This window comes from Ruegeria sp. BF7, assembly GCF_056538605.1.
The window spans coordinates 1-54,808 of sequence record NZ_JBQFTM010000020.1 but is presented as its reverse complement, the minus strand read 5'-3'; the positions used below and the strand labels follow the sequence as shown (position 1 = coordinate 54,808).

At 54.3% G+C, this 54,808-nt stretch carries 62 protein-coding genes and 1 pseudogene (1 of these 63 cut by a window edge); 19 read left to right on the top strand and 44 right to left on the bottom strand.

The genetic code is table 11. The annotated features are described in order from the left end of the window. From ACR0IK_RS22295 to ACR0IK_RS22285, 3 genes are all read right to left on the bottom strand, one after another. Positions 1–86: the start of a calcium-binding protein gene (locus tag ACR0IK_RS22295; protein WP_480643327.1), read on the bottom strand. Its footprint begins 2,578 nt before the window's first position; the window shows 86 of its 2,664 coding nt (coding positions 1–86); its start codon is at positions 84–86; the stop codon falls past the left edge of the window. 793 nt (positions 87–879) lie between these two features. Beyond that, positions 880–1,098 (bottom strand): GDCCVxC domain-containing (seleno)protein, encoded by a 219-nt coding sequence (locus tag ACR0IK_RS22290; protein WP_237217120.1) that lies wholly within the window; start codon positions 1,096–1,098, stop codon positions 880–882. Positions 1,099–1,102: 4 nt separating this feature from the next. After that, the gene (locus tag ACR0IK_RS22285) at positions 1,103–1,426 is read right to left on the bottom strand and encodes a hypothetical protein (RefSeq protein ID WP_170499188.1); all 324 of its coding nucleotides are present in this window, start codon (positions 1,424–1,426) and stop codon (positions 1,103–1,105) included. Positions 1,427–1,524: 98 nt separating this feature from the next. Between ACR0IK_RS22285 and ACR0IK_RS22280 the strand changes: the two genes are divergently transcribed. The 3 genes from ACR0IK_RS22280 (at position 1,525) to ACR0IK_RS22270 (ending at position 3,707) form a co-directional block, all read left to right on the top strand. Next, positions 1,525–1,914 carry a MerR family transcriptional regulator gene (locus ACR0IK_RS22280; protein WP_170499190.1) on the top strand — a complete coding sequence of 130 codons (390 nt, stop codon included), beginning with the start codon at positions 1,525–1,527 and terminating at the stop codon, positions 1,912–1,914. A 500-nt stretch (positions 1,915–2,414) separates the two neighbouring features. Then, positions 2,415–2,621, top strand: coding sequence for a cold-shock protein (locus ACR0IK_RS22275; protein ID WP_170430361.1), 207 nt, complete (start codon positions 2,415–2,417; stop codon positions 2,619–2,621). 72 nt (positions 2,622–2,693) lie between these two features. Further along, positions 2,694–3,707 (top strand): fatty acid desaturase, encoded by a 1,014-nt coding sequence (locus ACR0IK_RS22270; RefSeq protein ID WP_480643326.1) that lies wholly within the window; start codon positions 2,694–2,696, stop codon positions 3,705–3,707. Here ACR0IK_RS22270 and ACR0IK_RS22265 read toward each other — a convergent pair. The 11 genes and pseudogenes from ACR0IK_RS22265 to ACR0IK_RS22215 form a co-directional block, all read right to left on the bottom strand. Beyond that, positions 3,699–3,947 carry a ParB N-terminal domain-containing protein gene (locus ACR0IK_RS22265; RefSeq protein ID WP_039524390.1) on the bottom strand — a complete coding sequence of 83 codons (249 nt, stop codon included), beginning with the start codon at positions 3,945–3,947 and terminating at the stop codon, positions 3,699–3,701. The genes ACR0IK_RS22270 and ACR0IK_RS22265 overlap by 9 nt on opposite strands. A 74-nt stretch (positions 3,948–4,021) precedes the next feature. Next, positions 4,022–4,711, bottom strand: coding sequence for a hypothetical protein (locus ACR0IK_RS22260; protein ID WP_170704302.1), 690 nt, complete (start codon positions 4,709–4,711; stop codon positions 4,022–4,024). 1,717 nt (positions 4,712–6,428) lie between these two features. Further along, positions 6,429–6,629 (bottom strand): annotated as a pseudogene (locus ACR0IK_RS22255) (integrase); the annotation flags it as partial. Between the two features lie 388 nt (positions 6,630–7,017). Next, entirely contained in the window at positions 7,018–7,590 is a 573-nt protein-coding gene (locus tag ACR0IK_RS22250; protein WP_480643325.1) for a hypothetical protein, read from the bottom strand. A gap of 79 nt (positions 7,591–7,669) precedes the next feature. Next, on the bottom strand, positions 7,670–7,804 hold the full coding sequence (locus tag ACR0IK_RS22245) for a hypothetical protein (RefSeq protein ID WP_480643324.1): 135 nt from the start codon (positions 7,802–7,804) through the stop codon (positions 7,670–7,672). 164 nt (positions 7,805–7,968) lie between these two features. Next, positions 7,969–9,090, bottom strand: a complete 1,122-nt coding sequence (locus ACR0IK_RS22240; protein WP_480643322.1) for an alanine/ornithine racemase family PLP-dependent enzyme — start codon at positions 9,088–9,090, stop codon at positions 7,969–7,971. Then, positions 9,087–10,286 (bottom strand): N-acetyltransferase DgcN family protein, encoded by a 1,200-nt coding sequence (locus ACR0IK_RS22235; RefSeq protein WP_480643321.1) that lies wholly within the window; start codon positions 10,284–10,286, stop codon positions 9,087–9,089. The genes ACR0IK_RS22240 and ACR0IK_RS22235 overlap by 4 nt, the downstream gene beginning before the upstream one ends. Positions 10,287–10,378: 92 nt before the next feature. Continuing rightward, on the bottom strand, positions 10,379–11,233 hold the full coding sequence (locus ACR0IK_RS22230) for a hypothetical protein (RefSeq protein ID WP_480643319.1): 855 nt from the start codon (positions 11,231–11,233) through the stop codon (positions 10,379–10,381). Then, positions 11,223–11,576, bottom strand: coding sequence for a hypothetical protein (locus ACR0IK_RS22225; RefSeq protein WP_480643317.1), 354 nt, complete (start codon positions 11,574–11,576; stop codon positions 11,223–11,225). The genes ACR0IK_RS22230 and ACR0IK_RS22225 overlap by 11 nt, the downstream gene beginning before the upstream one ends. Before the next feature lie 3 nt (positions 11,577–11,579). After that, complete coding sequence (locus tag ACR0IK_RS22220; protein WP_480547650.1) at positions 11,580–11,861, bottom strand: hypothetical protein; 282 nt, start codon at positions 11,859–11,861, stop codon at positions 11,580–11,582. Between the two features lie 473 nt (positions 11,862–12,334). Continuing rightward, on the bottom strand, positions 12,335–13,087 hold the full coding sequence (locus ACR0IK_RS22215) for a Crp/Fnr family transcriptional regulator (RefSeq protein ID WP_170772338.1): 753 nt from the start codon (positions 13,085–13,087) through the stop codon (positions 12,335–12,337). Positions 13,088–13,222: 135 nt separating this feature from the next. Between ACR0IK_RS22215 and ACR0IK_RS22210 the strand changes: the two genes are divergently transcribed. Next, positions 13,223–13,456: a hypothetical protein gene (locus ACR0IK_RS22210; protein ID WP_010442296.1), complete on the top strand. Its 234-nt coding sequence runs from the start codon at positions 13,223–13,225 to the stop codon at positions 13,454–13,456. A 593-nt stretch (positions 13,457–14,049) separates the two neighbouring features. Here the strand turns inward: ACR0IK_RS22210 and ACR0IK_RS22205 are convergent. From ACR0IK_RS22205 to ACR0IK_RS22190, 4 genes are all read right to left on the bottom strand, one after another. Continuing rightward, the gene (locus ACR0IK_RS22205) at positions 14,050–15,087 is read right to left on the bottom strand and encodes a hypothetical protein (RefSeq protein WP_480643316.1); all 1,038 of its coding nucleotides are present in this window, start codon (positions 15,085–15,087) and stop codon (positions 14,050–14,052) included. 86 nt (positions 15,088–15,173) lie between these two features. Further along, positions 15,174–17,009, bottom strand: coding sequence for a relaxase/mobilization nuclease domain-containing protein (locus ACR0IK_RS22200; RefSeq protein WP_480643315.1), 1,836 nt, complete (start codon positions 17,007–17,009; stop codon positions 15,174–15,176). Then, positions 17,006–17,425, bottom strand: a complete 420-nt coding sequence (locus tag ACR0IK_RS22195; RefSeq protein ID WP_170510945.1) for a ubiquitin-activating E1 family protein — start codon at positions 17,423–17,425, stop codon at positions 17,006–17,008. Before ACR0IK_RS22195 ends, ACR0IK_RS22200 begins: the two co-directional genes overlap by 4 nt. A 472-nt stretch (positions 17,426–17,897) precedes the next feature. Next, the gene (locus ACR0IK_RS22190) at positions 17,898–18,098 is read right to left on the bottom strand and encodes a hypothetical protein (protein WP_170591530.1); all 201 of its coding nucleotides are present in this window, start codon (positions 18,096–18,098) and stop codon (positions 17,898–17,900) included. A 677-nt stretch (positions 18,099–18,775) separates the two neighbouring features. Between ACR0IK_RS22190 and ACR0IK_RS22185 the strand changes: the two genes are divergently transcribed. After that, on the top strand, positions 18,776–19,288 hold the full coding sequence (locus ACR0IK_RS22185) for a class I SAM-dependent methyltransferase (protein ID WP_170510954.1): 513 nt from the start codon (positions 18,776–18,778) through the stop codon (positions 19,286–19,288). Between the two features lie 69 nt (positions 19,289–19,357). On the opposite strand, the gene ACR0IK_RS22180 is transcribed toward ACR0IK_RS22185, so the two are convergent. From ACR0IK_RS22180 to ACR0IK_RS22160, 5 genes are all read right to left on the bottom strand, one after another. After that, positions 19,358–19,960 (bottom strand): methyltransferase domain-containing protein, encoded by a 603-nt coding sequence (locus ACR0IK_RS22180; RefSeq protein WP_170591528.1) that lies wholly within the window; start codon positions 19,958–19,960, stop codon positions 19,358–19,360. 246 nt (positions 19,961–20,206) lie between these two features. Beyond that, complete coding sequence (locus ACR0IK_RS22175; protein WP_480643314.1) at positions 20,207–20,743, bottom strand: hypothetical protein; 537 nt, start codon at positions 20,741–20,743, stop codon at positions 20,207–20,209. Between the two features lie 177 nt (positions 20,744–20,920). Then, on the bottom strand, positions 20,921–22,786 hold the full coding sequence (locus tag ACR0IK_RS22170; protein ID WP_480643313.1) for a ParB/RepB/Spo0J family partition protein: 1,866 nt from the start codon (positions 22,784–22,786) through the stop codon (positions 20,921–20,923). A 221-nt stretch (positions 22,787–23,007) separates the two neighbouring features. Then, positions 23,008–23,412: a DUF3768 domain-containing protein gene (locus ACR0IK_RS22165; protein ID WP_480643312.1), complete on the bottom strand. Its 405-nt coding sequence runs from the start codon at positions 23,410–23,412 to the stop codon at positions 23,008–23,010. A 526-nt stretch (positions 23,413–23,938) separates the two neighbouring features. After that, positions 23,939–24,226: a WGR domain-containing protein gene (locus ACR0IK_RS22160; protein ID WP_480643311.1), complete on the bottom strand. Its 288-nt coding sequence runs from the start codon at positions 24,224–24,226 to the stop codon at positions 23,939–23,941. 269 nt (positions 24,227–24,495) lie between these two features. Here ACR0IK_RS22160 and ACR0IK_RS22155 point away from each other — a divergent pair, with 269 nt between their 5' ends. Both ACR0IK_RS22155 and ACR0IK_RS22150 read left to right on the top strand, forming a co-directional pair. After that, positions 24,496–24,888, top strand: a complete 393-nt coding sequence (locus ACR0IK_RS22155) for a GFA family protein (RefSeq protein ID WP_171722476.1) — start codon at positions 24,496–24,498, stop codon at positions 24,886–24,888. A gap of 102 nt (positions 24,889–24,990) precedes the next feature. Further along, positions 24,991–25,293, top strand: a complete 303-nt coding sequence (locus tag ACR0IK_RS22150; protein WP_480609275.1) for an SH3 domain-containing protein — start codon at positions 24,991–24,993, stop codon at positions 25,291–25,293. Positions 25,294–25,543: 250 nt separating this feature from the next. Here the strand turns inward: ACR0IK_RS22150 and ACR0IK_RS22145 are convergent, their stop codons facing one another. Then, complete coding sequence (locus tag ACR0IK_RS22145) at positions 25,544–26,161, bottom strand: GNAT family N-acetyltransferase (RefSeq protein ID WP_480596544.1); 618 nt, start codon at positions 26,159–26,161, stop codon at positions 25,544–25,546. A 401-nt stretch (positions 26,162–26,562) separates the two neighbouring features. On the opposite strand from ACR0IK_RS22145, the gene mgrA reads away from it, so the two are divergent. Next, complete coding sequence (mgrA, locus tag ACR0IK_RS22140; protein WP_480489078.1) at positions 26,563–27,594, top strand: L-glyceraldehyde 3-phosphate reductase; 1,032 nt, start codon at positions 26,563–26,565, stop codon at positions 27,592–27,594. A 234-nt stretch (positions 27,595–27,828) separates the two neighbouring features. Here mgrA and ACR0IK_RS22135 read toward each other — a convergent pair whose 3' ends face one another. After that, positions 27,829–28,749, bottom strand: a complete 921-nt coding sequence (locus ACR0IK_RS22135) for a LysR family transcriptional regulator (protein WP_480643310.1) — start codon at positions 28,747–28,749, stop codon at positions 27,829–27,831. A 115-nt stretch (positions 28,750–28,864) separates the two neighbouring features. On the opposite strand from ACR0IK_RS22135, the gene ACR0IK_RS22130 reads away from it, so the two are divergent. The 4 genes from ACR0IK_RS22130 to ACR0IK_RS22115 all read left to right on the top strand — a co-directional run bounded on the left by ACR0IK_RS22130 (position 28,865) and on the right by ACR0IK_RS22115 (position 31,752). After that, the gene (locus ACR0IK_RS22130; protein ID WP_480537486.1) at positions 28,865–29,815 is read left to right on the top strand and encodes a glutathione S-transferase family protein; all 951 of its coding nucleotides are present in this window, start codon (positions 28,865–28,867) and stop codon (positions 29,813–29,815) included. Further along, entirely contained in the window at positions 29,815–30,744 is a 930-nt protein-coding gene (locus ACR0IK_RS22125; RefSeq protein WP_480506372.1) for a DMT family transporter, read from the top strand. The genes ACR0IK_RS22130 and ACR0IK_RS22125 overlap by 1 nt, the downstream gene beginning before the upstream one ends. 39 nt (positions 30,745–30,783) lie before the next feature. Then, a complete protein-coding gene (locus ACR0IK_RS22120; protein WP_480643309.1) occupies positions 30,784–31,161 on the top strand; it encodes a nuclear transport factor 2 family protein in 378 nt (125 codons plus the stop codon). Between the two features lie 93 nt (positions 31,162–31,254). Beyond that, on the top strand, positions 31,255–31,752 hold the full coding sequence (locus tag ACR0IK_RS22115; RefSeq protein ID WP_480537485.1) for a DUF6653 family protein: 498 nt from the start codon (positions 31,255–31,257) through the stop codon (positions 31,750–31,752). A gap of 67 nt (positions 31,753–31,819) precedes the next feature. Here ACR0IK_RS22115 and ACR0IK_RS22110 read toward each other — a convergent pair whose 3' ends face one another. Further along, positions 31,820–32,419, bottom strand: coding sequence for an HdeD family acid-resistance protein (locus ACR0IK_RS22110; protein ID WP_480506369.1), 600 nt, complete (start codon positions 32,417–32,419; stop codon positions 31,820–31,822). 20 nt (positions 32,420–32,439) lie between these two features. Continuing rightward, a complete protein-coding gene (locus ACR0IK_RS22105) occupies positions 32,440–32,751 on the bottom strand; it encodes a hypothetical protein (RefSeq protein WP_170451072.1) in 312 nt (103 codons plus the stop codon). Between the two features lie 163 nt (positions 32,752–32,914). On the opposite strand from ACR0IK_RS22105, the gene ACR0IK_RS22100 reads away from it, so the two are divergent. Together ACR0IK_RS22100 and ACR0IK_RS22095 are read left to right on the top strand one after the other, a co-directional pair. Then, positions 32,915–34,507: a tetratricopeptide repeat protein gene (locus tag ACR0IK_RS22100; RefSeq protein WP_170683955.1), complete on the top strand. Its 1,593-nt coding sequence runs from the start codon at positions 32,915–32,917 to the stop codon at positions 34,505–34,507. A gap of 97 nt (positions 34,508–34,604) precedes the next feature. Continuing rightward, positions 34,605–34,835, top strand: a complete 231-nt coding sequence (locus tag ACR0IK_RS22095; protein ID WP_480489035.1) for a hypothetical protein — start codon at positions 34,605–34,607, stop codon at positions 34,833–34,835. 249 nt (positions 34,836–35,084) lie between these two features. On the opposite strand, the gene ACR0IK_RS22090 is transcribed toward ACR0IK_RS22095, so the two are convergent. Both ACR0IK_RS22090 and ACR0IK_RS22085 read right to left on the bottom strand, forming a co-directional pair. Beyond that, positions 35,085–35,855, bottom strand: a complete 771-nt coding sequence (locus tag ACR0IK_RS22090) for a VOC family protein (RefSeq protein ID WP_480643308.1) — start codon at positions 35,853–35,855, stop codon at positions 35,085–35,087. A gap of 383 nt (positions 35,856–36,238) precedes the next feature. Next, positions 36,239–36,664 carry a VOC family protein gene (locus ACR0IK_RS22085; RefSeq protein ID WP_170728043.1) on the bottom strand — a complete coding sequence of 142 codons (426 nt, stop codon included), beginning with the start codon at positions 36,662–36,664 and terminating at the stop codon, positions 36,239–36,241. Positions 36,665–36,767: 103 nt separating this feature from the next. Here ACR0IK_RS22085 and ACR0IK_RS22080 point away from each other — a divergent pair, with 103 nt between their 5' ends. After that, the gene (locus ACR0IK_RS22080; protein WP_480489031.1) at positions 36,768–37,361 is read left to right on the top strand and encodes a TetR/AcrR family transcriptional regulator; all 594 of its coding nucleotides are present in this window, start codon (positions 36,768–36,770) and stop codon (positions 37,359–37,361) included. Between the two features lie 182 nt (positions 37,362–37,543). Here ACR0IK_RS22080 and ACR0IK_RS22075 read toward each other — a convergent pair whose 3' ends face one another. From ACR0IK_RS22075 to ACR0IK_RS22055, 5 genes are all read right to left on the bottom strand, one after another. Then, positions 37,544–38,080 (bottom strand): AAA family ATPase, encoded by a 537-nt coding sequence (locus ACR0IK_RS22075; RefSeq protein ID WP_480506368.1) that lies wholly within the window; start codon positions 38,078–38,080, stop codon positions 37,544–37,546. A 126-nt stretch (positions 38,081–38,206) separates the two neighbouring features. Further along, positions 38,207–38,803, bottom strand: a complete 597-nt coding sequence (locus ACR0IK_RS22070) for a LysE family translocator (protein ID WP_480506367.1) — start codon at positions 38,801–38,803, stop codon at positions 38,207–38,209. A gap of 12 nt (positions 38,804–38,815) precedes the next feature. Then, on the bottom strand, positions 38,816–39,214 hold the full coding sequence (locus tag ACR0IK_RS22065; RefSeq protein ID WP_480537483.1) for a RidA family protein: 399 nt from the start codon (positions 39,212–39,214) through the stop codon (positions 38,816–38,818). Between the two features lie 107 nt (positions 39,215–39,321). Further along, positions 39,322–39,699, bottom strand: a complete 378-nt coding sequence (locus tag ACR0IK_RS22060; protein ID WP_480506365.1) for a nuclear transport factor 2 family protein — start codon at positions 39,697–39,699, stop codon at positions 39,322–39,324. Further along, positions 39,696–40,535 carry a PhzF family phenazine biosynthesis protein gene (locus tag ACR0IK_RS22055; RefSeq protein ID WP_480506364.1) on the bottom strand — a complete coding sequence of 280 codons (840 nt, stop codon included), beginning with the start codon at positions 40,533–40,535 and terminating at the stop codon, positions 39,696–39,698. The genes ACR0IK_RS22060 and ACR0IK_RS22055 overlap by 4 nt, the downstream gene beginning before the upstream one ends. A gap of 123 nt (positions 40,536–40,658) precedes the next feature. Between ACR0IK_RS22055 and ACR0IK_RS22050 the strand changes: the two genes are divergently transcribed. Further along, positions 40,659–41,111, top strand: a complete 453-nt coding sequence (locus ACR0IK_RS22050; RefSeq protein WP_480506363.1) for an Lrp/AsnC family transcriptional regulator — start codon at positions 40,659–40,661, stop codon at positions 41,109–41,111. Positions 41,112–41,133: 22 nt separating this feature from the next. On the opposite strand, the gene ACR0IK_RS22045 is transcribed toward ACR0IK_RS22050, so the two are convergent. Continuing rightward, positions 41,134–42,033 carry a LysR substrate-binding domain-containing protein gene (locus tag ACR0IK_RS22045; RefSeq protein WP_480506362.1) on the bottom strand — a complete coding sequence of 300 codons (900 nt, stop codon included), beginning with the start codon at positions 42,031–42,033 and terminating at the stop codon, positions 41,134–41,136. Between the two features lie 329 nt (positions 42,034–42,362). Between ACR0IK_RS22045 and ACR0IK_RS22040 the strand changes: the two genes are divergently transcribed. Together ACR0IK_RS22040 and ACR0IK_RS22035 are read left to right on the top strand one after the other, a co-directional pair. Further along, positions 42,363–43,190 (top strand): GNAT family N-acetyltransferase, encoded by an 828-nt coding sequence (locus tag ACR0IK_RS22040; RefSeq protein WP_480506361.1) that lies wholly within the window; start codon positions 42,363–42,365, stop codon positions 43,188–43,190. 17 nt (positions 43,191–43,207) lie between these two features. Beyond that, positions 43,208–43,804, top strand: coding sequence for an NUDIX domain-containing protein (locus ACR0IK_RS22035; protein ID WP_480506360.1), 597 nt, complete (start codon positions 43,208–43,210; stop codon positions 43,802–43,804). An 88-nt stretch (positions 43,805–43,892) separates the two neighbouring features. Here the strand turns inward: ACR0IK_RS22035 and ACR0IK_RS22030 are convergent, their stop codons facing one another. The 9 genes from ACR0IK_RS22030 to ACR0IK_RS21990 all read right to left on the bottom strand — a co-directional run bounded on the left by ACR0IK_RS22030 (position 43,893) and on the right by ACR0IK_RS21990 (position 52,377). Further along, a complete protein-coding gene (locus ACR0IK_RS22030) occupies positions 43,893–44,258 on the bottom strand; it encodes a VOC family protein (protein WP_480506359.1) in 366 nt (121 codons plus the stop codon). Positions 44,259–44,507: 249 nt separating this feature from the next. Next, complete coding sequence (locus tag ACR0IK_RS22025; RefSeq protein ID WP_480643306.1) at positions 44,508–45,101, bottom strand: ANTAR domain-containing response regulator; 594 nt, start codon at positions 45,099–45,101, stop codon at positions 44,508–44,510. After that, entirely contained in the window at positions 45,098–46,234 is a 1,137-nt protein-coding gene (locus ACR0IK_RS22020; protein ID WP_480643305.1) for a transporter substrate-binding domain-containing protein, read from the bottom strand. The genes ACR0IK_RS22025 and ACR0IK_RS22020 overlap by 4 nt, the downstream gene beginning before the upstream one ends. A gap of 3 nt (positions 46,235–46,237) precedes the next feature. Further along, positions 46,238–47,599, bottom strand: coding sequence for an amidase (locus tag ACR0IK_RS22015; protein ID WP_480643304.1), 1,362 nt, complete (start codon positions 47,597–47,599; stop codon positions 46,238–46,240). Further along, positions 47,583–47,732 carry a hypothetical protein gene (locus tag ACR0IK_RS22010; protein WP_480643302.1) on the bottom strand — a complete coding sequence of 50 codons (150 nt, stop codon included), beginning with the start codon at positions 47,730–47,732 and terminating at the stop codon, positions 47,583–47,585. Before ACR0IK_RS22010 ends, ACR0IK_RS22015 begins: the two co-directional genes overlap by 17 nt. Position 47,733: 1 nt before the next feature. Next, the gene (locus ACR0IK_RS22005; protein WP_480643300.1) at positions 47,734–48,432 is read right to left on the bottom strand and encodes an ABC transporter ATP-binding protein; all 699 of its coding nucleotides are present in this window, start codon (positions 48,430–48,432) and stop codon (positions 47,734–47,736) included. Beyond that, a complete protein-coding gene (locus ACR0IK_RS22000; protein ID WP_480643299.1) occupies positions 48,425–50,236 on the bottom strand; it encodes a branched-chain amino acid ABC transporter ATP-binding protein/permease in 1,812 nt (603 codons plus the stop codon). The genes ACR0IK_RS22005 and ACR0IK_RS22000 overlap by 8 nt, the downstream gene beginning before the upstream one ends. Before the next feature lie 12 nt (positions 50,237–50,248). Next, positions 50,249–51,115 (bottom strand): branched-chain amino acid ABC transporter permease, encoded by an 867-nt coding sequence (locus ACR0IK_RS21995; RefSeq protein WP_480643297.1) that lies wholly within the window; start codon positions 51,113–51,115, stop codon positions 50,249–50,251. A gap of 56 nt (positions 51,116–51,171) precedes the next feature. Beyond that, on the bottom strand, positions 51,172–52,377 hold the full coding sequence (locus ACR0IK_RS21990; RefSeq protein ID WP_480643295.1) for an urea ABC transporter substrate-binding protein: 1,206 nt from the start codon (positions 52,375–52,377) through the stop codon (positions 51,172–51,174). Between the two features lie 562 nt (positions 52,378–52,939). Between ACR0IK_RS21990 and ACR0IK_RS21985 the strand changes: the two genes are divergently transcribed. Then, positions 52,940–54,736 carry an adenylate/guanylate cyclase domain-containing protein gene (locus ACR0IK_RS21985; RefSeq protein ID WP_480643293.1) on the top strand — a complete coding sequence of 599 codons (1,797 nt, stop codon included), beginning with the start codon at positions 52,940–52,942 and terminating at the stop codon, positions 54,734–54,736. Positions 54,737–54,808: the final 72 nt, after the last annotated feature.

Here is a 54,808-nt window from a genome sequence, read left to right as displayed (position 1 = left end):
TCGTCGCCTCGACCTGAAAAGATGATATCTGACCAAGGTGTGCCGAAAATTATATCGTCGCCGCCACGTTTATAAATTAATGCCATTTTTGGATCCCCCCGTTCAAAAAATTGGCAGTTATTATTGGTCTTGCTGCGAGTAATTCGCAGCGAAATATTTGTAAGGTATCACAAAAGAGCCTGAATTTGTACGCACTTGTGTATGTTGTGGCTACACAACGTGATGTTAGCGTAAACAAATTGAATGGCGAGGATGTCATGGAATTTGGCGCTTCCCGGTACGGCGGCGACAGACATGTCAATATTTCTAGGGCATTGCAAAGTCTGCATCCAGGCGATCACGAATTGGGAATATTCAGACCGCATGGTGAAACACCATTGGAAAGGATCTCACAGAAGGCGGAAATTCCAGATTTGCTGGTGTTTGCTTTCTTTAACACAGACTCATGAGACTACTGTTACTAGTTGGGAAAGCTGTTTGCGGGCCTGGTCCTTGGGATCTTTCTTTGAAGAAGGCTCTGGGGCTCGTCCCTTGACTTTGCAATTCGGCTTTCTGCGCAAAGCTGCCCTTAGTCGAGCCGAATATTGCGACCGCAGCGAATGGCAGCTTGGTGGCCTTCCAACCTGTCCCGGCGACAAAAGATGTATGTCGGCTATTTTCGCACCGTCGACATTCGCTCCTTACTGTTGACTTCGAAGGTCCGCTACGAGCCCATTCTGTACCCTGGATTTTATTGCTGCATGCGCTTGTAGCAGTAACAACATTGCAACTGCCGAATATCTTGTGCGGCCAAGCAGCGGAAAGAACTGTCATTCATGCAAATAGCAGCGATGCTCGCGGCGGCAGTTCACAGTTTGCTCAACAAAGCCGTCCTTCACTTCATCCGCAACAGCTATCGCCTAGCTGAATTGGTGGACACGGGACCGTGGCATATGAACAGTAAACACAACAGTCGCCTTCCAACGGCTTCAAAACTGTTTTGCACGACTTGCATTCATAGAACCACTGGCAAGCATCCGTTGGCATTTGCTCGGTTTCGCTGTGGCCGCACTTCGGGCAAATCAGGGTGCTTTCTAGGACTACAGTTTGTTTTGTCATAGTCTCACATCTGCATGATCAGGTAATCGTTAATCCGTGCCTCGTTAAACACAACGACCCAAGCCACGCCGGTGATTAGAGTTGTTCCTGCAAGCCGCCATTTTAACGTCGGTAAGGAACCGCGCCGATAAGATACCAGCCACGATATCGCGACGAGCGCCGTTGAAATCGTCAGCACATAGTAACTCGCTGCCGCAACCTTCCCAAAGATTGCCAACCAACTGCCGCCCAGCCCCAGTAACATCATCATCATGGGCAAAACGCAGCAAGTCGCGACGCCAAGCGCTGATAGCGATCCCAAATAGCTGAGGCTAAGGTACTTCTGCATTCTGTTTCCCTGATGGACTACGTCGCGCGGAGTTGTAGAGACAACAACCTCTCGTATAACTTCTGTAGCCACTACAGGATCAAGACAGGAAATCTCACATGTTTGCGATTGGGGAGGCATCCCGGCAAAGCGGTGTCGGAATTGAAACTATCCGCTACTACGAACGCGAAGGGATCGTGCCGAAACCAGAAAGGGCATCGAATAATCGACGCATGTACTCTGCGCACGATGTGGGACGGCTTTGTTTTCTAAGGAAGTGCCGAGACTTGGGTTTTGCGCTTGCCGATGCAAAGGTGCTTCTCAACCTGTCCGAAGGTGATAGCGAGGATTGCCAATCCGTTAAGGAACTGGCCGAGCTTCATATCTCCAATGTGCGTATGAAGATAATCGAACTTAAGCGATTGGAGGCCGCCCTGAATGAACTTACGGCCAACTGTAACATCGGTAACGTTTCTTGCCCGATGCTTACGCAGATACGGACCTACTAATGGCACTTTGAGGCTCGCAGTCGCTCTATGCCAACGCAGCATGACCCAAGATTCGGGCCGCGCAGAATCTACCGTTCGTTAGAGAGGTCAACTCGTTGATTTAGTAATGTTTCAATCAATGAACATTTGTGCCTGGCCGCGGTGTTCTTGAAGCACGCGGCGATTTCGGACAGTGAGCCCTACCTGCCGTGCCTGAGCAATCAATTTGCTGCATACGCATTCGGCAGGTTTTATCAGAAGCCGACCTCTGATTTCCGAAACGCAGAGCAATGCGTTCTGCCTATCTTTGTCCCAAATTGGGCTAGGCAGACTCAGATCTTCTGTTGCTTTCCATTGTATCAAGGCTTGTATCGTGTGTACTCAAAGTCCATATACACAAGGCTTACGTTTTTCTTTTTCGACCTGCTGTCTCCCAAACTCGGCGTTCAGTCTTTCGATTCAGACCGACCACGCCGAGTCGCCGCAATGATGCGGGCGGCAAGTATTAGGAGACTTCCACCATGGCAAATGGCACAGTAAAATGGTTCAACTCGACCAAAGGTTTTGGCTTTATCGAGCCTGAAGATGGTAAGCGCGATGTGTTCGTGCATATCTCAGCACTTGAACGTTCCGGCATCAGCGAATTGAAAGACGGCCAGAAGGTCACTTTTGACGTCGAAGCTGGCCGTGACGGACGCGACAGCGCCGCCAATCTGGCACTGGCCTGACCTTTTACGGGCACCCTTATGGGGTGCCCGTTTGAACAATGGGCGACTATAAGCCGTCGGAGACCAAGTAAGTTGCAACCTAAAGACTGGACGCGGGTGCTCGCGCAGTACCGTGTGCCCGATGCTAAGCGCAGTGTTTTTGAACTTGCGATCACTGTTTTCCCCTTATTCGCGCTATGGGCCCTAGCGTGGTTTGCGTTGTCATTCAGCGTCTGGATCGCAATATTTCTGGCCATCCTGAATGCCGCATTTCTGGTCCGTATCTTCATCATCATGCATGATTGTGGTCACGGATCTTTCTTTAGAAGTCGCCGCGCATGCAATTGGATCGGCCGGGTTCTGGGTGTTCTTACCGTTACTCCCTATGACGTTTGGCGGCAAAGCCATGCGATTCACCATGCCTCAACCGGTAACCTTGATCGGCGTGGTATGGGTGACATCCCTACCTTAACCATTGAGGAATACCTGAAGCGGAAGTGGTTCGGGCGTGCAGCTTATCGTCTGACCCGGAATCCCATCTTCCTGTTCGTTGTAGCGCCGGTCTATACGTTCTTTCTTCAAAACCGCCTACCTCTTGGTTTCATGCGGTCCGGTTGGCTGTACTGGGCAAGTGCGATGGGAACAAACGCCGCGATTGCAGGGTTGTTGGCTCTGGTTTTTTGGGCCGGAGGCTTTGAGGTGTTGGCGTGTGTTTTCCTACCAACCGTGATTGTCGCATCATCCATTGGTATTTGGCTTTTCTACATTCAACACCAGTTCGAGCACACGACTTGGGATCGGGAAGAGGGCTGGAACCTTCAGAACGCCGCGTTCTATGGCAGTTCTCACTATGCCCTGCCAGGCATCCTGCGGTGGTTCTCTGGCAACATTGGTGTGCACCATGTTCACCATCTCGCCAGCCGCATACCGTTTTATCGGCTAAACGAGGTTTTGCGTGACCATTCTGAGTTGGAAGATTGCCAGCGTATTACTTTATTTGAGAGCCTTCATTGCGCACGGTTGCATCTTTGGGATGAAAAATGTCAACGTCTGCTGACATTTTCCGAGGCTTTGTCGAACGCCAATTCCAATAGGTATTTAGTGTAGTCTGGCACGGACCAAATAGGCTTCGACGGTATCACCTCCTAGGGCGCGAATGGCCTCTAATCGGTGAAGGCCTTCAATCAGCACGAACCTCTTGTTGTCCGAGCGTATCTGGATCGGGGTCTTCTGGCCGTTCTTCAGAATATCTTCGGCCAGCGTCAGAACTTTTTGTTGATCAAGCGTTTTCGCCCGTTTCACAGGTACATAGATCAGGTCGAGCGGATATGGTCTTTTCTCCAACATAAGCTACGTGAGCAACCTTTCGTGCATTTGATCCGGTTCAGAGTTCGCTACAAAAGCGGGGGCTGGAACGCACGTCATAGAACCGAGCGAACAGCATCGCGCAGTTCCTGATGCATGATCCAAGTAGCTGGTTCATCGTCACTTTCGACGTGAGAATATGCGATTACCTGAGCAGCACCGTCATTCTGTGCCGATCCGGCTTCGGGAAGTACGAGTTCCAGATATTCTGCGATCAATAGTCCGATTTTCTTGAAGACCTTGATGGAGGCCTCGCGGGATTTGTAACCGGCCGCCTGAGACAAGTGACCAATGGTCAGACCTTCCTTGCCTGCGATTGTAAGTGCTTTGAGCATTGTGACCTGCGCAGGGGTGAGCCTGATCTGGCGCAGTGCCTCGGCATATTCTCTTTCGCTGGGAACGAAGGTGCCGGAGTTTCCCTCCAAACGGCGTTGACCGCTACGTTTCCTGTCTCGTTCTTCGAGAATTTCTTTTAAGGTTTCAATGGCCAATGCTGGTGTTTCGCCGACTGCATCGGCAATCATTGCCTGTGTTTTAGCTGGTGGCTTGGGGAATGCGCGCGCAACGCTGTTACCGCTCAGAATGCCAGCCTTGATCAAGTACTTTCCAAACTCTTCTTCAATCACCCCGGATACGTCAGCGTTCCGCGTCTTACGAACACTGCGGTCCTGAAATGCTCTTTGTTCCAAACCACGAGCTGACATCTTTGAGTCCGGAAGGGTCACTTGAGGGGCATTTTTACGCATCAGAGAAACACCACTACAACTATCGCCGCAACAAAAACCGCTAACGCGATAAACATCTTAACCCTGTAGGACCTGCGATGAGCCTTTTCGGCTTTGAGCCTTTTGCCCAGATTTTCGTCAATCGAGTTATGGTTCACGGCTTGGTCCTTCCGGATATGTCGGGCGAGATTGATTTCCACCAACCTATTGTCGCGGCACATTTTCGGTGCACGTATCGTTCTGTCGTGTGAACGGCCGATTGCATTCCCAACCATCACCTCTTCGATTTAAGTGAGCATTTGAAGGGACAAGGATCGCAACGCACCTGTCCCGGTTTGCGCGAAAACCACGTTCGCATTTCCATCCGGAATACGTTTCAGGCGCAAGGTATGCATGCTGTGGAACTGCCACGGGCTCACAGCCGCTATCCGCTGCCCTATAACCTCTGATGCACACCCAACCATCCGCGCTGTTTTTGTCAGTCAGGCGGCCGTTGCTCGGGACATTTATCGCAACACAATCCTGGTTCTCCTTACGAAATCCCCAGTTGCAGTGTATTTCCTGCACGCCAAACCGGGTTTCGACGTATCCATTTTGAGGTGCCATCACTTCTTCACAGAGTTCTCCGACACGCTGGAACAGCCGATTGCACTCCCACTGATCTCCGGTTGATGCAAGATAGGCATTTTCAGGAACTCTTATTTCCTCACAGAGTTCTCCGACATTCTGGAAACCGTGATTGCATTCCCAGCCGCTACCATAGGAGCTACCCGTCAAATATGCGTTTTCTGGTACGTCTGTTCTTTGGCACGATCCGTTCTTGTTTTCGAAACCTTCGTCACAAACCGATCCATCGGCATTGCCTGCGACTTGGGCAGGAAGCTGCGTTCCTGAGAGCAACACCAAGAGTGTCGGGATCAGACAAAGAATGCAGCGCGTAAACACGATGAACGACTGATTGAAACTGAGCCTGAGACCTGATCTATCGGGCATCAAGCACGCAATTTAAGAGCCATGTGCTGTTCATACGGCGCCTTCTTTCATGGGTCACGCGATGACTGGAGCACGTCAGGTGACAGTTGCAAATGCTTGCGAGGAACGAGCTCATAGCGAAGACCCCAGCGGAACCCGTTCCTATGCTGAGGCACATGCTACAGTTAGTCTGAAGGCCATTGGATCATCGAAACCGGCAGCATCGCGGCGACGAGTAATTTTCACCAATGCACTTTTTGTGGTCCTTAGCCAGCATAGAGTCAAGGAAGTTTCCCTCGTCGCAACGCTAGCACCACTAGGGCAGATAGTTTTTGGAACTGCTGGTGACCAAGATTCCTGGTGAACTACCGAAAGAAATTGTCTGGTATTAGTTTTTCGTTGTATCGATTTGGGGCCAGACTAGCAGCGGGTGGCAGTTTAAGTCCGCGTTTCAATTGTCGGGCCTGAGTGCGGCGAAAGAGGAGTATGTGATCAAGGCTTCCTCGTAACTAGGAATGACTGGCCGGACGACATTGGCTGTCAGGCGGGGATGTTCGCGCCGCTTCTGCACAAGTACCCGCGGTGCGATCAAATGGCCGCTCGGTCCGGTACCCTGTAAATTGCGCCTGTGCCGAGAAATCTGTGCTGCGAGCGCATGCAACAAGATTTTGACACTTCCGCTCAGGGCTCGCTACGTCCCCCCCCTGCGTAAAAGAACTAGAACCGCTATGGATTGGCGACCGACAGTGCCGAACGCCAAACTGTCTCAGATGTCTATGCGCTCTGCAATGCTTAGCGCGTCTTCCAATTCAACGCCCAAGTATCGCACGGTGCTATCGACTTTTGTGTGCCCGAGCAGAAGTTGGACCGCGCGGAGATTTCCTTTCTTGCGGAAGATCTCAGCTACTTTGGTTCGGCGAAGCGAATGCGTGCCATATCCGCTCGGTTCCAATCCGATTGCGGTTACGCTTCGTCTTCAGCGCCGATTACCGACCTGGTTCCACACTAAAACGGCCCGGATTAGCGGGCTGGGTCAGCACCAATGAGGTAAAATGAGATATGATCAGAAAAGCTGGTAAGACCGGCGTCAGGTTATCAGCGACGCCGAGCTAACCCGGGGCTTACCGATACGCCATTTCGCCACGCGTTCAACCCCTTGCAGCGTCGACAAATCCGCTCTCCGAACCCTTCGCTCCAGAATGGAGTTCTGCAACGAAGACACGGGCGTTCTTGCGGCACGTCATTGTGGGCGCGAGCCATGATCGTATCTGCTTCGTCGTCGGAGTCTTCCATCAGTTCTTAGCCTCGATTTCTGTTTTGGTTTATACAGCGACTGGAAAAGAAAGTTCCGAGCCCTAAGCCTTGAGATTGAAGGAGCTGCCCATTTCAGTCTGTCCAATGGGACAGCCTGTAATCCGAGGGGTTTTAATAGGACGAACCGGCATTCCTTCGTTCTCAGCAGCTTGGACAGCGAAAGTATACCGAGAACCGTTTCCGCATCCTCGCGGTAGGGCTCGTTGATCTGATGATATGTCGTCTGCCTCAGAGATGAGCGACTCCGAGTAGAGGTGCCGAAGTTGAGTCTCTGAAACGCCATCCGCTTCCATAATCAATTGCACCATGGGATCGGCCAAAAGTTGGTCGAGCAAGAACTGCGACAACTGCTTTGAAGACAATTTATCCTTTGCGCGGGCTCTCTCCAAATCAGTAAGAGAAACGGTCAAGGTACGCGCCAGACCGGGGTAAGATTTCCGTGGATGCAGACAGATTAACACCGAGGCCTTCCAGGCTTCTGGGTCCGAATAATCTGGTGGTGCGGAAAGCTCAGTTTCTATGTCGTACTCGCCTGCCGGGAGTAATTCGTCGAAGCCAGGGAAAGTAAACGGCCTGGAAAAGACTGCGATTGTCTTGCTGATTATCTGGTTCATTTGGGTAGTTCTCCTTTGCTGATACCGCTCGCTCGGAGATGCAGACAAGAACAAGCCACCCACTCCCGGCAGGGTATTATCAGTTTTGGGGTTTAGGCTTTGGTTTTTCGGGGACGGTGTCCTGCCCTTTCGACGTCACTTCTTTTTTCGGCGCGTCCGCATCGTTTTCCTTCAGTGCGGCAGCCGCTCTGGTCGTCAGGTCTTTAAAAGACATCATTTTGATCCTTTGATTGTCCGCATCACCCACGAGCCCAGATAGGGTGTGAAAAGTGAATGCGGCTACGTCCAATATAGGGATTGGGTGCCTCATTTACTACGTAAAGCCGTAGAATAAGACGGATGGCTGAAGCAGAACCGAGGCGGCGGCACCTTGGCGCGCTATTTTCGATTCGAGTATGGGCGATCAGTGTTCGCTGCGTTGCAGTCAACCAAAGCGCTATCACCATGGAAGACTTTTGCTACATCGGGTGCAGCCATGCCGCGCGAGAGCGCGCTATACTTCATTCTCAGCTTCACCTCGCCACCAGGGCGAAGCAGCCAATTGGTGTTTTCTACAACGATATGATCACTGGTGGCTCCGACGAACGTGACGCCAGCAGGGAATATTAGACCCGCCGCATCAGTGTCCTGGAGTCCGATCGCAAGGATCGACCGAGTATTCGAAGGACTGTCTAAAGTCACACACTGCATTGAAAGTATAGGATAATTCATTTGCAAGGGATTTGGATTTGATTTGGTCTTCGTTTCGATCACTTCCGCCCAAAGCGTAAAAACATCTGTGTAAAGCCCGTCGATCGCGTATCCCGAAACGGGATCGGTACCCAGCAGGATGGCCTCACCCAGACGCAGGTTGTTGATCTTTCCGGTCGCCCCCTTGCCAAGCGCCCATGGCAAACTGGCAGAGCCGCCGCCTGACACTGTTTCCAGAGCGGGTCCACTTGCAAGTTCGGTGTCGGCGGCAAGCGAAGAAAGCAATTCCATTGCTCCTGCAGAGGGTGCCACATGACCCAGACAGGCAAAATTTGCGCCAATCCCCTTCAGAGAAATCCCTTCCATTCTAAGAATTTGAGACACAGTGCTTTCAAGGTGTTCAGGCAAGATGCCATCCCGCATATCCCCCATTTCCACCATCAAGATAATATTGTGAGTAATGTTCTTCCCCAGCGCCTCGATGGCCAGACTGGCGATAATGTCCATCTCAGTGTTGAAGCTGACATCGCAGTTATCAACAACTTGCGCGACCTGGCTCAGCATGGGCGTTCGGATCAAGGATATAGAGCACGAGATTCCAGCATCGCGCATACGCATGATATTGCTGATCCGCGCGTCCGCCAGCCCTGTCGCGCCACCTTCAAGCATAGCATTCGCAATCTCAGGATGACCGCAAACGGCTTTTGTCACACCTGTCACCGTAATTCCGCGGGGTCTAAGGTGGTCGACCAGGAACCGTGTGTTGTACCGAATTTTGTCCAGATCAACGTCGATACGCAGCTTGCTCATTCAATCGTCGTAGCACGTACGGGTTGCAAGCGCGGAAAGGCAGATAGAACCATATTCACCAAGTTTTTTGGAGGACGGTTCAATGCGTCAGTGACCGGGAGATACAATTTGCAGTTGTAGTCTGTGATGGCCTTTGAAATCTCAACATCATTCATTCCTTCATGGTTGATCGTCATGCCAATTACCTCTGTGTTCGCAAAAGCCTCGATCAGGGTGATTTCATCGCAAGGGTCGGGCATAGTCATGTTGGGGAAATCACATCGACGTTTTCGTTTAGGCGCGTGTTGAAGAATAACTGCATGTGGCTGACTGCCTCGCAGAATGAAGGCTGATGTGCAAAAAGCCGGATGGCTTAGCGCGCCCTGGCCCTCGATCACTATTACATCCGGGTGCTCACCCTCGGATGCCGCAACGACAGCGCGCTCAAGTTCGCCACAACAAAATTGCGGCGGCACCGAATCCATCGCGACACCATACTTGGCGCCCTGCATCAAACCAGTTTGGCCGGTGCCGACCAAAACTGTTTTGATCCCATGCGCGTTAAGTGCGCCTGTCAGGATTGTCGCGGTTGTACGCTTTCCAATTGCACAATCGGTGCCGAACACCGCGATGCGGATCGCCTGGACGTCTCCAATACTGCCATCTAACAGGCGCAGGTCGGGATTGGGCCGCGGCTTGCGAATGTCGCGTATCGTGACATCGTGAATTTTGGCAAATCCGGCGAGCTCTTTGTCATCGCTAAGAAATTCATGCAGCCCACTGACGATGTTCATTCCGAGCGTTATCGCATCCACAACAACTTCGCGATCCTCAAGGGACATTCTGCCGCTGGCCGGCGCCATTCCGTAAATAAACGTGTCGGGGATCGTAGCTTCATTAGCGACGGCGGCATCAAGATCATCGAAGATGGGAACCTGATTTGCGATATTATCAAGCACTTTGCCACTGTCACAACCGCCATACGTGCTGTCGATCACCGAAAGAACGCGATAGGCCTGTGAATGTCGAACGAGACCATTAGCCGTCTTGCCATCGATCTTTGCGAAGTTTCCTTCGCAATACACAATTGCAGTCGGTGTATCTGTCACGAGTGTCTTGCGGTGAAGCTCTGGAAAAACTGCTTGTTCAGGCGCCAGCTTTTGCGCATCGCTGGCAATGAACTGCTTGGCATCCGACGCAATGGGTACGGGTTTCATATTTATTCCTTTTTAGAGTGTGAAACGCGCGTCCTTGGTAAGGGCGGGCAAAAATTGTGAAGTTTGGGAAAGTGGGCTTTCTGTCTGAATTCTCACTGGTTCAGAACACACAGCCCTTCTGATCGATGATAGTTTTTGTGGCATTGCCACCCATTGCCGGATCGGTCGATATGGGCATTTGCCGGTAGCTCGATTGCATTGCAGCGATCACCGGACGCCTCGTAGCCACGTTCGCATTTCCATCCAACTCCATGGATCGCGTCATCGTAGAAAGCATTCTCAGGCACAAAAACGGCATCGCACCGTCCGTCGCGCTCAAAATACCCACGCTCGCACGTCCAGGGACGCCCGCTGGTTGATGCGTTCAGAAAAGCGTTTTCCGGCACCGCTACTGCCACGCATGCTTCTCCGTCTTTTTCGTAGCCACGGTTGCAACGCCATGCAGATCCATAAGTGCTGTTCGTCAGGTAAGCATTATCCGGCACCACGATTTTCTGGCAGCTATCGTCTACTCTTGTGTATCCGCGCAGGCACCGCCACCTCTCACCTGATGGATCGAGATATCCACCTTCAGGCACAATCACTTCAGTGCATGAGGTGCCGCCAACTTCAACAAAGCCATGCATACATGCCCACCCTGAGCCATAGGTTCTGTTTGTGGGGTAGGCATTTCCCGGCACGACAATGGCCACGCATTCTTCGCCTTTCAACCGATAGGACAAATCGCATTTCCAACCGTCGCCATACTTTTTGGGATGCGCGTTATCCGGGATCGAAATTGTTTCGGCCGATGCGGGACTTGATGAGATAAAGGAGCTCGCCAAACTGCTGAAGACGACAACAAACAACGCAGCCATTAAGTGAGCGCAAAACCGGTACTGATTCTTTCGATTTGCCCTGATGCAAACGGCGTTGTCCGAATGTTGAGTGATTGAGTTACGATCCATCCAGGTTCAGCCCCTCGATACAGGCCTGCGCCAGGTCTTTGTTAGGAGTTTGGGATCCCGGCACCGTTGCCCAGCCAGCCGCCATGACGGCATCCTTCTGCTTGAAAGAAGAAGCCTCTTTGATCGTCGTTATTTTTTCGGCGCGTTGGGCGTCAGTTCTCGCCATGTCGACGCAGACCGGAACCAACGCAGCGATTACATTGTCGCGGGACATGGCGTTGGCCATCTTGTTCGCGCTACCGCCGGTCATCCATCCACCCCATGAAAATCCAACGACGCCTACGAAAACCCCTCCGATCAGGGCGCCGTAGATTCCGGGTTTAAGCCATTCGGGCGTGTTCATAATCTATTCCTCCTGCGGGGAAAGCGCCGCATCGCTGTCATTGTTAGATGTGGCCAAGGTTTGGTCTTGCTTGAGCGCCAGTTCAAAATCTTCTGGGTCAATTGGGCGCATTTCCGTGCGGCCTGGCTTGCTGCCTTTGCCCTGAACTGTCAGGTAGGTTCCGGTTCTGCGATATGCTTCGAAACTCAGGCCCTGTAGTAGTTCTTCAACAACAACTACTTCATACTCGCCTGCAGGAAGTTCATCCGGGTAGCCGGACAAAGAGAACGGATTTGAAAACGTCACCAAAGAACTGGACGATCTCGTGCTCACCTTGGTCCTCCATATAGTTTGTTGGATCTTCCCCGCGCAGTCTGCCGCGGTACACGCTCGTAAGCGCTGCGGTAGTACTGGCGTTGTAATTTAGAATAATGTGCAAATGGCAGACGCGCGCTGATCGATGTTAGTCTGCGGCCAATGACCTGAGATTTTATTGGAATCTCAAATGCATTTGGTGCCCGAGGATCAGGTACTGCCAAAAATTGACTAACCTGCGTCAGTGCAACGATGTTTGGATTCCGGCAACGTGATGTGTGTTGGCGGGATATTTGCTGGCGTGTTCTTAACGAGTATTTGAGAAGCGCAGGAAATCCAGTACCGCAATCGGACTGTATTTATCTTGCGCTTCTTTTTCGGTGAAATCCAAAATCTGCCGAAGCGAATGGCGTCTCTAACCAGGCAACTATCATCAAAATCCCGGCATCGCTGAAGGGGTGAACCTATTGCTTCAACAGTGGCCCGGTCTGATCCAGATAAGTGGGGTCAAAACCGGCCAACGTCACCAGTCCGTCATAATCATCAAATGCCACTTGCCCGGATTGAAAAGTAACCAACCCCTTCTCCCGCAGTTGCCGTAGGACACGATTAACATGCACGGCACTCAGTCCCAGCGCATCGGCAAGGTGGTATTGTGTCAGGGGGCAAGTGTATCCCGTCTTGTTTGCCATCCCGACCTGAGTCAACCTCACACCAAGTTCCAAAAGAAAATGCGCCATGCGCTCACCCGCATCTCGCCGTCCTATGTTGACCAGGTGCTCAACCACCATCGCTTCATCTCGAGATACCGCCCAAAGAATTGCTGTCGCCAGCCGGGGCGTCTGCGCAAATGCTTCCAGGAGATCATCCACTACTACTTCAATGGCTTGGATTTCCATGATTGGTTCTATGCTGTGATCCGAGGTGTGCAACAGAACGCTTCGCAAGCCCAGAAAGTCACCCGGTATTTGGAAATCGACGATCTGACGCGACCCGTCAGTCTGGGTTTTGTAGGAACAAACCCAGCCCGAGGCCAGAATGTAGGCCGCCTGCTCTGATTGCCCTTGATGCACAAGGTCACGTCCGGCTTCAAAGGTTCTGCGACGCTTGTGCAGGCGTGCCAATACCGCAAGTTCAACCTCAGTCAGAGCGACGAAGTTTGAAAGCTTTCGGGTGAGTGGACTATTTTTGATAGTGCGCAAGTGTTCTTCCTTCATCGATGAGCAGCCCGCGAAACTATCCGACGCCAAGACTGCTTTCGATCAGTTTAGTATACAGCAATCTATGCCAGTATGGTGCAATTCATCGTGGCGCTTCCATGCTTGGACGCCTGTTAGAAAAGGACGTCTACCATGGCTGACCGGCAAGACCATTCAGGAATGGCCGCACTCTCAATTTGTGAAGCGCTTTTGCTTGCAATTAAAGATCGTGAGCTTCTGCCCGAACATGAAATTGTGGGAGTTCTGCATGACGCAGCTGCTGTCCACGAAACAGCGGTCGGCAATAACGATGAAAAGGACATGCACCAGGCCGCCGCTGTTCTGATAAACAAGATCATTGCTTCCGGCTATCGCGTTCGGCAGTAACGTTAATTTCCTGTCAGAAAAACAAGATTACGCTCGTCAAAAAAGCATAACAACAAATAGAAGCACTATTGGTGCTTCGTTCCCGATCAATTCAAACACGAAGCAAGAACCAAAGATCCAATCTCTTCAATATCTCAACTTAATGAAAAATTCCACGACCGCGAATTACCCCCTCTTCCCCGCCACCTGCATGAGCCACAACGAGAATTTGCTTACTGGCTGAAGGCCCGCATGGCCTGTCCTGCTGCACTGCCTGCGACAACGCAAACGTTGGCTTTGTTCGGCGTCTAAGTTGCTGATCCTATGTGCCTCGAAACTACAGTTTGATAGTATCGCATCATCATAGCTTTGAATGACCGGTCTGGCGACAACAGCTGCAACGCAGCGATGAATGTGCTGCGACAGCAAATCAATGCTGCGTCAGCAATTGCCGCAATCGCACAAGTCCGGTTTGTCCGCGTTGCGGTCGCACACGTCAACGGCAGCGAAGGGTCGTTTTCCAAAAATCCTGTACGGAAGATTCCATCCCGCCCTGTTTTGCGCCGAGCCTGAATTTAGCCCTGTTGCATCAATAAATACCTTCTGCTCGGCAATTACAGACTGTGTCCATCATACTCATGGACGTGGGTAGCCTGTTCGCGGGTATGGGCAATCTCTTGCACCACGGCGGCAATCTTGCTGGATGAAACTTGATGCAGCTCACCGACAACGGCCTCGGCGCGCTCGTAGCTGTCCGGAACGCCTTGGCTATTAAAATGGGCGGCAGCGGTGGAAATGTCCGCGTCTCGCCAAGTCGCCGTGGTGCCGACTGAAACGCTGTCATGATCGTTATAGCGGGCCAGGAACTTGTTTCCGTCGAGACCGAAGCTGTTGGCGGTCGCCACAATGTCATCACGCACAGCCAGCCACTTTTCGGCTTCTGTCGGGTCCAGGTTGTCCAACTCGGCCGCATTCATGGATGTGGTGTAACTGTTGTCAGCAACAGTGTACGCCTGCAGGTCGGTGTCGTATGGGCGTAGCTCGGCAACATCGCCCTTCAGCTCTCCGATCTGCACGTCCATTGCAGCGCGCAGATGCGGATTTTCGACCTCTCGTGCAAGAGCTTCCATGTTCTCGATGGAGTTCACAATATCCTTGGTCTGCTGTTCGTAGTTCTCGAAACCGGCCTGCCCCAGAGCGGATTGCATATACTGAACATAGCGATCACCGGGCGACTGGTAGTCGTCGGAATCCTGAAAACCTTTGTCGCCGGACAGATCCGCAAGGGACGAATAGTAGGGGTGATACAGGTCGTATTCCTGAGCATCGTTCATGTGCTGAGAAACCAAAGCCTGCATATCGTTCAGATCAACCGGCTCCCCTGACCGCTCCGCAGCCTCCAATTCGATTTTCAGTTCTTCGACCAGATTTTGTTGCGCCGTGTGTTCGTCAACACGGCGGTTGGCCTGGTCCTCGATGTCGAAGCTCTTTGAAGCGATGGCTGCACGATCAAAGCCCATCGCCTGCTGTTCTTTCTTGATGATGTCGATCTGCTCTGAAACGCGATCCTCGCGCGGGGCGGATTGATCGAATTGGGAATAGGGTGCGAAGTGTTCGACTTCGTTCAAAAGATAGTCTGTACGCGAAACCATAGTTTTTCCTTTGCGAGTTGATGGATAACTCAGTGATGGATCTGCTCAGAGCGTTGGCGCACTCATCAGGCAGACCGGGTGAAGTCCTATAGGCTGTGACCGTCATCGTCACCGCGCCCTTGCAAGAGCGGGTGCGTTGCGTGGGCGTGAACGTCCGAGAGTTCTTCTGAGATTGCGATGATCTTGGAAGAAGCAAGCTGGTGCAGCTCGTCAACAACGGCCTCCGCGCGGTCGTGGCTGTCCGACAATCCTTGAGCCTGGAAGTGGGCCGTTGCGGTCAAAATGTCGTCGCTGCGCCATCCCATTGTAGTACCCAAAGTGACGTTGTGATGATCGCCAAAGCGGGCAACAAATGCCTCGCCATCGAGGCCGTAGCTGCTGGCCGTGTCGGTGACTTCCTTGCGGATCGCCGCCCACTGTTCGGCCTTTGGATAATCCAAGACATCCATTTCGGCGGTGCCCATTCCCATCATCGTTGAATAGCGGCGGTCCTCGAGGATGAAGGCTTGAAGGTCCGGATCGTTGGTGCGCAGATCCGCAACGTCGCCCTTCAGCTCACCAATCTGAATATCCATTGCGACACGCAGATGAGGGTCGTCAACCTCACGGGCCAGCCCTTCCATCTTGTCGATGGATTGCAGCAATTCTTTGGTCTGAGTCTGGAAGTCCTCATAGGCCCCCTCGCCCAAGGTATCCTGCATATAGACCTCGTAGCGGCGTGATGCCGGGGCGTAATCTGCGGACGCCTGGAACTCCTTGTCATCGACAATATCAGCAAGGGCAGACAGGTGCGGATGGCTCTGCTCGTTGTCCCGGACGTCGCTGATATGGGCAACAACCTGCGCCTTCAGCTCGGGTGTAATCGTTTCCTCAGAACCGCCTAATTCGATGTGCCGCCGCAAGTTGCTCATGACTTCGGGGGACACATAAGACGAGTCTCCCGGCTCACCGTAATCATCAAAATGATGGGCTTGGTCTAGTAGATGTTCCATTCTCGATACCATAGGTTCCTCACTTTCAGCGAGTTGGATGGCAAACTCTTCGATCCGGTCTTTGACGGCGTTGGCGCGCTCATCAAACAGATCCGACATTCTTGCGATGGATAGGGTCATCACATCACCGGCCATGTCGCGGGCCGTAACTTCGACTTCCGGGGTGCTTTCAACAACCGACATTCCGGCCTGAACTTTCCACGTATCGGTCTCAACTTCCTGCCGCAAACCGCGCTCAAGGCGGGTCGTCGCGGTCAGCTCAATACCGTATTCCTCTGCAACCTCGACCTGGATAGAGCGCTGAACGTCGATGTTCATTTCGCTGCTCATGCCCATAGCGAGCCACTGACCATGCTCGACGCCTCGGTTGTTCACAACGATGTGGACATGGGGGTTATCGGTGTCGTTGTGAAACACTGTCAGATAGTCCCAGGTATCGCCAAAATCACCGCTCCCAAACAGGCGATCCGCGAACTCCAAACCGGCCTCGTGAGCGGCGTCCGGATAGGTGCCTTCGGGAAAAGAAACGATCATGTGACGGGTGTAACCGTAGTTGGTTTTCCCATTGAAATCCTCGGCCCAAGTCTCGATCAAATCACTGACCTGATCCGCATCGAGCGGGGTCACGCCATTGTCTCGGATGTCCAACACACCCTCTGCCCGGACGGTCAGATAGTTGATCTGGCGGCGCAGCTCATGCGCGTTTTTTACTCCACCTTTGCGGACGTGTTTCACAACCGCCTCGGGCTTTCCAACCACGGCACCAAGCCGCGCCTTGATGGATGAGGACCGCGAAACCATGAACTTCATGCGCTTTGCGATCTGCAGCTGCTGATTGATCCGCTTGGAACGATCGACACCCTTCTGAGCCTCACGGAAGGCAAGTTCCAGGAAGTCTCCGGCTGTCAGATCACGGGCTGCGGCGTTCATTTTTCTGGTGTCCAATCGTCGTCGCGCAAGATCCGGCGAATGGCGGATTCAGGCTCTCGGCTTCGGCGGGCGGCAGTGATCATCGCCTTCAAGTCTTGCCGGTGCTGGATGATCGCACGATGGAGATTTTCGACGTCGCGGCGGTCGTCATCCGTCCAGATGACCGTGCCGCGCTTGGCCGATTTCGCAAGCTGATTGAGGTTGGTGTATCCACCCTGAACCTGCCGCAAGTGCTTCTGCCAGAGATCCACAACAGCAGGGTCGGGATCGAGATAACCGATCAACCGATAGATCAGACGCTGGATGATCTGATTGCGGCTCTTGGCTCCCAGCACACTTACAGCTGCCTCCAAACGCTCCAGCGCATCCACTGGCAAGCGTACGGAAAAGACAGTGGTATCGGCGGGCTTGCTCAATGCATACCTCTGGTTGTATTTTCAGTTTGTAACACAACTACCTTATCCTGTCATACTCTCCAAGAGGAAACCGGGGGTGATTTTAGAAATCCGCATTTTCTAAAATTGCCCTCGGAACAGTTTTGCTCTTGGAGGCAATCTCCACGCCGGGAAAAGGGTCCCGCCCCTTTTCCAGCCAGCAGGCGTGGGTGCCGGTGGACTGGCGCAGGGCAATCATGCACCGCATGGGCTGCCCGAACGGCGCCCGTCACATACCGGCACGTTCAAGGTCAGTATGGCATTATTCGCGCGCCTCAGCGCGCTCTGTTTCCCGCCGCTCGCGCGGCGGGTGTAGCAGGGGTGCGAACTGCCGCGTTAAGGCAGGGCAGAGTCCCTGCCCGGTCTTTGGACCGCGCGCCACGCATGGCGCATATGTGCTCCGGCCTCTGGCCGGAGCAGAAGAAAGGGCGGCTTGCGCCGCCCTGCCCTCTCGTCATTCGGTGACGGGCTCGTCATCGGTGCGCTTCGGGAAGGCCACCATCTCAACGCCGGGGAACATGCTGTGCTTGACCTGGATCGAGGTGATGTTGCCTGTCTCATCGGTGTTGACGAAGAGAACCCCGCACCGATCCCAGAAAGTCTTGCCTTCTTTTTCACCGGTCTTGACGTTCAGTTTCAGAGTTTGAGTTGCCATTGTTTGATCCTCGCTATGGCGTGTTTCGATGAACATGGGAAAAGCGGGCATCAAGGGGACGTCAGCAGGGAATTTGGTCCGCGCGGAATGCGCCGCAGGCGCAGGGGAAATTCCTTGTTGAAGCGCGGTGCCCGGTCCGGGCACCGCGCGTCTTCCCCGACTACCCGCTTATGTTCATCCCTTCAGAAACACGGCAGCCGAGGATCATCTCCAGCAACGAGGTTGAACCTGTCGGGCCAAGTGAATAGGCAAGACTTTCTGGGATCGCTGCGCGCGGACCATCTGAACAATGCGATGTGGTTTATGGCGGCAACATCGCCTCGGTCCGACACGGGCGCAGTGCTCAATTTGGAGTGCGGGTGGCCTTTGCGGATCGGTATGACCTTCGTGGCAAAAGACGGACGATCACCGGTGGCAAAAGTCGCGCTTTTCAACGGGCGGAGGCCAAAGACAGGACGGTCCGGCCCTGATCCGCGCTTGCGTGGATCAGGTTAACAGACGGACTCAATTTAGCGGGGCGGGTTGGGCAAAAGACGGCAGCAAACACTTGAGTTTGAGCCTCACAGCCCAAGAAGAACCGCCCGAACCTAGGCTTTCGACGCGGTCGAAAGGAACAGCCAACGATCACGAAATATTTCACTTAGCATTCAGCGGCCAAATCTACTATCCGCCGATTCATGGCTTACAATTACGACAAACTCTATGGTGAACAACCAAACGCACTTGGCGAACCCACACAGGTATTCGTCGACTTTTTTGATCAGTTTGATCAAACCGGCGCGCGTGTTCTCGACATTGGCTGCGGTCAAGGCAGAGACGCGCTGTTCATCGCCCGGCTTGGTCACCATGTCGTTGGCGTGGATATTTCTCCAAACGGCATCCAGCAACTGATCAGCGCGGCCAAATCAGAAAAACTTGTGGTGGAGGGCACTGTGGCTGACGTCACCGCATACGTGCCAAAAGGCAAATTTGATGTGGTTTTGATAGACCGAACCTTACATATGCTCTCCGAGGCATTGCAGAAGACCGTATTGGAACGGTTGCTCAATCATGTCGAAGATGGCGGCTGGCTTCTGATCGCTGACGAGGCATCCAACATCAAAGGGTTCAAAGACGTAATCCAGTCTCACCAATCAAACTGGAGTACGGAGCTTTCCCAAAAGGGATACTTGTTCATCCGAAAATCTTGAGCGCACCCGGATTTACAACAATGGCTGGCTAATTGGACGCAATGCTTGTTCACGCATCCAAACACAAGATCATTCCGTATTTCGAACCCCTGCTCCTATCAGAACAGGCATGACCTGCTCCTCAGATTTGAACTCAAATATCTGTTCGACCCGAATTGAACCAAGCGTTGCCGCCTCCAGCGCGGCCTTCATTTGATTCGGTGTCAACCCAAATCCGTCATCATCTGACGCATGCCAATCCCACTGAACGAAATGTCCCCCCTTGTTGAGCAAACCCGCCAGCACCGCCACAGCGCCACTGTAGTCTGGGAGAAAGGCGCACACGGAAGACGCGCAGATCAAATCGAAATCTGAAAACCCGTTCTCGAGCCCCGAAACATCTCCAGCCAGAATATCTCCATGAACTGCTCTAACATTGTGCAGCTGCTTTTCCTGCAGGACGGCAATCATATTCTCCGAGGTATCAACTGCGACAACTTCCTCCACAAAAGGCGCAATTTTTTCCGCCAGCAATCCGGTGCCACATCCAAAGTCGAGCACGCGCTTTGATCGCCAGTACTTCCCGCGAATATCCAAGTGCTCGTCCAGCGTGGTGAAAGCGCGACTCGCGTAGCGTCTGACGTCGTCATTGTCGTCCCAACCATCGGCATAGTCGTTCCAGTCATCGGTCATGTTGCTTGTGTTTCCTTGATGGTTTGCACCGGCTCCAACACATGTGCGCTGGGGCAGACGCATCGATACGAACGCGCGACATTGGCTAGGTCGGCGAGAACAGTCAACATGGATTTGGAACGGCATGTGGAGGGAATAGAGGCGACTTCGGCAAGCCTCTGCTGACAGTCTTTCCCGCAAGAAAGAGGCCCACCGAAGCGGGCCGCAAGTTTAACCAAAGGGAAGTCTCGAGGTATTGAAGACAGGCTAACGCTTGCGCGCGCGATCGACAACACCGTCGGCCGTGATTGTGGCAATGCGATCCTCGGTACGGCGGGTCATTTCCACCCCGTCACCTGTCATATGCGCCTCGGCAAATTCGGTGAACTTGAAGATGCTGCCATCGGCTTCGACATGGGTTTCATCTTCCGCCGAGCGGCGCTTCACCGATCCGTCATGGCGGATTTCAATGATCGTGTTGTCGGCCATGCGGACCGTCACGGAATGCTCATCCACCGCCACGCCTTGCCACCACATATCCGCGTCCCGGCGCACAACAATGCGGTTTGGATGCAGCTTAATCTGCACATCCTGTGCGGCTTCCGGATCAGCGGCTTTCACCACAACAATCGCTTCCTGTGCGCTGGGGTCACCATGGATTGACGCGCTCCCGTTTTTGGGCGGCCAGAGCTTAGGCTGTTCGCGCGGCTTGCCTTTCTGATCCGTATGAAACCCGACAAACATCTGCGCGGTTTTCCAAACGCGGCGGGCGGCTTTCTCAAGCTTGTTTGATGAGGTGTCCATGGGTCCTTCCAAATCCGTTCTGATCAAGTGATTGCTTTTGAGAATGAGCCGGGTGGCCGACCTCTGATAGCTATGCGCGACGGGGTGTTCGCGCAATGCCACTTTGAGTTTTCATCATTGAGGCTAACACAGCCAGAGATTGATAGGCAGGACGCAAAGCGCCCTGCCCCGTTGGGTTCAGAAGCAGTCGGGCACCCAGGCATCGATCCGAGCTTTCTGTGCCTCAGACACACCTAGTGCCGCCCGATGCTCTTTATCGTTGAAGAGCTTGTGCATCGCTTCGTTCTTTGCGCCTTTTTTCGATTTCGCGAAAGCTTTGAACATGTCGGTGTCCACATGCAGGTCCAGCAGGTCTTTGTAGAGATCATCCAGCTGCCGGCCTTTCAACCGCTTGAAGCAATTCTCAGCAGAGGGGGTCCAGATCGCGCGCATGTCGGCGCCAATCTCAGCTTCGATCTCCGCCATAAACTCCGGGCGTTGGGTCAGAAACCGCCGGGCCAGAAAAGCGGTGATCTCTCCGTTGCGGGTCTTCTTGCCCAGCTCACGAAACGCCTTGAACGCCTCCACGCTGCTTTGTGCGGCCATCTCTTGGAACTGGTCATAGGCTGCCTCTGCCGCTTCGTCCCGCTCCCCGCCAAGACGCGGATCAAGGATGAACTGGTCATTGATCTCGGGTGTGTTCCGCTCGGCACCGCCGTAGCCAAACCCAAACAGGTTGATGGTCAGCCCGGATGCCGGGGTGGCATAGAAAGCAAACAGGCTCAACACATAGTCAGGCTTTTCCAGAAGGGCCGTTTGAACCGCTGCCAGCCGGATCGCCACCATATCGTCGATGAACTTCTGCGAATAGGCTGGTTTTGGTGCCTCCTTGATCTCTGGCTTTTTGACCGGGGCCAAAACACCGGCCTCAATGGCGGCTTGCACATGTTCTGCCGTGACATAGGCTGATGATGTTTTGATTTCGCCGGAGTTGCCGACATAGACAAACACACCGGACAGCTTGCGCTGCGCGTCAGAATAGAACGGCGCGGCATAGTCTTCGAGCGCGGCTAGTTCCTTCTCGACCTCCGCATCCAGAGCCTCAGTCTCAAAAAGCTCGCCCAGCTCGTCATACCGCTCGGCCTGTTCTTCGGTGAAGTCCCGGCTCACCATGTCCAGACGGTGCATGCCTTCTGTCCCCGAGAACCCATACGGAATGTAGCTGTCTTCGTGGGTGTCCACCCAGTCCCAACCTTCCGCCTCGCGCAGCTTCGCTGCTTCCGTCGCCAATTTCTCAGCAAACAATCGATCCAGTAGCGCGCCTTCATTGAACAGGGTTTCATCAGCAAAGAGATCAGCGGTGACGGTGCCACCCGCTTTGACATAGGCCTCTTGTCCGACAAACACCGCCTTGCGGTTGGTGCTGCTGACAGCTTCTGACGTCAGGGCCTGTTTCACATCGTGCTCGCTGAACCACCGGCACTCCTTGGCCTGTTCCAGCACTTCCAGGATTTTCTCATCCTCAGTGCTGACGGTCATGGCCTTGGCCAGACCCATGCTGATCTCACCGGCCTTGAGCGCGTCCAGAACAGCGGCGGGCAGACCCGCCAGTGCGAGGCGGCGGCGCACATGCGCTTCGGTTACGCCAAACGCATTGCTGATCTTGGCAACAGACAGGGATTTCTCCGCCATCTTGCCATAGGCGCGGACCTCGTCCACCGGGTCCAGTTCCTCACGGGCGGTGTTTTCCGCATTGGCCCACTGCTCGGCGACAAACGGGTTATCGGTGATCTTCACGGGGACCTGTGTTAGATCGGCGCGCTCGGTCACGGCGATGCTCAAGGCCCGCAGGCGGCGACCACCGGCAACGATGGCAACTTTGCCATCCGCATCGCGCAAGCCGCTGAGGTTCTGGATCAAGCCGCACATGACCAGACTGTCGGCCAGCAGGGCAATCCCTTCCTCGGCAACCTCCTGTCGTGGGTTCAGATCAGACAGGTAGAGATCGGACAGGGCGATTGTTTCAATGGTTTCCGGTGCGGTGAATGTTTCGACTTTGCTCATGGGGCAAATCCTTGTTTGAGTGTTTCGCTTCGTGTTAAGGGTGCCCTACCCCTTTCGGGGTAGAGCGGGGCCGCTTAGGCGGCTACGTGTTGTTTCAAGAAGGCGAGGCCGATCTTGGCGGAGAGACCTCCCTTCTTGACCAGCTCAACGGCTTCGCGCCGTCGTTGCTGCAAGGTTTCCTGACTTATTTTCATCACCCCCTTTCCGAGCTGCGGTAGAAATCAGTATTCGCTGGGGCACATGATGGTCAGGACACGGCGGGTCACTGCGGGATCAAACGGGCGGTCGGAACCGTATGTGTAGTCCGCGTCGTAGAGGTCGATTTTCCAGAACAGCTTTTGGTCGCTGATTGTCACCGTTCCGAACGTGTGATCGCCATAAGGGTCATTGCCCTCGTCGAACTGGTCATCCGTTGCGACCGCCTTCAAAACTGCGGTCTGGAACTCCATCCCTTCACCCGACACGCCGGGCGTGACAAACACCTGTCCGTGAATGCCATTGGAGTGTATCTCAATCGCTGCAGTCGGATCGATCAGGGCTTTCCGAATCAGGTCATTCTGGGCCGCGATCTCTGCCGCCTGAAGGCTCGTGTCATTCTCGATGTCATTTGTCGTCTCAAAGATCAAAACCGTCTCTCCTTTTGTGGTGCGACCTCCGGGGCTGGTCCCCTTTGGTGCTGGTTTTGAGCCGAGCCCTGAAAGGGCGTCGTCTCAAAAACCTGCCCCGTGGCGAACGCGGAGAGGGGCGAGACAGGACAAATCGACAAGAGTGGTGCGGCCCGCAGCGCAACGCGCGAGGACACGGTCTTGTCTATTTGTCTTGTCCGAGGGGGGAGGCCGCGCCTTCCCCCTGACGTCGGGCGGCGTTTGGCTTGTCCAAATCCCGCCTGACCCACCAAAAATGGCCAAAGGATCTTCGATCCTGCGGGAGCGCAAAAGGGATCGTCACCCGAACGGGCAGATCATCACGGCATGGGCCGACCATGAGCCAATAGCCCCTGCCCCGGCTCGCAAGAGACGGTTCAGGGGCTATTGGCTCAGGGAGATCATGCTGGGGTGTTCTGGGTGGAAGCCGGCATGCCGGCTGTAACCTAGAGCCCGGTCACGAGACGACAGGCTCGGGATTTGCTATGGAACAGATTGCAATCCGAAATCACTCACCGACCGGGACATACCCTCGGCGGCGCTTTTGCTTTTCGAGTTCTTGGAGTGCATCAGTGGCCTGGCCTTCGCCTTCGTAAGTCACCATCATGGCTTGCCCATTTGTGCCTATACGCCCCCAGGTGCGAAGGACGGACACTTCGCCAAACAGCGTCGGCTGCAGTTCAATCCCATAGAACCGCGCCATGTTGGCGTCTGGATCCACATGGATCAGGTGGACAGGTGTGGTTGCCGTCAGCTCCATGATCCGATTGTCGGTCAATTCAGAACGTCTGTCCAATGGCTTTGCAAGATCCATTTGTCGGAATGGATTCTGATCCTCAATGGAACGGACCTACATTTACTGAGCGGACATCCGCACAGTTTTCTCTCTTTAATGACCGTACTCACGCAGAAGAGAATTTTTCACGGCCGGAAACTGCCGCATTTAGTCAGATGATGAAATTCCGCGTGAGATAGCCAGAAGCAATGTGGAAATGTTGCCGCCTCAGATTAGGGCGCATACGATGTTCACTACTCTTCCCAGTGGACATAGAGGGATGAACGAACATGGCACAATCATTGGAAGGTGGGTGCTTCTGTGGTGAAGTGCGCTACCGGATCACCGGTGAAGCGGTACTGCAACTCATGTGTTTTTGCAGAGATTGCCTATCGATGACCGGTACAGATGGCTACGCCGGGTACATGATAAAGTCAGAAAATCTACAGCTACTGAAGGGCAAACCACGGACCTTTGAGAAGACCTCAAAGGAAGGCCGACCTGTTATCAAGCATTTCTGCGGTACCTGCGGGTCAGGCTTGTGGGGTGTGACAGCCTTCGGATTGACGAGCATTGCAGCTGGGACACTGGATGAACCAAACAACTTCAGCCCATCGAAAAAGGTTTTTGCGAAAGATGCCCCCAACTGGGCCAGAGTTCCCCACCACTTGGAAGATATGTAGGGGTTTAGGCTTTGGTATCACGTACATTTCTTTCTGGGAGTTGTTCCTTCTGGTGACCCGAATTGCTACGATTGTAGTTGAGGCAACAAGCAGGACATCAAGATGCGCAATGCAATCTTCTCACCCTTAGCGGCTTTGTTCCTAGGGGTCGTCATGGGCGTTGAGCCGGCTGCGGCGGCGTCACTGGGACCTTATGAGGTTTTTGGAGTCGAAGACGGTGACATGCTAAAAATGCGCAGCGGACCTGGAACAGGGTTCAATGTGATCGTTGGTCTTCCAAATGGAACCGCACTACGAGTTCACAGTTGCGAGCAGACCGGTGGCACACGTTGGTGCCGCGTTTCATTGGAGCGTGCTCGTAGACTAAAGGGGTATGTCTCTTGGGCATACTTGCGGAAAATCTAATACGACGATGATCAGCGATGCCATCTTACTGTAATAATAGAATGCTGGCAGAAAAGGCCGCAGTGAAGCTTTCTTGTTGCCGGTGATGGGATCAAGCGGGAAACCACGATCGTGTTCGGCCCACAGCTGCCTTTCACCGGTTGGTCGAGACACTGCGACCGCGCCCGCATTCCGGTCATTCGCTGCAAGTGCAAATTTTGGCGCTGCACAAACTCACAGGTTGCGGACAATGCAGCCGTTTGATCTACCGCTATTGGGCGGCTCGAAACATCGGAAACAGGGGTGGGGCTTGGTCGGCTTTGATTAGACCCATCTCTTGGAAACCATAGCGCTTATACAGCGATAGATTTGTAGGGTTTGTCGACTCTAAGTAAGCAGGTCTTCCATCTTCGTCACAACGTTTGAGGCAGCATTCAAGCAACGCGGACCCCAACCCTTTTCCTTGGCGAATTGGATCGACCGCAATAAAAGCTAAATGCCAGCAGTCCTCATCGGGATGATAATTGTCCATCTGCCCGAAGGTTTCGAACAACGCATCATGCTTTTCTGATGAGACCGTCTGCTCAAAACAGGCGACAAGCCGTTCTTCGTCAGGGTGAATGCTTGGCGGAAGCCAAAGTGCGCCAGCAGTAAAATCATCGTTTCGAAACGCGCTGCCCTGTTCAAATGCACGCCCTCCAAAGAAGTCCATTACTCGCGGGAAGTGGGTAAGGAAATCGGCAGGTTCAGGATACAACCAGCGCATGAATGGGTCGGCAGAAAATCCTAGAGCAAGTCCGCTTAACAAGCTTTCTGCTTCACTTCGGGTTGATGATCTAAACATGAAATTACCTTTGGTCGTTCCACCTCGATTTTCACGTTTCAGCATGTGGGCCGCAAATACTTGTTGTCAAATGCGCAATTTATTGTCCTGCCCAAGCAACGATGGATGACTGAATTGGGCTGAGGCGTGTGGGGGCAATACAACATTCGGAGGTCGGGCGCATTTCACTTGGATGAAGACCGGCCCAGAGCCGACATCCAACCCGCCATATTGATGCTGCGGTTGCAGCCCGCATTGCAGACTTTCGCGGCGTCTATGCGGCGGTACCGAACGCAATCGATTAAACCGTAAGACATTGGTGCTGGAGTAAGACTAACCATAAACACCCATCTAGGACGCGCAGAATCTCGTGTCGATCTTACCGGAGTTGATCCGTTTGACAGGCCCAACATTCCATTGATTATAAGCGCATGACCAAAGCTCAACGACCACCAAAGCCAAAACCCATTCCTTACACCCCGGAGCCGAACCGCTATGAGCGAATGGTTTATCGGCGATGTGGGCGGTCGGGTGTGAAGCTTCCTGTTGTCAGCTTGGGCCTGTGGCATAATTTCGGTGCGGACTCGACGCACGAAAACAAGCGAGCAATGTGTCGGACCGCATTCGACCATGGGATCACTCATTTTGATCTGGCGAACAACTACGGTCCACCACCCGGATCGGCAGAAGAGGCATTTGGCGAAATCCTAAGAACTGATTTCGCGGGCTACAGGGATGAATTGATCATTTCCTCCAAAGCAGGCTACGACATGTGGCCGGGACCCTACGGAGAATGGGGGTCGCGCAAGTACATGATCGCGTCCTGTGACCAATCACTCGCGCGCATGGGGCTTGATTACGTCGACATCTTTTATTCCCACCGCTTTGACCCCGACACGCCGCTCGAAGAGACGATGGGCGCGTTGGATCATATCGTACGGTCGGGTCGCGCGCTCTACGCAGGTATCTCGAGCTACAACTCCCAACGCACACGCGAGGCGGTGAAGATTCTCAACGACCTTGGCACACCTTGCCTGATTCACCAGCCTTCTTACAATCTGCTCAACCGTTGGGTGGAGCGGGACGGTTTGCTCGATACCCTGAACGATCTTGGGGTAGGATCGATTGCGTTCACGCCGCTGGCACAAGGCATTCTAACGTCAAAGTACCTGCGCGATATTCCGGATGGCAGCCGTGCTACACAAGGGAAGTCGCTACTTGATGGCATGATCAACGAGCGATCTCTGGCAAGTGTGCGTGCTCTGAACGACATGGCTGAGGCACGCGGGCAAACTCTGGCGCAAATGGCCCTGGCCTGGGTGTTAAGAGGCGGACGCGTAACGACCGCGCTTATTGGTGCGTCCCGGCCGGGTCAGATCGTAGATTGCGCAGGCGTAGTCGATAACCTCGCCTTCAGTGATGAAGAGTTGGCAAGGATCGATGCAATCAGTTCGGAAGAAGATATCAATTTGTGGGCTCGGTCGTCAGAAACAGAATGACCAATCTTATAATTGCTAAAACCCGAGAACATTTGGAACTTGAGGCCATTGGCGGCTGCAGCTTCTGCAGCTCGGATAAATAACTATCAAGACTAACCGGCCCAATCCAGCCGTTCAAGAATATCCGACTCTGCACTACAGCATTCCCCGAAGAAGACATTGCCGGACTGCCCCGCACTTTGGGTGTTCTTGGTCGGTCCAGGTTTAATGTTAGAGTATCATCGGCCCTTGTCCCTAAAGCGGACCTGCATCCAAATCCCAATAGGGTGCGTCGTGCCCGATGCGTTCCACGACGAAATCCAAAAACGCGCGAACTTTCGCTGGCATGTGCTTTCGTTCAGGGAAGACTGCGTACAGCGCCTGTTCAGGCAGGCGATATTCGGGCAGCACCCTGACCAGACGGCCACTGGTCAAGTGGGCTCCGGCAATAAAGGTCGGCAGGCGACCAATACCAAGACCGTCAAGCAGCACGGTGCACAGGGCTTCGCTGTTGTTCACGCGCAGATCACCAGATGTCTGAACGCGCATGTCACCCGCGGGCCCGGCTAAGCGCCATTCCGAAGGGTCGCGCGAATAGGCGTAGTGAAGGCAGGAATGCGCCAGAAGATCCTCAGGTGATTCTGGCGTTCCGGACTGCGCAAGATAGTCCGGCGCAGCGACAATCACGCTGTGGATCGGGGCGAGTTTGCGTGCGATCAGAGCCGAGTTCGGCAACGTTCCGGCGCGTAAGGCCACGTCGATGCCACCTTCGACGAGGTCGACAAATTTGTCATCCATCGTCAGGTCAATTCTGATCCCCGGATATTGCCTGAGGAATGCAGCAATCATAGGCGCAACATGCAGCTGTCCAAAGGACATGGGTGTACTGAGCCTTAGTAATCCAACCGGTTGCCTCTGCAACGCCGCAACTGCGTCTTCGGCGTCCTGCGCTGCGTCAAGCGCCTGCGCCGCGTGGGCCAGATAGATTTCGCCCGCCTCGGTAAGGGAAATGGACCGCGTCGACCGATGAAAGAGCTGCGTTCCCAGATGGGCCTCCAGCACGCCGATCCGCTTGCTGACCGCTGATTTTGTAAGACCCAGATGCCGGGCGGCGGCTGCGAACCCGCCATGGTCCGCCACAGCAACAAAAACGGGGATAGCGCTAATTTCAGTCATGTTTTGCGATCCTTTGGGCGAATTTTTCTCACCTATAAGTTTCAAATTCACACGATTATCATCAAATAGAAAGCCTAATAGGTATCTGCATGTCCTGTTAACGCCGGAGGCTGCCATGCCCATGATGCTTATCAACGGAGTTCTGCGTGACAGACCGCTCGCCTCGGACGGTCGTTTTCACCGCCTGCAAAGCCCATTCACGAGCCACATCAGCGTGCAACCGGGCGCCGCGTTTCCGAACACGCCCTGCCGGTACCACCTTTACCTGTCCAAAGCCTGCCCCTGGTGTCATGGCATCGATCTGATTCTAACTTTGAAAGGCTTACGCAATGCGTTCAGCATCACATGGATGGACCCGGTCATGTCGGAAAACGGCTGGGTCATCGACCAGACGCTGTTCAACGATCAAAGCGGTGTAGAACGCACCCGCTTCCTTTACGAAGTCTATCAGCACGCCAAGCCGGATTACACGGGTCCGATCAGCGTGCCTGTGCTACTGGACAAGGTTACGGGCCGGATCGTCAGCACCGAATCGGCCGAGATCATGCGCATGCTTCAGACGGAATTTCTCGATGCTGCGGGACCCGATCTTCGCCCGTCCCATCTTTGCGACGAAATCGACCGGATCGCCGAACAAATTCAGTCACCGATCCGCGAAGGCGTCTATCGCGCCGGGTTTGCAACCAGCCAGATCGCGTATGGCGAGGCCGTAACGGCGCTCTTTGCCTGCCTCGACGCGATTGAAGAAACGCTTGGCCAACGCCGGTTCCTAGCCGGAGACGTGCTGACAGAGGTTGACCTGAAGCTGTTTCCGACACTTCTGCGGTTTGACCCGGTCTATGTGACCCACTTCAAGACCGACTACAAACGCATCAGCGACTATGTTGCCCTGTCCCGCTATCTGGCCGACATCATGCGGTTGCCGGGCGTGGCTGACACTGTGGACATGGCCCATATCCGTCAGCACTACTTCCTCAGCCATCGGCACATCAACCCCAGCGGAATTATCCCGATCGGCCCGGCTTCTCTGCGCTTAACCGATGTGCCGGAAATGGGGGCCGCGTGATGCCTGATATTGTCAGAAGATCCCCTGTATCCGCGCTGATCTTGGCCATCGGTGTCCTGGTGGGGGTCAGTTTCACTTTGTCCAAATTCGTCTCGATGGCAGGAATATCAGCTCTGACCGCTTTGTTCTGGCAGGTTTTGCTGGCCAGCATCGCGCTGTTGGCGTTGTGTTTGCTGTCGCAGAAGCGCGTGGCGCTCAACGCGCGGCACATTCCCTATTATGTCGGCGCCGGAGTTTTCGGTGTCAGCGGCCCCGCTGTGATCGGGTTTCTGGTGCTGGAGCATGTGAGCCTTGGGTTCTATTCCGCCCTCGTCACGCTGTCACCGCTGTTTACCTTTGCGATAACGGCACTGATCGCGCGCAGGATGCTGCCGTTGCACCGCCTGGTTGGTATTCTGATCGGCCTTGCCGGGGTCAGCCTTGCCACCATGGGTGGGTTTGACCTGTCGGGAGTCGAGCCGGCGTGGATTGCCCTGTCGCTTTTGGGGCCTTTGTTTCTGGCCTGCGGCAACGTCTTTCGCAGCTATGCCTACCCGCCCGGCGGCGATCCGTTGGGGCTGGCGACCGGAACGCTTCTGTCACAGCTGTTGCTGATTTCCGCCCTAATACTGGGACGCGGCACCACAATCAGCGACGTCTCGGTGCCCCCTGCCCTGCTTGGCGCAATCTTCGGCATCGGATCCATCACTGCGCTCAGCTATGCGCTGACCTTCGAAGTACAGCGGCGCACGGATGGCGTTGGGTTCGCCCAGGTCGGCTATTTTGCCACGCTTTCCGGCATCGCAATCGGGGCAATTGTCTTTCGGGAACCTCTTGGCCTTGGGCTGCTGGGGTCCCTCGCAATCCTGTTCCTTGGGCTAGCCGTCACCAACGGTCACCTGAAACTCCCAACGGTCCTGCATCGAGGGTCACAGGCCAACCAGACTTAGACCCACCGATAACTTTCAAACAGAAAAGGAAACCAAAACATGCAAATCACTGCCCCCACCACAGCGGCCCACGCGCCCCGGATCGCGTCCCTTTATACCGCGGTTGACGCGCTCGACGAAGTGGGCGTTGTTGAGCATGTCACCGAAGACGTGCAATTCCAGCTTGGCAATTTTGAACAGATTGACGGGTGCATAGCCGTGCAAGCCGCGAACGCGGATTTCTTTGCCACGATCCAGGGTATGCAACATACCATCACCGGCATCTGGTCCAGCGGCGATACCGCGTTCTGCGACGGCACCGTACACTATACGCGCAAGGATCAAAGCACACACGACGTGCGCTTTGCTGCAAGGTTCAACTTTCGCGAGGATAGGATCGCGGAATACCGAGTGTATGTGGATATCTCGGGTCTTTGACGCCCCTGGTTAGGGCGGCGCGCATTGCCTGCCGCTCTGGCCGACACAGACAGAAACGGCCATAATTGCGATCCAGCTTCGGAAGAGGGTTCGATGACCGATCGCAGCATTCTGGAACAGCTCATGACGATGTCCGACGACGTCTGGGACCGGCACACAAACCCGTGGAGCGGCTGGAGCCGCCTGAGCATCCCTCCCCTGTTCGTTCTTGCCTTTTGGAGCCGGGTTTGGCTGGGCTGGTGGTGCCTTGTTCCAATCGGGATTGTTGTCTTCTGGACATGGTGGAACCCGCGCGCCTTCAGCAAAACGGGCAACGCGGATAACTGGATGTCAAAGGGAGTGCTTGGGGAACGGATTTGGCTTGCGCGGGCGAAATCGCCAATCCCTGCAAGGCATCGCTGGGTGCCTCTTATTCTGGCCGCTGGTAGTGCGGTTGGTATCGGCCCCTTGGTCTGGGGTCTTTGGCAACTGCAAATCTGGCCAACGCTCTTGGGGCTGCTGCTGACTATGGGTAGCAAACTGTGGTTTCTGGACCGCATGGTCTGGCTGTTTGAAGACACCCGAGCGGCGAGCACCGGGCAAGGAAAATAGCGGCGCTGTGAAATCAGAATGCAGGAGCATCAGATGCCCCTGCCATTCCGGGTCCGCCGGGACACTCTTAAGTTTCTGAGCGCCCATGCGCCAAGGACCGCTGCGACAGGCCCAAAGACATCAGGGACACACCGGCGAATATCAGGTTCAAGCCAGCAAGAACCCCCAGCAGAACAAGGGACGAGCCATTGACGAAACCGGTCAGGATCAGGCCGCCAAGCAGAATGGCCATCGCGCCAGACGCAATCATAAGCGCCATAGATCGCTCCTGACGAGACCGAATGGCAATTACGATCCGCAACACGCCTTCGGCCAGAAAGACCGCGCCAAGCGCAATGGTCAGTGCCAGAACGCCGCCGAACGGATCAAGCAACAGAATAAGCCCCGCAAGCGCGTTCAGTACACCGATGGCCAACAGCCAGAAGAACCCTTTCCAGGCCTTTTCCGCAAATGCCTGAATCGCTGTGACGATGCCTCCGCCCAGCAGGACCACGCCGACAAAGGCTTCGACGGCCAGCGTGGACATCAGCGGGAAGGCTACGGCGCACAGCCCTACACAGAGCATGGCGACGCCGAGCACAATCAGCCAGACCGGTCGAGGCTGCCAACCGGCGGCCTCTTCCATGAGCGCGGGTTTCGGCACGGTTTCATTAACTGAATCAGTCATGTCGACCTCCAGGATTAGGGTCAGGCGACCGACTTGTCGAGATGATCGCGATAGGCGGCAACGGCGGCGTGCAAGGCTTCCCAATGGTTCTTCGCCTGATCATGCGCGTCCGTCACAGCGTCTTCGCCTTCTTTCTGGATGCGATCGGCAAGGTCAGTGACCTTGTCTTTTGCTTCCTGCAGATCGGATTGCAGCTTTGTCACCTGCTCCTGGGTCCACTTGTCGGTCGCGTCGCCCGCGTCCTTGACCTTCTGTTCGAACGATTTCAGCTCGTCCTCGACACGGGTATAGTCGTCTTTGGCTTTCTGTACGAATTCGGAAAATGTTGTCATGGTTCAGTCCTTTCATGGGTCATATGTTTGCTGGGCTCTTTTGAGCGCCATGGCCCAGACCCTCGCAGATCCACGGCCCGCATCCGAGTGAGTCACGGTTAAACCGTCGCGCTGTCTTGTGGCGCTGCTCGTCATCGGACAAAGTTGAGCGACGGAGGGAAACATGCTTGCCGAAGTAAGCTCTGCCATCGATCCAAGCGCTATTCAGGAACAGTTGAAGCGCGTCCTCGTCAGTCCGCATTTCGCGGATACCACGCGCCTGAACCGCTTTCTGTCGCATATTGTCGGCGAAGCGCTAGCGGGTCGGTCCGAGACGCTGAAAGGCTATGCAATCGGCATTGACGTTTTCGACAAGCCCGAGGATTTCGACCCCACCATCGACACGATCGTTCGGGTTCAGGCCAATAAAATGCGCAGCCGGCTGGATCTCTATTACGCTCAGGAAGGGCGCGAGGACCCGGTTCGAATACATATTCCCAAGGGGTCCTACGCCCCGGTTTTTGAGATCGCGTTTGACCCCGAACGCCGGACCGATGCCGAAACGCCCCCGGCGGCAACCGGACGGGTCGCGGTGGCCGTGATGCCCTTTGACAACTTGAGCGGAGACCCGTCGCAGGAATATCTGGCCGATGGGTTTACCGAGGAAATCATCTCGGCCATCGCCCGGTTTCGCGAGGTGAGCGTGCTGTCCCGGCACGTCACCTTTCGCTTTCGCGGCCGCGGCCGCGATCCGCGCGCGGTCGGAAGCGAACTCGACGTCCAATATCTGGTCGAAGGCAGCGTGCGACATTGGGACAACAAGCTGCGCGTCACCGCCCAGCTTATTGACGCGGAAACCGGCCAACAGGTTTCCGCGGACACTTATGACCGCGACCTGAGCGCGGACAGCCTATTTGAAATTCAGGACGATATCGCCGCCCGGATCGCCACGGAAATCGCGGAACCCCACGGAGTGATCCATCGAACAGGTGCAGTGCAGCGCAGGGCACAGACGCACACGCTGGATGCCTATCAGTGCAGGTTGCTGGCCACCGAATACTGGCGTGAACCCACGGTTAAAAAACACAAGAAGGTCCGCGACCTGCTGGAGCGCGCCGTTGAGATTGATCCCGAATATGCCGGCGCCTGGGGGATGCTCGCGATTGTCTACGGCGACGAACTGCGCGGCGGGTTCAATTTTCGCAAGTCCCCCCCGCCCTTTGATCGCGCGCTGGAGGCCGCACAGCGGTCGGTCGCTCTGGATCCGCTGAACGCAACCGGCCAGCACGCGTTGTTTTTGACCCATTTTCATCGTGGAGAGTTCGAAAGCTTTGAAGAAGCGGCCGCTAAAGCATTGCGGGCCAATCCGAATTATCCAGACATGTTGGCCGATCTGGCGGCCTGCTTTGCGTTGCGCGGCGATCTTGAACAGGCCGCGAGACTGAGCGCCCGCGCGATCGAGCTGAGCCCCAACCCGCCCGGCTGGTACCACGCAAGCACGTTCCTGATCTGTTTCATGAAAGATGATTACAGCGGCGCGCGTTCAGCGGCGCGCAAAGTCGGTGGTGGCATGTGGAATGGTTCTGAAGTGCTTGAGCTTATGTGCATCCCTTACACGGAACCGGACGCCGACCTGGATTCAACCCTGTTGGCCCTGAAGACCAACATTCCCGATGTTGACCGTTTTATCCAGACGCTCTACGCGATCTGGCATGTGCCATCTGACATCTCACAGAAAATGACTGAGGCGCTGCGCGCAACCGGGGCGCTGGACTGAGGTCCGGCCGTCAGGAATTTAACGGTGACTCACTCTGCCCGTTCGACCACTGTGCGTAGGCTGGTCCTGACATCGCAAACAGACCCGGAACCAACCAATGCTAACTCTGCCTCAGCGCCTTGATCTTATGAAACTCGCAACGGACATCGCAAAAACCAAGGCCAGCTGGTCCGAAGAAAAGCCGACCAAACTGGAAGAGGAAATCCTATCCATTTATGAGAGGCTCAGGCCAGGTGTTGAAAGCGGCAGCGCCTTTGAGAACACCAGCATGTCCGATGTAAAAACCGCGGTTGATGTCGCCTCGACCATCGACGAATTTCTCGATTAGCCGGCCCTACTTCACAAACCCAATCCACGCCGACTCTCATCAGGATGTTGTATGTGTGCAATTCCAACAACTATCAAGTGCGATCGCCCCAACCCGAACCTTAAGCATAGTTCTCTTACACGACGGTAGCGGCACGCTTTCCTGTATTCGCTGCGATTGCGAAAGCTAGCACCAAGATCGGATTTGAGATTTTTGACCCACTTGAGGATGCCGTTATAGACAATAGACTGCGAACCTTGCGACCGAGCATCAATTCTGGACGACACAGCACAATACCCCAGTTGCATCGCATACCAGACCCTTCTCAAAAGTATTTTTATTTTTCTGATGACGAGCAAGCACGGAACCTGAGCCTGAGTTGATCTTGCTGAGCGCGTTTTCGAGAAATTGGACGCGAACACCCGGCGCCCACGCAACGTTGTTGTTGGGAGCTGCAGGTTCCGCTGCACATATCGCCGACACGTCCTTATTCAAACTAATCAGTCTCTGTGACGAAGGTACGTTTCTAGCAGGTGAGAGATTCCATCCGAACATTTGGTGGTAGAAGTTGTCCGGGAATGCGCCGCCGCGAGATAGGTAGTGTTCGTGCGTAAACTGACGAGCGGGGACAGGATAGTCGTGACGCGAAACAGATATACCGAAGAACGCGCCAAGCGGATCACGCAAGAGGCAGTTCTGACCAACCCCTGGAACTTCAAAGGGCGGTTTCACTACCGATCCTTTGAGATGGGCGGCGAGCTTGGCAGCCTGATCTACGTCTTCGACCTCAATATAAGGAATCCAGCCTTCAAAGGACACCTGATTTTGAGAAACGACCCCGGCCCCTGCCTCTCCATCGAGAGTGGCGAGGACAAAATCTCGATGGCCGCCGCCCCATGCGAAATCTGTGGCGTGTTCGACAATATAGCTCCAACCTGCCACGCTTTCGTAAAATGACCTGGAAGCTTCCACATCAGGCGTGAAAAGATCGTGCCAGACAACTCGGCCAACTTTTTCTTTTGTCACCGCGACTTCATCCAAACTGCTTCCGTTCGCCATAACACTCGTTTGCGGTCCAAATATTGATGCAGATCAATTTGCGCGGTTCTGGTCCGTGAAATCACTTAATTCAGTGGCTCCGTTGGCGGTCAGCCATTCTGCAAATTTACCCATAGCATCCGTTGCGGGGCGATCCGAAGGCTAGGCGAAGCAATATTTACCAGCGTTAACGGCTTCACTGAAGGGTTGTATCAGGCGGCCGTGTTCGGTGTAGCGTTCGAACATGGGCACAGATAATAAGGCCGCCCCAGTACCAAAGGTGGCCAACTCGGCAAAGGCCACTGATCTGTCCAGAATTGGTCGCTTTACACGCGGGCAAATCGTTCCAACTGCTTCGAACCAACCTGGCCATCCGGCACCCTGAATTACGACGGTACCGCGTCGGCTGCATATTGAGACAGGAATTCCTCTGAGGGTGGGATCTGAGTGATAACATCAATCAGTACCCCGTTTGGATCGCGATATATCGCATGGCGTTGGCCAAACGGCTCGCTCACAAGTGACTTTGCCACCGGAACTCCTTCCGACCGAAGTCGTTCATCCACTTTGTCGACATCCTCGACTTCAAAATTGAGGATCATGCCCTTAGACGCACCGCGGGAAACCTCCGGGATCGTCTCGTGGTCCGACTGGACGATCGCGAGATTGACCGACGGATCCGCTTCACTTTGTAGATGCACATACCAATCCGCCTCGAACGCTGCGCGGAAGCCAAAGTGACGTTTATAGAACTCTGCCGTCTCAGAAACCGTCTCAGACTGAATGACCGGATAATATTGAGTGACACGCATTTTTGATCTCCTTAACTTACATGCACTTTGTATGTATCATCAATTTGCAAATACATGCAAGATGTATGTAAGGTGCTTGTAGTGATATTCGGAGCCGTTAAATTTGCCCCCAGAAAAACCCGCCCGACGCAGCCAGGCAGACCGACGCGCCGAAACGCGTGCCAAACTCGTAGAGGCTGCCCGCAAATTGTTTGTGGATTCGGGATTTGCCGACACTGCAACCCCAGACATCGTACGTAAAGCCAGCGTCACCCGCGGCGCGCTGTATCATCATTTCAAGGACAAGGCTGACCTTTTCCGCGCCGTCGCAGAAGAGGAGGCCAAAGCAATCTCACACCATATTGACCAGGAAACGCGCAATGTGGCCGATCCCGAACAGGCCATGATGGCAGGATCGAATGCCTTTTTTGATGCGATGTTGGTTCCAGGTCGGGTGCGCCTCCTGATGGAAGAGGCCCCAGCGGTATTAGGGCACAGCACCGCTGTCGCGTTGACCCGGGCCAATGGAACAGAGGAACTTCGTGAAGGGCTTTCGCGGGCTCTTCCTAAGCATTCACCAAAACAGATCGATGCTTTGACTAATTTGTTGTCGGCCGCGTTTGATCGCGCCGCTCTTGAGATCGCCTATGGGGGCGATCCGGAGGTCTACAAGGAGGTTATGAACCATTTGATTGGTGAAGTACTCAAGGGCAACTAGCAGACCTCGGAAGCCCCGCAGTATGGGTCCCTACCCTTTCTTCCGTGAGTTACTCGGCCCAAACAGGTCATTCACCGGCCGGTCACATGCTGTGGTCGCAGCCCGCATTGCGGACATTGGCGCTCGCGCGAAATTCTCAGAGCTTTTTGATGACCAAATCGCGCACCAAGCAGTCATCCGAACTAAGTAATTCCACTTTCATCCAGCACGAATTCAACCCGTTCGTTCACGGATACCTTTGGTAAAACTAAAACCTCGTAACCAAGGTCATTCAAAGCACATTCTATGCGATGATACTCTTCTACCGCAGCTTGAAAATCATGTTTGCGTTCAGCGTCACTTTCGAAAATCTCTTTCCAAGGTGGAAACAAGAATACAGGCTCGGAGTAAACACGGGCTTTTCCAATCGTTTCACCTAGCGATGGTCCGCGCGAGTATTCTAATGCAACCGCCGCATCAATGAGCCCCCTGTCAAAAAACACTGAACCTTGATGTTGTCGAGCCGCTTCTAAGTCAGATCGAGCGATTTCGACGGCGCGCATGGCGAAGGCTTTCATGTTTCTCCAAGGCAGGGCTTTGCCGTCACCAGCAATTTCTTCCTCTACGATACGCCGACCCGGTTCCGATACGGTCGCGAAACCACGCTCACTCAAGGCATCGAGAAGCGTGGATTTTCCACCACCTGAACAACCCGTCAGCAAGATGAACCCATTTCTCAAGGATCAAACCTCGTCATCTATTCAATTCATGATCACGTTTGAAAACGCAGTGATATTTCAGGCTATGATAAGGCTTTAGTCCCACCTACGACAGTGCGGCCCGATAAAGCTGTGAACTCATTTCCCTTAAATCCAAAGCTGTAGGATCGAAACCAATAGGAGTGTCGCCATTGCTCCATTGAAGATGTGCCAATGACGGTCAGTACGCAATAAATCTGCGATGAACCCTCCTGCCAAAACCCAAAGCGACAGGGAAACACAAGCGCACGCCAGAAACACAGCGGCAAGAATGCTGCCAAGCAAAAAGGGATCTGAGACCAAGTTGGAGAAAGATGAAGCGACTCCCACCGCCATCGCCCAAGCCTTTGGATTGACAAGCAACAGCGCCGCCCCGACGAGGAAACTCATGGGTTGTGCCTCGCTTAAGCGCGTGGCCGAAGGTGATCCGGCCAACCCAATTTTCAGTGCCAGCCAAACAAGGTACGCTGACCCGATTGCTTTGATAGCAGAACTCAGAAAAGGCGTAGATTGCAGCGTGGCCGCAAGACCGGTTCCGGACACGGCCACCAGCAGCGCGAGTGCAATGGCGATCCCCAAAATCAAAGGCAGGCTTTGCCGATAGCCAAACCGCGCGCCAGACGCTGTTGCAAGCGCTGTTGCCCCGCCGGGAGAGCCGGTGGCAATTAGCGCAAAGAGTATAAGAGCCCAAATCTGATCCGGCATGTGTCATCCAGGTCAACGGGCCGCAGTAACTTCGATTTCAACGAGAAGATCTGGTGCTGCGAGGGCAGCAACGACCAGCGTAGTCACCGCCGGCGGGTGCCCTCGGTTCCAACGGGCCTGACGCAATTTGGAAAGCTCGGGCAGGAAAACCGCGTCGGTGACATAGTAAACAACGCGCAGAATGTTGGACGTGTCCAGATCGCCGTCTTTGAGAAGTGCCTCAACATTGTCCATTGCCTGATGGCATTGCTGCTCGAATCCCGTATGAGTTTTGCCATCCGGAGAGACCCCGATTTGTCCTGACAAAAACAAAAACGACCGCGGAGCAGTGATCTGGGTGCCGTGCACATAGATACCTTGATACTGTTCCGGTACAACGCGCAGCGAGGCCGGAGCCAAACGTTTGATCATCTGAGTTCCTTTGCGTGTTCACAGTGTTGTCACCAAAACTTGGGGCAAGACGAACATCTGCGCCAACAAAACGTCAGTGCATGACATCAATGGATTTTTTGGCTCGCTCAGCTCTGATCGGTAACACTGACGATCCGACCGTCTTCGACGCGAAACGCAGATGCGCCTCGGAATCGCAGCTGCTGCCCTGCTTTCCACCCGTTGGGAAGATCGGCCGAAACCACTGCCGTGTAGTCGATCTCGACCAAGGTGACGGTCCCGACCGAAATCATGTTTGTTACCGTTTGCTGACGGGTTTTGAACGCTTGCACACCTGCAGCGGCCAACTCGGAAAAGGCCTGTTTCCCTGACGTTTCGATCGTTACATCTGCGTCGACGATGTTTCGAAACACCACGTCATCAGAAAGGCATGCGATCATACCAGCCACATCCATCTGGTTGTAGGCCTCGATGTAGGCTGCAATTGCGTCGGGAAGGTCGCTCATATTATGTCTCGCGCAGTACCGGATACCCGCACCGAGTTTCCTCTGACGTCATCCAACGACACTTTGATTAGTGAAGGACTTCCCATGTCTTCACCCTGGCGGATCGTGAATTCACCCCCATGTGGCCAGTTGCTATCACGCAGATACCCTGCAAAGGCCGCCGCCGCTGCGCCCGTTGCCGGGTCTTCCAGAACACCCCCCGAGGCGAATGCATTGCGCGCAACGAATGTCTGATCGGTCTCTATGAAGACAAGCATCACTGTGACCAGATCATGATCGCGCATCACCTGCCGTCCCTTATCGAGATCATATGTCATTGAAGCCAATCGGGTTCGACTTTTTAGTGGCAGCACGACATGATCGGCGCCGCCATGGATATGAGCCGGGGCTAGGCGTGGATCAAGGTCATCCACCGTCAGATCAAAGAGCGCCAGGATATCGCGCGTTTCTGCGTCTGTCAGTGCGCGGCTTTTGGTCGGTGGTGATGACAGGGTGGCCACCACGCCGTCGGGTGTCGTGTCCGTATCCACCGTGATCGTGGCGTCATTCAGGGTCAGGGAATAGGTGCCGGCCCCACTATGTCGCCCGAGCGCGGCGCCCAATGCAATTGTCGCATGGCCACAAAATGGAACCTCAGATTCAGGGGAGAAATAACGAACGCGCCAATTCTTTCCTCCGTCATCCTGCGCGACGGCAAACGCAGTCTCTGAATACCCGACCTCAGCTGCGACCCGGGCCATTTCCTCGGCACTGGCTTCACTTTCCAACAACACAACACCTGCCGGATTGCCGCCTTCCGATCCTTGGCTAAATGCCGCTATACGTTGGATATCCATGTTTGTCTCCTTAATTCTGCTTGCGGCAAACTATCGGAAGGAACTGGGTTCTGTCCCAGCACTGATGAAGGGCAAATTGAAAATCTTCTTTCACATCATTGTCCGATTCTCTAAACTTCCTTCATGTCGAAAGAACTGGACCAAACAGACTGCCGAATCGTAGAGCTTCTCGATTCTTATGGCCGTACCAGCCTCGCAAACATTGGAAAGAACGTAGATCTCTCCGGCCCTGCCGTCGGAGAACGCCTGCGCCACCTTCAGGAAAGCGGATACGTCACGGGCTTTGGTGCCCGGATCGATTTGAAACGTTTTGGCTATACAATCCAGGCTCTTGTCAGGATCAAACCAAGAAGTGGGCAGCTTCACATTGTAGAGAAGATGATCGAGGAGCAGCCTCGCTTTATGTCATGTGACAGGGTCACTGGCGACGATTGTTATGTCGCACGGCTACTTTTGAAAGAGATCAGCGAACTCGACGATATCCTTCTGCCCTTCCACGACCGGGCCGAGACCAATACATCGATCATAAAGTCTTCAATCTTCGAGCACAGGTTGCCGCCCCTCGACCAGCCCTAGATCTCGGAACGGCTTTTGGCACCTAGGATCGCCAGTCCTTGGTCTTTGCTTCCAGCCATTTCCTGAACCGCCGTATCTTCTGCGAATTGCGGTGGCTCTCGGGGTAGACAAGCCAATAGCCTGATCCATCTTCACAAGTCAGATCGAAAGGTTGGGTCAACCGCCCGCTTGCAAGCTCATCCTTGAAAAACGCAGGTGTTAGCATTGCGACACCCTGACCTGACATGGCGGCGTTGGCTTCCAATACCTGCGGGCCGAAATGTTGGCGGATTTCGTCTGACAGTTCCGGCCTCTCCAATCCCGCCTCTGCAAGCCAACGGTTCCACCAGGGATCAGACGGCGACAGAATGTGAAGACGCATTAGGTCCTTGGGATCATGAACGCCGCCTATGCTTTCAGCCAGATCCTTGCTCAGCATTGGGGTAAAACGGGTTTGGATTAGTAAATGGCTCGAAAGTCCACGCCAGTTGCCTTTGCCACCGCGAATGGCGACGTCGAAACCGCTGGAGACAAAATCTGTCAGGGTTTCACTCACTTCCACCCGCACCGCAATATTGGGATTTTCCACCTGAAATCCCCCCAAGTGCTGTGCCAGAAAATTGGTGGCAAATGTTGGAATGACGCTGATTGCAAGCGTTTCCTGAGAAACGCCTTTGGCCTCGGCAAATGCGTCACTCAGAACGTTGAGCGCGTCGGTCGCCTTTTCTGCGAAACCTGCCCCAATATCTGTCAGGGAAACTCCACGTGCCTCTCGATGGAAGAGTGGTGCGCCAACCCGCTCCTCAAGGATCTTGATCTGATAGCTGACAGCAGCCTGGGTCATCCCAAGCTTGTCTGCGGCAACCGTGAAGTTCTTGCTCCTCGCGGCCTCCTCAAAAACCCGAATTGCAGCCAGTGGCGGAAGATCACCTCGGGAAGCCATTCAATCTCCTTATGCTCTTTGGCTCTGTTTTGTTTGTTTTAAGCCCATTCAACCGGTCAAACGTATGACAGCCATCAATTCAATGAATGTGGGGACCATATGAGACTGCTCACGTATTTTCAAAACTTTTTGACTCTGGTTAATGCAACCTACCGGGACAAAACTGTTCACCCAGGCGAGTTTCAACACTGGTCAGGCCACATGAAAAGGGACATTGGCATGGATTATCCAGCGCTCCCTGAAAGGTGTTACTTTCAACGATCATCCTGGTAGTGCGAAAGCGTTGTTAAGTTAGAGTGGTTGTTTCAACCTATTAAATTGGACAATTTATGGACGCAAAGATCGTATCGGCTGAACACGTCTCACTTGAGGATTTGCGCCTGGTAATGAACAGCGCGTTTTCGGACTACACAGTCCCAATGCAACTGACCCGGCAGTCATTTGCATTCATGTTGAAGCAGAGGGGATATGATCGCCAAGCCTCGCGGCTTGCGATTGTTGAAAGGCAAATCGCTGCCATTTGGTTGGTGTCTTTGCGCGGTCGCCGCGGCTATCTGGTTGCAAGCGGCACAGTTCCTGCGTTCCGACGGTTGAGATTGGCACGAAGATTGGCGGATGATTGCCTTGTGCACCTTCGACAACAAGACACGGAAAGTTTCCAGACCGAGGTAATGGCCGATAACAGCAAGGCATATGAGTTGTACGCTTCTCTGGGAATGAAAGCTGCCCGGACTCTGCAGTGTTATGACGTTCCACCGCTGCCGAGTACCGATGCTCCTGGTATGGTGCGAAAGGTACCCTGGAGGGAGATTCAGAGCGACGCCACCGCAATGATCGAATTGGAACCCTCCTGGCAAAACGACATCGCGTCCGTCAGCGCCGTAGCTTATGAAGCACAATGCTGGGCCATATCCGATAACCTTGGTCTGGCGGCCTATGCGGTCATTTTGCCAACAAACAATACCCTTGCCCAAATTTGCGTTCGCCAAGACCGAAGACGCGAAGGGATCGCCAGCTCATTGCTCCACACATGTCAGGCTGGCGGCACGCTTCGCCTACTCAACATCGACGTCACATCAACAGAGTTCCAGTCGTTTCTTGGAAGTGTCGTAGCTGTACCGACAGTCCGCCAATTTGAATTGAGCATGAACCTATGACGAATCGGAGCGGGAAAATGCCCGAAAGCCAGATTTTTCGCCCGGTTTCAGAGCAAATTCTGGCAAATGATTGGGGCGTTCTAACCAAATACGAGTTTGAATTGCGTCGCCAGAATGGCCAATGGCAGCGCCAAACACGAGAAGCCTATGATCGCGGCAACGGGGCGACTTGCCTGTTGCACAACCCGGATACAGATCAAGTATTGCTCACGCGTCAGTTCCGATTGCCAGTTTTCCTCAATGGAGGGATTGATGGGCTGATCGAAACCCCCGCTGGGTTGCTTGGCGGCGCTCAGGCCGATGAGCGAATGCGTAAAGAGCTTGAAGAAGAAACCGGTTATCAGATCGACAAACTCATCCACTTGTTTGACGTCTACATGAGCCCAGGCTCAGTCACGGAGTTTCTGTCTTTCTTCAAAGGTACGTATTCACGCTCTGATAAAAAGGGGCAAGGGGGTGGTTCTTTCGACGAAGGAGAGGACATTGAAGTTATGCACATTCCACTAATGGACGCGATGCAGATGATTACCGAGGGCGAAATTCGGGATGCAAAGACCATCATTCTTCTACAGCAACTGATGATCGAAAAGCTGACGAGGACTGGCGGCAGCTGAGAAGAATCCCCTGTTCTTAATCCAAACCCCAGGTCCTAAGACGGAAAATTCGAGCATTGCGAAGTTTTATGATTGCTCGCCCTGGAGGCTAAGCTGGCTCCCAGAGCTCTATTGGATTTCCTTCCGGATCATTGAGCCATGCGAATTTGCCATTCGGATAAGGTGAATTTGGATCTCGGCGGACTTCCACACCCTTAGATTCGAGCTGTGCGATCATTCTATCGATGTCACTAACACGAAAATTCAGCATAAATGCCTTTTCCTGATTCCCGAAATACTCTGTTACTTTTTCGAACGGGGCAAACACTGTCTCGCCTGCTTCTTGCGTCCAACACGGCGTTTCATAATCATTGGGAACGAGATCAATTCCCAAATTGTCACGATACCAAACGGCCAAGGTGGCAGGGTCTTCTGCCCGAAAGAAAAATCCTCCAAATCCTAATACTTTTTCCATCGTCGAATTCAAACCCGATCATGCCCTCGGAGCACACTACTACACACCGTGAGACTTGATTAGCGGCCCAAACCTACCATTCACCGACCGATCAACATGCTGCGGTCCCAGCCCGCATAGCCGCCGTTCGCTGAAAGCGAAAATTCCGAGCTTTGTCGGACTCATACATCGCAGACAAAGTTGCATTTCGCGGCGACCAGTCGAATGGCTGTTTGTCGCCTTGCAATCGATTTTTGGGTCCAGAACAAATCAGATTTCATGCGTAGCAACGATGGCATCGGCGATCTCACCAATACTGGTTTGCGAGTTCTGAGATTTCTCCCTCAATCGCCTATAGGCTTCCTGTTCGTCGATGCCGCGTGTTTCCGACAAGATGGCGACCGCTTGCTCGACCTTGCGTCGTGACTTCAAACTATCGTCCAGTGATTTGATACGCGTCTTGAGTGTTGCTTCATGACGTGAAAGGCCCATGGCCGTTGTGAGGGCCGCAAGCACCCCGAAAGGCCTTATAGGCTTAGAAATGACACCGTGAACATTGAGACGTTCCAACTCGCCGAGAATTTCCGGTGTTTCGAACGTAATGATGGCAATCTTGGTCACGCTGTCTGCCGCTGACATCCAAGATGCTCGATTTGGGTCCCTGTCCTGGCCCAGCAAGAATAAAGCCGCATCTGTATGGTCAGGCAGGGTTTCAGGGGAAGGCCAGATCATCTCAACCTGGCATCCAATGCGTTTCAGATGGGCGACAAAAGCCTCGCGGTCACTGTCGTCGGGGTGGATGACGAGAATTCGCATGCGCCGGAGACGGCGCAATAGCGTTTGGTTTTGAAACGAACCGCTCAAGAAAACACCTTCGCGTCGATTGCCCGATCATATGTCACCAGATACGGGTCAGGCGCGACCACCTTCGGGCCGCTCCAGACGATTTCGAAACTGCCATCTGCGCGCGACCGGCCAACATGGGGTCGAAGCGTGAAGTGGTTGGTTTCCATGTCGATAAAGAGATCGCCACCAGGTGCTTTGAACACAGAACCCGAGAGCGCATTTAGGAGGCTCGCTGTGTCTGATTTTCCGCAGAGCTTCGCTGCATTGGCATAAAACTGTACAAGGGCGTAGCTTACCTCGCTATAGACACTTGGCGCGGCCGTATCTCCGTACTTCGTCGCAAATTTCTCTGTAAACGCGACGTTCTGGGGTGTCTCGATGGATGCAAAATACGAGGCCACCGAAAGATGGCCAGCACGAGCGGTCTCCGGCACTTTCAAGAGTTCTGCTTCCGTGGTGGTTAGAGACGCAATAGGGATGTTCGTCTTCCGCAACTCGGTTTCGGAATAGAGACCATAGAGCGCCACGCTGTCTTCACCAACAACGGTCGACAGGATGACGTCAGTTTTCCCCGCATCGCAAAGCTGAAGCACTTTAAGAACATCGCCTTCCTCCGGTGCGAAAGGCAAATAGTGCTCCGTGACCACCTCACCGCCGCTTTCCGACAAGAACTCCTTAACGATGCGGTTGATTTCTCTTGCATAGAGCGTGTCTGAGCCAATCAGGGCGATACGTTGCCCATGGTTCTTGAAGACGTATTCCAGCAGGGCAGGAACCACCTGATTGGGGGCCGCGCCGCCATAGATCACGTTCGGGGAGTATTCGAAACCTTCGTAGACTGATGGATAGAATAGAATACCATCAAATCGCTCGATCAGAGGCAGGACGGCTTTCCGACTGGTCGATAAACAACACCCAAAGATGGTTTTGACACCGAAATTGACCAGCAAATCCGTGGCCATCTCGGCATAAGCGCGATCATCGCCATCTGGGTTCATCAAGATCGGTTCGATGGGAAGACCATGAATGCCGCCAGTGGCATTGATTTCTTCACAAGCAAGAAGGACGCCATTGATATGCGCGGTTTCTGTTACAGCCATTTTTCCGGTTTGGGAAAACAGCACACCTACCTTAATCGATGTATCCTTCATGCGTTATCTCTGCTTTCTGATCGACCTATCGATTATTCTCGCGACGGCGAGTAATGCTTCATCTTGTCCAGGCCGACCCATAAGCATCATACCAATGGGTAAGCCTTTACTCGAAGTGCCGACAGGGATCGTTATACATGGAAAACCAGCCAAATTTCCAATCCAACAGAACCAGGTCATGCTGTCCTGTGTGGTCACTTTGCGCTTCCCAAATTCTTGCCAGTCTTCACCGTGTGCAGGTGCAGGCACCGGTAAAGTTGGGAGAACCAACGCATCCCAACCTTTCAGATCTCTTGTCAGATGCTGAACAAGGCGGGCACGAATTTTCTGCGCTTCGAGAAGTTCGACGCCTGAGAGCTGGGTACCAGCCTCAAGGTGTGCTCGTGTGACCGAACTATAGCCTTCAGCATTCTCGGCCATGAGCTTGCTGTGATATGCAGAAGCCTCACAATGTAGAATAGCTTCCCAAGCCGCGAAATACTGATCGACATCTCCCAGTGAAGCCTGGCCGACTTTGGCATCACTCCGCCTGAGCGCGTCATTGATAACAAAGTTGACTTCAGATGAACGCTCTAAGCCCGGTCCACTAAGGTTGATGAGATGCACCGGTTTTGCATCTGGAACAGTCATGAATGCCTCAGCATGCGCTGTTGAGCTATCTTTGGCATCGGCGCCAAGAAAGTAGGGAAGAAGATGAACGATGTCTTGGAGCTCTGTGGCCATCGGGCCCGGTGCATCTAAAGACCAGCTTAGCGGTAGTACCCCGTGTCGCGAGGCACGCCCGTAGCTCGGCTTGAACCCATAGATGCCACATGCAGATGAAGGAATTCTTACTGACCCGCCGGTATCGCTGCCCAGGGCCGCGCTGACGATGCCAGCCGCAACGGCGGCACCTGAACCTCCGCTGCTGCCGCCAGTGATATGGTCATGATTATGAGGGTTTCTGGTGGCTCCAATATTTGAGGTCGTATTGGTCGCGCCATATGCCCATTCATGCATATTGGTCTTGCCAAAGATCGTCGCACCGGCATCCCGGAGATTGCCCACGACAGTTGCATCAATCCCTTTTGGTTCTAGTGGTGCCGCATCGGAACAGGCTGTCGTTGGGTAGTCACGCGTGAGGTAGTTGTCTTTTACGGCGATCGGGATGCCGTCGATTGGGCTGAGTGGATCTCCTCTCTGGCGTCGTAAGGTTGCCGCTTTGGCCTGAGTCATGACGATGTTTTCATCAATTGCGACAAATGCGTTTAAGTCGGCCAGTGCATTCGCGCGCTCAAGGGCCTTCTCTGCCAGGGAGAGGGGCGTCTGTTGGCCCTCAGCCAAAGCGGCAATCTGATCCGTAAGGCTTTCATTGATGTTTGACATTTTGAGCCTCCGGATCGAACGTGTGGCCTGGTTCGGCGAACTGATCGTTCTCTGCCCGGTTTAGGCCTGCTCGGATGCGTTTCAGCGTTGCTGAAATGCGTTTCTGTTGATCTTCTGTGAGTTGCTTTGCCATGTCAGACCCCGAGCAATTCTTGCTGAAGTTCCTTGTCGACGCGTAGACTGTTACGATCGGTTTCCATACGGATCGCGCCCTTTTCCATGACGTAGGCTCTTTCCGAAATAGAAAGGCAGAAATCCAGATTCTGCTCAGCAACCAGCATGGCGATCTCCCGGTCCGCGTTAATACGCTTCAGAACGCCGGCCATTTCGTCGATGATCGAGGGCTGCACCCCTTCGGTTGGCTCGTCCAGCAGAAGAACCTTCGGACGGATCGCCAAGGCGCGCGCCAATGCCAGTACTTGTTGTTGCCCTCCCGATAGTCCCCCGGCCAAATCGGCCGCCTTTGGACGCAGGAGAGGAAAGTCTTCCAGCATTTCTTCCACTGTTTTTTTCGCATCATACCCGTTCGAAGCTGCGGCAACCGCGATGTTCTCTGTCACTGACATGCGTGGAAAGACGAAGCGGCCTTGCGGAACGTAGCCAAGTCCAAGCCGTGCTCGTTTCGCTGGAGAGGGTGGAGCCAATTCTCCATCGATCTTGACGGAACCGGATGTGGCACGAATGAGCCCGGTCGCATAACGCATCAGGGTGGACTTGCCGACGCCGTTGCGCCCCAAAAGAGCAACGATCTCGCCTGCTTTCACCTCCAGTGAAACGTCCCGAATGATAGTGGTTTTGCCGTAACCACCAGTGGCGTTTGTCACTTTAAACATGCTCGCCCCTCCCCAGGTAGATGTCGAGGACCGCATCATTTGCTCTGAGCGTGTCTATGTCCCCTTCGGCGAAGAGCTTGCCTTGGTGCAGTACGGTCACGTGCCCTTCGAGGGTGCGGACGAATTCCATATCGTGTTCGACGACGACGACGGTTGTGTGCTTTGCCAGTGTCCTGACTAGCAACGAAAGCTCGCGTGTCTCTTCGTTCGTCATGCCAGCCGCTGGTTCATCCAACAGCACCACGCGTGGGGCGAGACACAAAACCATGCCGATATCCAGCCACTGCTGTTGCCCGTGAGACAGAGCCGACGCCTGAACCGCTTTCTGCGCCTCCATGCCCAGCATGGTGAGAATGCGTGTCGCCGTCTCATCCGCGGCAGCCCGATCCTTGGTGCGAGCGAAGGCTGCAATCCAGAGGTTCTCAAAAACCGTGTTTTCTCCAAAGACCTGCGGTTTTTGGTTTTTTACACCCATACCTTTGTGAACGCGGTCGAAGATCTGCGCCCTGGTAATGTCATCATTATCTAGAAGGATTGTTCCACCCTCGGGTCGGTAAATGCCGACACAGGTTTTTAAGAAGGAGCTCTTTCCTGCGCCATTGGGTCCGATGAGCGAGTAAGGTTTGCCTGGCTTGAATTCACGCGACACCTTGTTGACCGGAATTACGCCACCAAATCTCTTGAAGGCTTCGTCCGTGGAAAGGTTTTTGGCAGGGCCGGCCTGCTCGGCCGCTTCGGACAGGATTTGATCCAGCACTTCCGTATCGATCTTTACAGCGCCTGCATCACGTGCCGCATCGTTGGGATCGGGAAGATACCGCTTCCAAAGATTGTCCAAGGCCCCGAGAAAGCCGTTGTGAAGAAACATCACAAGCAAGATCAGCACGGCCCCCAAGATCAACGTGGTCTGCCCACCGGCTGCGCCTCCGCCAAGCCAAAATGAGAGTGCACCGATGATCAGCGCGCCCAAAAACGGCCCGGCCAGCGTTCCCAATCCACCAACCAGCACGTAGATTGGGACAAGCAAAGCCTCTTGCACTGAAAATATCGAGGGATTCAGGTAATTCGCCCAGAGTGCAAACAGAGCACCGGCAAGACCAGAAACGGCACCTGAATACGCAAAGTTCAGAACCTGAAACTTGCGAATATCGTAGCCGAGCAGTTCTGTTTTCTCGATGTCGATGCGAATGCAATCAACGATCTTACCAAAGTTGCTGCGCATCAGCCAGCGTGTGAGGAAATAGACGACGGCGCTAATAAAAACGACGCAGGCAAAGGCCGCGTTTGGCTTGAGCTTTTTCGCCTCCTCGCCAACTCCCAGGATGATTCCGGGGATGTTGGACAAACCGTTGTCACCCCCGATGACGGCCGCACCGATTTCAATCTTGAACGTCTGTGTGACCGACCAAAGCAAGAGCGTGAACGTATAGGAGAGGATCGTGCTCTGAAGCTCCCCCATACGCGAGAAGAAGATCAGGTAGCCAAGTGCTGCGGCAATAAGTGCGCCAAAGACAGCAGCAGATGGCAGCGCCCAAAGCAAAGACAGACCTAGTGATGGAGCGAAATTGATCGCGATGACGGCGCCGAAGTAGCCACCCAAGCCGTAGAATGCAGTCTGTGCCAGGCTTAGCAAGCCGCCTCGACCCCAGATGACATCGAGGCTGAGGCCCAGCAGGCCAAAGATCACCCAAGAGGTGGCCACGAAGGCGAGATAGGGATCAAGTGCGCCGGAAAAAGCCAGGGCAGCGCCAGCTACGATGAGCGGGAAGATCAGTCCGGCATTATTGTGAAGTTTCTCAAACATTTTAGGCGCCCCTTACAATTTGCGACGCCAATTGGCGGAAATACCCAAGGGGTAGAGCCAAAGCAGAAGGGCGGTCATGAGGAAGAAAAAGACATCGCCGACCACGGATGTCATGAAGCTAGCGGTAACAGATGCACCACCGCCGAGGCCGAGCGCTGTGACAGCGCTGCCAGTCAGTGCCACAGGCCCGGCCACAACGACCGTCAGGAAACCTTTTACAGCGAAGAACAAACCCATGGACGGTGTCGCAGGGATGATCGGCAACAGGATCGCACCGGCAAATCCGGCCAAACCGCAACCGATGGCAAACGTTATCGTGTTCACACGGGAAGAGTCGATCCCGATCGCTTGGGCCATCTGCGGCTCTTGGATCGAGGCCCGCGCCTTCATGCCGTAGACGGTGTGCGTCATCAGGAAATAGACGAAGGCCAGCATGACTGCTGCGACGAAGATCATCGCGATGGGATAGACCGCAAGGCTGTAGTCACCGATCTGGAAGTTCCATTGCGGCATACCGATGCCGGGCGACACAGTACCAAAGATAAGAACTGCGGCCTGGTTGAACACCATGCCCAGCCCCCAAGTGGCAAGCATCGTATCGAATAGCCGTCCGTAGAGTTTGCGGATGATAAGCAACTCGACAATTGCGCCAATCAGCATTGTCATGGCAACCGCGAAAGGTATGGCCAAAGGATAGGGCAAGCCAATCTGAGTTGCCGTCAGAGCCGAATAGGCACCGACCATAAGAAATTCACCATGCGCGAGGTTGATAACACCCATGAGGCCGTAGACGACGGCCAAGCCAAGTGTTGCAATCAACAGAATTGACGCGCTGGATAATGACGACAGCAGAACCGTCGCTAGGAAATCGAGTTCCATAGCATCCTCCCAGAGGTGATGCGCCCCATTCCGGGGCGCATCGACAATTGTATTGGTTAACCTTCGGGCGTGAAGTGCTCAGCCGCATCGGGATTGTCGATGAGGTTGCAGACTTCGTTCTCGTAGGTCGGTTCGGAATCTTCGAATGTTGCGATGATCTCAAAGCCGTTGTTGGCATCGCCACGAGCAATGTAAATGTCCTGACGCAGGTGATGCGACCCAGGCTCGAGTGTCACAGTGCCATTCGGAGCTTCGAACGTCAGGCCGCTTTCCAGTGCAGCAATCACCTCGTCCGCGTCGGTCGTGCCAGCCTTGTTTGCGGCTGCGGCCCAGAGGTGAACCGCATTCCAAACATCGACCGCGCCAGCAACAACCGGCGTATCGGTCCCGTAGGCTACTTCCCAGGCGGCCAGGAATTCAGCGTTGGCATCGCTCTCAACCGAAGGGAAGTAGCCCATGGCAGAAACGAGACCCTCACCAGCTTGAGGCGAGACCACGACTTGCTGGTTACCTGAGCCGTAGTTGGTGGAAACAACGCCGATGCTGTCCTTCAGACCTGCCGCGGCGAACTGTTCAAGAAAACCGGTCTGTGCTGCGCCAACAGGCAGAGCGACGACAAGGTCAGGATTGGACGCCTGAATTTTCTGAATGGTCGGTGCGTAGTCGGTTACAGACAGCGCCAGATAGTCCTCGCCCACGACCTCAGCGCCTAGCTGCTTGGCATACTCGTGGACCCAGTGGCCGGAGATGGTGCCGAAGTTGTAGTCGGGGGCCATGATGTAGATACGGGGACCGTAGTTCTCGACCGCCCATTCCATCAAAACGCTGAGTTGCTGAGAGGCAGAAGAACCTGTCACGAAGGTCTGCTTGTCACACGCGCCGCCTTCATAGAGCGAGGAATAGAAATAGGGGATGTTTGCCTCGCGGAAGATCGGACGGATCGCCTCACGGGAAGAACTTGTCAAACCCGCGAACATCGCCGCGATGCCATCTCTTAGAACCGCCGTCTGCGCGAATTGCGTATACTTCGAAAGTTCGGACTGAGCATCATAGCCGACGACCACGACCTCTTCTCCATTGACGCCACCCGCTGCGTTGACACTTGCAATCGCCAGATCAAGTGCATTGTCCTGCTGAATGCCGTAGATGTTCAGGCCACCAGTAAGGTCGAAGATCGCTCCGACCTTAACCTCGGCCAAAGCGGCAGTAGAAGTCAGCGTCAAAGCGGAAACAAGGCTGACTGTGCCTAGAAGATTTTTCATAAGAGTAAGCTCCCTGATATGAGTCAGTCTGAACGCTGATCAATGCGAGAAGCTTGGTGTTAGGAATCAAAAAGCGACCCAAATGGGCGTCAACGTCCAGCCGAGTCGCTTGGTGATTTTATGTGCATCGTCGCACGGTCGTTAGCAAAACGTCCAAGATTGCGATTGTCAAGAGTTTCCTAATCGGAAGCGTTCCCACCCAAAAATGCAGGCAGATTTCATGACTGCAGGGTCGCAAAGAATCGAATCATCACTCAAGAAGTGAACGTTCGTTTCCTTCGCAGCATCCGTAGCTTTGGGCTCGAAGCGGCCATCAGAGCCTGTGCAGCATTGCCCCTGCCCCGCCTGCCACTACATAGCCATCGGCCCAGAGCCGACATCTGGCACGGTACTCCTGTGCTGCCGTCGCGCCCGATTTGCCGCCATTCGCTGCAGCCGCGAAATCAGGTCTGGTTCGAACTCACAGATCGCGGACGAAGCGGAGGTGAGCACGCCGACAGTTGCGCGACATGCAATCGCAATATTGCTAAGGTGCCTCAGGTACGATGGAGAAGGCCCTAGGATGTCGGTCGCACAGTTTCTGGAAAGTGTTGGCCTCGGCCAATACACGGGCGTCTTCGAAAAGGAGGCGGTCGACGCCGATACACTCGCGGATCTCGATGATGAGGATCTGCGCCATCTTGGCCTGCCACTGGGGCATCGAAAAAAGCTGTTGCGAGCGCTTGCCTCCGAGTCGGCAGCGCCAGAGTCCGGTCAAAGCGCATCGGAGTATCGGCGCATCTCGGTGCTCTTTTGTGATCTGGTCGGGTCAACGCAACTTTCCCAGAAAATAACCGCCGAGGAGTTTCGCGACCTGCTGGCCGCGTTTCAGCAGGCCAGCGTCAGAGCCGTCGAAGCCCGCGGTGGACATGTCGCTAAATATCTTGGCGACGGATTGATGGCCTATTTTGGCTATCCGCGCGCCTACGAAGATGACGCCGTCAGGGCTGTTGAGGCTGCGTTCGACATGCTGGAAGGCATTCACCGGATCGACACGCCTACAGGATGTGTTCTTCGAGCGCGTATTGGCATCCATTCGGGTCCAGCGATTGTTGGTGAGATGGGTGCCGGGCTCTCGCGGGAGAAACTGTCCGTCGTAGGAGAAGCGCCGATCATAGCATCAAGGCTGGAACAGCTGGCCGAGGCGGATGAAATCCTCATTAGTGGCGAGGTCTGCCGTCTGGTCGAAGGGTTCGTATCATCTGACGCACTGGGCGAGCGTCGGCTCAAGGGGGTCGACAGACCGATCATGGTCCATCGGCCGCTAGGCCGGACGGAGGCCAGAAGCCGGTTCGAAGCGACGCGAGGCCGCGGACTCACGAGAATTGCTGGGCGGTCCGAAGAGATCGCCCTCATTCGCTCCCGTTGGAACCGGGTGCGTCAAGGCGATGGACAAGTATTTGTACTGAGCGGGGAACCCGGCATCGGGAAATCGCGGATCGTGACCGATCTCCACGATCATATTATGGAGAGTGGCTGCAAGCCGATAGTTGTCCAATGCTCCGAGCAACATGGCGGCAGCGCCCTCTACCCATTCATAGATGCGCTGGACCGGGCCGCAGGCGTTATCATGAGAGACGACGCAGCGACGCGACTCGCGAAGCTTTTGGATTTTGTCGGCTCGCTTCTTGGTTCAGACGCCGCGGAGCGCATGCAGGACTACCTTTCGGCCTCCGGCGAAGGGGCGACCGGAGAGGACGCCGCAAGGAGGCGGCGCTGCGCCATCGAGGTCTTGCTGAAATGGATGTGGTCAGGAACTACCGACGGGATTGCGTGCATCATCGTCGAAGATGCTCATTGGTCAGATCCCAGTTCGCGCGAGCTAATCAATGAACTAGCAGGCCGTTCCAGCGAGTCCCCAGTACTATTTGTCGTCACCGCCAGGCCGGAGTTTGCTGCTGACTGGGCATCCCAGCACAATACAACCACGCTGTCGCTGAACCGGCTCGGTCGTGCGGAGAGCCGGCTCATCGTCGATGAGCAGTTTCGCGGCCTTCAGGGAAAGTCAGAACAGATACAGGACATAATTGATCGGGCTGAAGGCGTACCGCTGTTCCTGGAGGAACTGAGCCGCGCCGCGAAGGACATGGAACATGGCGGCGAAGAAAATACCGTACCGGCAACATTGCATGGGTCCCTGACCACTCGCCTGGACGGACTTGGAAAGGCAAAGCAAATCGCCCAGGTCGGCTCGGTTCTCGGCCGACGTTTTCCCGGCTTCATCCTTTCCGAGGTTTCCGGCGTCGAGAGCGTCGAACTTGAAGAATTAGCTTCGCAATTGGTCGGTGCGGACATCTTCGTTAGGCTCAGGACCCATTGATTTCCGTATAGCGGCGTGATTCACGGTTCGAAAACGAGCGGTGAACATGTCTGATCTTTTCTGGCTTACAGA

Excerpts from the sequence above, each read along its gene's own strand:
- ACR0IK_RS22230 (WP_480643319.1), bottom strand. The coding sequence starts at position 11,233 with ATGGATCGTAACTCAATCACTCAACATTCGGACAACGCCGTTTGCATC.
- ACR0IK_RS21995 (WP_480643297.1), bottom strand. The coding sequence starts at position 51,115 with ATGGAACTCGATTTCCTAGCGACGGTTCTGCTGTCGTCATTATCCAGC.
- ACR0IK_RS22150 (WP_480609275.1), top strand. The coding sequence starts at position 24,991 with ATGCGCAATGCAATCTTCTCACCCTTAGCGGCTTTGTTCCTAGGGGTC.
- ACR0IK_RS22285 (WP_170499188.1), bottom strand. The coding sequence starts at position 1,426 with ATGCAGAAGTACCTTAGCCTCAGCTATTTGGGATCGCTATCAGCGCTT.
- ACR0IK_RS21985 (WP_480643293.1), top strand. The coding sequence starts at position 52,940 with ATGTCGGTCGCACAGTTTCTGGAAAGTGTTGGCCTCGGCCAATACACG.
- ACR0IK_RS22180 (WP_170591528.1), bottom strand. The coding sequence starts at position 19,960 with ATGACCGATGACTGGAACGACTATGCCGATGGTTGGGACGACAATGAC.
- ACR0IK_RS22035 (WP_480506360.1), top strand. The coding sequence starts at position 43,208 with ATGCCCGAAAGCCAGATTTTTCGCCCGGTTTCAGAGCAAATTCTGGCA.
- ACR0IK_RS22175 (WP_480643314.1), bottom strand. The coding sequence starts at position 20,743 with ATGGACACCTCATCAAACAAGCTTGAGAAAGCCGCCCGCCGCGTTTGG.
- ACR0IK_RS22085 (WP_170728043.1), bottom strand. The coding sequence starts at position 36,664 with ATGCGTGTCACTCAATATTATCCGGTCATTCAGTCTGAGACGGTTTCT.
- ACR0IK_RS22280 (WP_170499190.1), top strand. The coding sequence starts at position 1,525 with ATGTTTGCGATTGGGGAGGCATCCCGGCAAAGCGGTGTCGGAATTGAA.
- ACR0IK_RS22045 (WP_480506362.1), bottom strand. The coding sequence starts at position 42,033 with ATGGCTTCCCGAGGTGATCTTCCGCCACTGGCTGCAATTCGGGTTTTT.
- ACR0IK_RS22235 (WP_480643321.1), bottom strand. The coding sequence starts at position 10,286 with ATGAAACCCGTACCCATTGCGTCGGATGCCAAGCAGTTCATTGCCAGC.
- ACR0IK_RS22105 (WP_170451072.1), bottom strand. The coding sequence starts at position 32,751 with ATGACAACATTTTCCGAATTCGTACAGAAAGCCAAAGACGACTATACC.
- ACR0IK_RS22095 (WP_480489035.1), top strand. The coding sequence starts at position 34,605 with ATGCTAACTCTGCCTCAGCGCCTTGATCTTATGAAACTCGCAACGGAC.
- ACR0IK_RS22190 (WP_170591530.1), bottom strand. The coding sequence starts at position 18,098 with ATGGCAACTCAAACTCTGAAACTGAACGTCAAGACCGGTGAAAAAGAA.
- ACR0IK_RS22135 (WP_480643310.1), bottom strand. The coding sequence starts at position 28,749 with ATGACTGAAATTAGCGCTATCCCCGTTTTTGTTGCTGTGGCGGACCAT.
- ACR0IK_RS22260 (WP_170704302.1), bottom strand. The coding sequence starts at position 4,711 with ATGCGTAAAAATGCCCCTCAAGTGACCCTTCCGGACTCAAAGATGTCA.
- ACR0IK_RS22110 (WP_480506369.1), bottom strand. The coding sequence starts at position 32,419 with ATGACTGATTCAGTTAATGAAACCGTGCCGAAACCCGCGCTCATGGAA.
- ACR0IK_RS22290 (WP_237217120.1), bottom strand. The coding sequence starts at position 1,098 with ATGACAAAACAAACTGTAGTCCTAGAAAGCACCCTGATTTGCCCGAAG.
- ACR0IK_RS22065 (WP_480537483.1), bottom strand. The coding sequence starts at position 39,214 with ATGATCAAACGTTTGGCTCCGGCCTCGCTGCGCGTTGTACCGGAACAG.
- ACR0IK_RS22055 (WP_480506364.1), bottom strand. The coding sequence starts at position 40,535 with ATGGATATCCAACGTATAGCGGCATTTAGCCAAGGATCGGAAGGCGGC.
- ACR0IK_RS22040 (WP_480506361.1), top strand. The coding sequence starts at position 42,363 with ATGGACGCAAAGATCGTATCGGCTGAACACGTCTCACTTGAGGATTTG.
- ACR0IK_RS22050 (WP_480506363.1), top strand. The coding sequence starts at position 40,659 with ATGTCGAAAGAACTGGACCAAACAGACTGCCGAATCGTAGAGCTTCTC.
- ACR0IK_RS22005 (WP_480643300.1), bottom strand. The coding sequence starts at position 48,432 with ATGTTTAAAGTGACAAACGCCACTGGTGGTTACGGCAAAACCACTATC.
- ACR0IK_RS22245 (WP_480643324.1), bottom strand. The coding sequence starts at position 7,804 with ATGTCTTTTAAAGACCTGACGACCAGAGCGGCTGCCGCACTGAAGGAA.
- ACR0IK_RS22120 (WP_480643309.1), top strand. The coding sequence starts at position 30,784 with ATGCAAATCACTGCCCCCACCACAGCGGCCCACGCGCCCCGGATCGCG.
- ACR0IK_RS22060 (WP_480506365.1), bottom strand. The coding sequence starts at position 39,699 with ATGAGCGACCTTCCCGACGCAATTGCAGCCTACATCGAGGCCTACAAC.
- ACR0IK_RS22205 (WP_480643316.1), bottom strand. The coding sequence starts at position 15,087 with ATGGTTTCGCGTACAGACTATCTTTTGAACGAAGTCGAACACTTCGCA.
- ACR0IK_RS22145 (WP_480596544.1), bottom strand. The coding sequence starts at position 26,161 with ATGCTGAAACGTGAAAATCGAGGTGGAACGACCAAAGGTAATTTCATG.
- ACR0IK_RS22100 (WP_170683955.1), top strand. The coding sequence starts at position 32,915 with ATGCTTGCCGAAGTAAGCTCTGCCATCGATCCAAGCGCTATTCAGGAA.
- ACR0IK_RS21990 (WP_480643295.1), bottom strand. The coding sequence starts at position 52,377 with ATGAAAAATCTTCTAGGCACAGTCAGCCTTGTTTCCGCTTTGACGCTG.
- ACR0IK_RS22200 (WP_480643315.1), bottom strand. The coding sequence starts at position 17,009 with ATGAACGCCGCAGCCCGTGATCTGACAGCCGGAGACTTCCTGGAACTT.
- ACR0IK_RS22240 (WP_480643322.1), bottom strand. The coding sequence starts at position 9,090 with ATGAGCAAGCTGCGTATCGACGTTGATCTGGACAAAATTCGGTACAAC.
- ACR0IK_RS22015 (WP_480643304.1), bottom strand. The coding sequence starts at position 47,599 with ATGTCAAACATCAATGAAAGCCTTACGGATCAGATTGCCGCTTTGGCT.
- ACR0IK_RS22130 (WP_480537486.1), top strand. The coding sequence starts at position 28,865 with ATGCCCATGATGCTTATCAACGGAGTTCTGCGTGACAGACCGCTCGCC.
- ACR0IK_RS22155 (WP_171722476.1), top strand. The coding sequence starts at position 24,496 with ATGGCACAATCATTGGAAGGTGGGTGCTTCTGTGGTGAAGTGCGCTAC.
- ACR0IK_RS22225 (WP_480643317.1), bottom strand. The coding sequence starts at position 11,576 with ATGAACACGCCCGAATGGCTTAAACCCGGAATCTACGGCGCCCTGATC.
- ACR0IK_RS22115 (WP_480537485.1), top strand. The coding sequence starts at position 31,255 with ATGACCGATCGCAGCATTCTGGAACAGCTCATGACGATGTCCGACGAC.
- ACR0IK_RS22210 (WP_010442296.1), top strand. The coding sequence starts at position 13,223 with ATGGCTGACCGGCAAGACCATTCAGGAATGGCCGCACTCTCAATTTGT.
- ACR0IK_RS22265 (WP_039524390.1), bottom strand. The coding sequence starts at position 3,947 with ATGTTGGAGAAAAGACCATATCCGCTCGACCTGATCTATGTACCTGTG.
- ACR0IK_RS22215 (WP_170772338.1), bottom strand. The coding sequence starts at position 13,087 with ATGAAGGAAGAACACTTGCGCACTATCAAAAATAGTCCACTCACCCGA.
- ACR0IK_RS22030 (WP_480506359.1), bottom strand. The coding sequence starts at position 44,258 with ATGGAAAAAGTATTAGGATTTGGAGGATTTTTCTTTCGGGCAGAAGAC.
- ACR0IK_RS22020 (WP_480643305.1), bottom strand. The coding sequence starts at position 46,234 with ATGAAGGATACATCGATTAAGGTAGGTGTGCTGTTTTCCCAAACCGGA.
- ACR0IK_RS22070 (WP_480506367.1), bottom strand. The coding sequence starts at position 38,803 with ATGCCGGATCAGATTTGGGCTCTTATACTCTTTGCGCTAATTGCCACC.
- ACR0IK_RS22185 (WP_170510954.1), top strand. The coding sequence starts at position 18,776 with ATGGCTTACAATTACGACAAACTCTATGGTGAACAACCAAACGCACTT.
- ACR0IK_RS22170 (WP_480643313.1), bottom strand. The coding sequence starts at position 22,786 with ATGAGCAAAGTCGAAACATTCACCGCACCGGAAACCATTGAAACAATC.
- ACR0IK_RS22125 (WP_480506372.1), top strand. The coding sequence starts at position 29,815 with ATGCCTGATATTGTCAGAAGATCCCCTGTATCCGCGCTGATCTTGGCC.
- ACR0IK_RS22250 (WP_480643325.1), bottom strand. The coding sequence starts at position 7,590 with ATGAACCAGATAATCAGCAAGACAATCGCAGTCTTTTCCAGGCCGTTT.
- ACR0IK_RS22010 (WP_480643302.1), bottom strand. The coding sequence starts at position 47,732 with ATGGCAAAGCAACTCACAGAAGATCAACAGAAACGCATTTCAGCAACG.
- ACR0IK_RS22275 (WP_170430361.1), top strand. The coding sequence starts at position 2,415 with ATGGCAAATGGCACAGTAAAATGGTTCAACTCGACCAAAGGTTTTGGC.
- ACR0IK_RS22000 (WP_480643299.1), bottom strand. The coding sequence starts at position 50,236 with ATGTTTGAGAAACTTCACAATAATGCCGGACTGATCTTCCCGCTCATC.